The organism is Vibrio sp. RE88, assembly GCF_013113835.1.
In the GTDB taxonomy this organism is placed as follows: Bacteria; Pseudomonadota; Gammaproteobacteria; order Enterobacterales; family Vibrionaceae; genus Vibrio.
Genome location: NZ_VTYQ01000001.1, coordinates 692,058 through 749,728 on the forward strand (window position 1 = coordinate 692,058; position 57,671 = coordinate 749,728).

Sequence of the window (57,671 nt, forward strand, 5' to 3'; positions counted from 1 at the left end):
GACAAGTATCCTTGGCTCAACACGGTAGCCAACAAAGCCATTGGTCAAACTGATGTCGTTTATGATGGTCATCAGGATGATATAGAGAAACTGTTCTTCTCCCATGAAATCAATATTGCGGGTAAGAAGTGGTACTTTGTCGTCGGTCTGGACAAAGACATTGCTTTTGCCGACCTCGCTTCCGCTAAGCAAGCTGCTATTCTGACTGCAGTGATTGCCACCATCATCAGTATTGTTGTCGCGCTGTTTGTCATGCAAATCCTCTACCGACCGATTCTGGTACTTAAAGAAACCATTGCTGGTTTGAGTGAAGGTAATGGCGATTTAACCCAGCGTATTACGGTCACCACCAATGACGATTTAGGTCAGATTTCTGAAGGCGTGAACAAGTTCATTGCCAGCTTGCAGTCGATGATGCTGGAAATCAGTGAAGCAACCAATCAACTTAATGGTAACGTTGACCGTATGCGGGATCAGAGTCAGCGCAACTCGTCGATTCTTCAAAGCCATGTTCAGGAAACGGAACAAGTGGTAACGGCGATTGAAGAAATGAACTCAACCGCAGAAGCGATGGCGACAGATGCGGCGAATACCGCTCAGCTTACTCACAAAGCGAATGAGGCGGGCTCAGCGTCAAAAGTGACAGTGACACAGGCACAAAGTAATGTTCAGGACTTGGTGGATGACGTCAGTGTTGCATCTGAAAACGTGAACAAGATGGCAGCAGAAACCGATGGCATTAATACCATTTTGGGTGTGATTGGTGATATCGCTGAGCAGACCAACTTATTGGCATTGAATGCGGCGATTGAGGCGGCTCGTGCAGGTGAGCAAGGTCGTGGTTTTGCGGTGGTTGCAGATGAAGTACGTAAACTGGCGAGTCGCACTAAAGACAGCACGGAAGAGATTGAGTCGGCGCTGGCAAGTCTGCTACGAGGCAGTCAGTCGGTGGTAGATTCAATGGACTCGACCAAAGACAAATGTGGCCAAACAGCGGAAGGTGCAGGTGAAGTTGCTGAAAGTCTCGACGTGATGACAGACTTCGTCACGGAGATTAATGACCTAAGCACGCAAATCGCCACAGCAGCGGAAGAGCAGAGCAGTGTGACCCAAGAGTTGAGCCGCAATATGAGCGCAATTAACGATATTGTTGGTGAACTGGACAGCAATGGCCAGCAAGCGCTGGAAGATGCGCACAGCATTGCTGACATTAATGCGCACTTATCGAATATTGTGAATCGATTTAAGCTTTCTTAAACGATGCTGATAAATCAAGAGCCTTGCGAATCGCGAGGCTCTTTTGTTTGGTGGCCAACTTAAAATCTTTACCTGACACTGGCTTCAATGTACTTCATGGATGTTAGTGTTGTTGCGTGTACTCATCAGAAACGAAAACTAGGCGTAGAATGGATAAAGACCTCAATTTACTCAAACTTCTTGTTGTACTGCATGAGCAAAAACAAACGACGTTAGCCGCGCAGAAAATGCGACTAAGCCAGCCGACAGTAAGCTCGATGCTAAAAAAGCTTCGTGAGCAGTTTGATGATCAACTCTTTATCCGCAACAGAAACCAACTAGAACCTACCCCAAAATGTGAGCAAATTGTCGCTCAACTTCCGGATATCTTTTCTCAAATTGAGGATCTGTATTCTGAGCACACCGAGTGGGATATCGCCGATGAATCTGGTGAAATTAAAGTGTATTTTCCTGCCCACCTCATCAATTTAATCGCACCTCCGCTGATCTTACGCGTTCACCAATGCGCCCCTCAGCTAACTATTGAATGTGGATTGTGGACGTCTGACACTTTGACTAAGTTGGAACAAGATAAATTCAGTTGGGGGATCAGCCATCACACCAAAGAGACAAACAAAACGCTGTGGCAACAACGTTTAGTCGACGATCAGTTCATCTTTTTAATGCGAGAGTTTCACCCATTGAGAACCAGTAAGCTGGAAGAGGTGCTGCAGTATCCACTTTGTGTTTCAATACCAATTATTACCGAGCAAACCAATACGGAAGTTATCCTCAAAAAATACAAGTTGAACAAAAGAGTCAGCGCAAGAGTGACCGACGTTGGTGTGATGCTGAAACTGCTGGAGGATTCCGATTTTCTTGGTATCGCTTCTGGGCTGACCAAGTATGCGCTACCTGAAGGCATACGCTGGGAGCCTTTGCCATCCGAGCAGCGAGAATACAATTTGCCTAAGCCCTTATCCTTCTTCACCAGTTCAACGAATCAGCATCGGCCTATGACTCAGTGGCTGTATGAAGAAATAGCCGCGATCATCGCGTCATCTCAAAGCCCAAATAAAAATAAAAAATAGTCACTATTTACCTTTTTTATTTAGCTTGTTGATAGCATTCTCACCGTTCTGTTCCATACGAGGTTCAGAAGTGTAAGTCATCGCAGGAGTGATGATAATTCGAAGTGAGGTTGCATTATCTAGGAGAAAAATGGCGGTCTCAATCCATTATTGGAGCAGACTATGGCAGAGTTTTTCTGGGGATTTGGCGGTGGCTGTGTTGTCATGTATTTCTTATTCGTTAAAGGGATGATTCAGGAGTTAAACCGCCTGACCCGACTTGCGTACCGCCTACCACCTAAAAAATAAACAGAGCCTGTTTTCGGCAGGCTCGTTACATCTAGAACTAGTAGGTTAACGTTGGATCAACGCACTGGAAAATCTGTCCGGTGCTACTGGCATCGTTTAGCAACTGTTCGGCTAGTCGAGCCACTTCTTCTCGGTAGATAAGGCCATGAACCTCACATGCCTGAGATAGCTCCCCTTTGCCTGTCTGTTCACCGTCTTTTAAGCCACCCGGTCGTAAGATGGTGTAATCCAGCTGGCTGGAGGCTAGCCAAGCCTCTGCGAGTGACTTTTCTCGCACAGCAGCCCCGAAACCTTGTTTTGAACGCTCGGACAAGTATTGCCACGAATCACCACACCCAAGTGAAGTCACTAACAGGAATCGACGCAGCCCGTGTGCTTCCATAGCATTGATCAAGTGACGATGGCCAATGTAATCAACAGGCACATCTGCGCGAAAACTGCCCATAGAAGAGACAGACAGGGCACCCTGAGGCAATTGGCATACGACACTGTCGACTTGTTCCTGAACGGTGGCATCACAACGATATGTCTTGATACCCAGCTGAGCAAGGCGAGGGTTTTTCTCAGGATTGCGGGCGATGCCAATCACTTGGTAATCTTGAGAGTGAAAATGTTCTGCCATCGCTGCACCCAGCCCACTTGCGGCGCCCCAAATAACGATCGTTTGCATCTGTATCTTACCTGATAATGAAAATTAATCGCATTATACAGTTTTCCGTACCTTAGACGATAGATGAGTTCAAAAATAGAAGTAAAGTCACCATTGACCCGTCTATAGGTGAAGGCTTTAACCTTCCGTTTTGCCCACTGAATGGAGGTTACTATGTTGTCCAGTCTTACCTATTCCTCAGGTCGGTTGCAGTCACTGCGAAACCGATTCTCATTGTTACCTAATACTTGGAAAGGAGTCCTGCTCGCGCTGATCTCGACGGCGACTTTCACGGTTGTGGGGGTAATTGTCCGGGTTCTGAGCGACTCTATGGAGGTATTTCAGATCCTGTTGTTTCGCCAATTGGTGTTCGTCGCACTGCTCACCCCCGCAATCTGTAGCAATATTCAGGTATTGCTAAAGCCCAAAAGACTCAAATTACATACATTCCGCATTCTTGGCGCATTCACCGCTTTGTATCTTGGGTTTGTTACCGTAAGCAATATTCCGCTGGCAGACGCGACAGCATTAGGCTTTACCCAAGTGTTGTTTGTTGCTTGTATTTCAAGGTTATTCTTGGCTGAGAGTATTTCGGTATCACGCCTGTTTACTATTATCGTTGGGTTTATCGGCGTGATGCTGGTGGTGCAGCCGAGTTTTGAACAAGGATCATTACTCTATGTCGGGCTAGGTTTGGTCGGCGCGTTAGGGGCAGCTGTTGCGGTGGTGTGTGTTCGTAAGGTGGCTCAAGTCGAACCCAAGATCACTTTGCTGGCCTATCAGGCGATTTTTGTCGGTTTGATGACATTGATCCCCAGCTTACTTAACTGGCAATGGCCTTCGGCTTCTGAGTTTGGGTTACTTATTTGTGTCGGTGTGTTGTCATCCTTTGCACAATGGATCGGGATTACCGCCTACAAATATGGTGAGGCGAATGTGATTGCCAATGTGGAATACGCAAAAATCCTATACTCACTGCTGTTTGGCTACTGGTTGTTTTCTGAAATGCCGAACTGGATGGCGATGCTTGGTGCCATGATCATCATAGCCAGCGCTATCTTGCCTATGCTATATAAAAACAAAACGATTTCATAAGGTTGCTTATGTTGACTGTCACTCAATTAGCCAAAGCGTGTAATGTTTCCAGAACCACAGTGCTGTACTACGAACGTGTTGGCTTGCTGACACCTGCCACTCGCTCAGACAATGGCTACCGTTGGTATGGGGAGAAAGAGCGTCGGCGTTTAGAAAGCATCATGTCTTACCGATCATTTGGTTTGCCGGTTCAGGAAATTGAGCCTTTGTTGGACCGCAGTGATGAGCATAAACAAGAGCAGACGTTGCGCGATCAGTTTACTGCTTTGGAACGCGAGATCCAGACACTGCGCCAGCAACAAAAAGCGATTTTGGCTCTCTTAGAGCAGCCGATTTTGTTTGACCAGAATTTGCTCACCAAAGAGCGCTGGGTCAATGTGCTTAGAAGATCTGGCATGACGGAAGAAGATATGGCTAACTGGCATAAACAATTTGAACGAATGGAGCCTGATGCTCATCAAGAGTTCCTTGAATCGTTACAGATTGATGCAGATGAGATTGCAGAAATACGTGCCACGGCACGCGCCTAGGAGGAAGATTGGACAAGAAATTCGAACCATGTTCAGAAGAGGATTTGATTAATCGGGCCATCGAGGTTATTCGCGCTAAGTCATCAACTGTGAATACATTGTGTTCATTTCCCGTCACAATTAACTTTCAACCTGATCGAATGACCAAAGAGGGGAAGCCTATATTGTCCGCGATGGCGGAAGATGGCGTGCTCAAGTCTCAGTTTCAAACAGGCACCAGTAATGGTGGTTTGACCGCATTCCATGGTGGTGACCGCTGGAAATGGGAGCAGCGTGTTTTCGAAGGTGTGTATGATCAGAGCTGCGATCATCTGCGCCCTAAATATGGCGCACTTCATTTTATCGAAAGCGTCGCTGGTGGTGCTCCCCGTTTTGGTTCTTCGTACTTCAGGCTGAAACCCCATGTTTTGGAACGCACCACTTTTTGTTATCCGGACAGTTTCTATGAGCCTGAAGACTTTGCCACGGCGGAACAGGTTTCAGCGCTGATTGCATTGGCAGAGGGTGATATTCCTGACGAGTTAGATCGTTATGTTGAAGCGCATATCCATGGTGAAATCCGCATTGACAGAGACGTTGATGCCCTCGTGCTCGACCCAATTTACCAAGGGACAAGCATAGAAAAGCTGGCGAAAGAGTTATCTTGTAAAATCGAGTGGCATGAAGGCTATCGAGCCGAGGTGGATGTTTTCGCTGATTTTCCGGAGTACCGAGGCGAGGAATTTATTACGTTGGCTAGGCAGATTGCCGTAGACAACATGATCACGCCCGATGTGCTGTCTCAGGCTATCTATCAGCAAGGGTTTGACGAGCAAAATGTGAAAAAGGTGTGGCACTATCTTGCTCGTTTTGGCTATGGCGAAAACGGCTCAGTTTAAGCCGTTCTGCTTGAAGACATCGGTGTAAGCTTTATCTTCGCGCATAATGTGCTGGCTTAACCAGTTTTTGAGAAAGCTCATCAGCTCCTCACCTATGTCTTCTCCACGTTCAACCCGTTTTTGAAACGCTAACACTTCGTCGACCAGTTGAGCATGTTTATCAATGTGAACCTGTGTCTGCTCATAGCCAATCTGAGCAAACAGAGTTTCTTCATATTTAAAATGGTTAGCCGTGTAATCGATCAAACCTTGTACCACGCGTTTGATTGAAGAGAGACCATAGTTGTGTTTGAGTAAGTAGTACAATTCATTAATCAAATGCAGCAAAGTTTGATGTTGGCGGTTAATTTCATCCAGCCCGATATCAAGCTGCTCATTCCACTCCATCAGCTTATCGCGTTTTGATTCTTCCTGCTGAATCTGAGCCTGATTGGTTTCGAATCGGTGCAGCAGTGAATCAATTTCTCCTGACAAGTTTCGTACTGTGATACTGGCTCGTAATGTTTCACGCGTTGACTGGACGTTGTTGTCAGATTCCTGTGTGATTTGCTGCAAACAGTTGTCGAGGTCACGCGTTTGACTCAATTGCGTTTCTGAAGAACGGGCTATCTGCTGGCCATAAGAGCGGACTTCTTCAATTTGCAGGTTTAGCGCCTTAAATGACTGTTCAGCGGTAGACGCTAACGCTAACGATTTGTCCATGCTGGTTTTGTTTTCCTTCATGGTTTCCAGCACGTCATCGGTTTTGGCTTGCAGGTTGTTGATCTTATCTCGGATCTCTTCCGTTGCTTCCTGTGTTCGCATGGCCAGAGTACGGACTTCATCAGCAACGACAGCAAAACCGCGTCCTTGCTCACCAGCACGTGCACTTTCAATCGCTGCGTTTAATGCCAGTAAGTTGGTCTGGTCTGCGATACTGCTGATGGTTTCCATCACTTGGCTGATTTGGGTGGTTTCTTCCATCAGCGACTGGAAGTGTTCATTGGAGTTATCAATATGTTGGTTAGCACTGTTGAGTGCCTCTTCTAACGCCACCATATCGCGTGAACCTTGGTCTGCTTTACGCTTAGCTTCATTGGCCAAATTCGCGGTAGATTCGCAATGTTCAGAGACTTGCTGAGTGATATCAGATAGCTGATTGATGATGGTCTTAGCGCTGTCGACATCTTGTTTCTGACCAATGGCACCGGCTTGCGATATCTCGGAATCTTTCTGCACGGTATCTGCAACGTCAAGCAGCCTTGCCGTTGATTTACCAAGGGCATGAACGGTGCGCGAGATATCTTCCCCGATGCGATTGACTGTCCGAGATAAGGATCGTGCTTCGGGATCTTGTAGTGGAATGCGGACGGTCAAATCACCTTCTGAGAGTTGCCTAGCCGCATTTCGTACCCGATTGAGCATCTCGCTCAAAGCATAAAACATGGCCAACATCAGGCAATGATACAGCACGAGTATGAGTAACCCGAACCACGCCTGTGCGAGAATCAGGTAGAGGGCAGCTGGCAATGCCAGAAGGGAGAAAACGATTATCCACTGAATGGGATTAAACTGGCTGAATTTTTCGGCAAGACTGTCAAACATGCACCAACTCCTTGGTGGTATATTCACTGTTCTACCTAATAAATTTAGGCCAAAGATCCAGATATCCCTACCTAGTAGGTGCGTATTCCTTTATTTTCTGTCGATGCGGCCTGAATTTCTCAGGCTGCATCATGATGTTTTAGTTCTGAACGACGATCTCTGGTTCTAGGTCATCGCGTTTATTAAGCTGATGCATCACTAACACTGCGCCTATCATAGTGACTGCCGCCAGCATGAAGCCATATTGAGTGATGCCGTAATGGCTTAGGAAGGCAATCGCCGTATAGCTGATGCTCTGCACCATGGTCGCAAACATCTGTAATCCGCCGTCGGCTCGGCCTCTCTGATCCACCTTAATGGTGTGGTGCATCCAATTGGTACGCGCAATGCGATTGAGCGCATTAAATGAACCGAAAAACAGTGTGAATATCAATAAGTATGCGGGGTGAGCAGAAAAACTCATTCCAATCAGCATCACGGACGCTATGGCCATTGAGTACAGCATGGTCGACTGGTGAGACGCCAGATTAAGCAATTTGGCGACAAACAAACCTGTCATCAATGATCCTAAACCAAAGGCGATGTTGTAGCCTGCATACCAGTCTCCCGAGATCCCGACTTCTGAAAACCAGATTGGCACCAGTTTGCTGAGGAAGGTCAGAATCGGATAGCTCAGTGCTGAGAGCAGCAAGAAAGCGTAAAATCGAGGCTGAGCGGTGAATATCTCCTTGCTCTCCTTCATCTGACCGATGAATGATGCGGTTTTGCTCTGACGTAACTTCTGACGATATGGAGTCACTAGATAGCTTAATGTCGATAAACCAGACGCTGCGGCGGCAAACGCGGCAAATTCGAGCATGCTCCAGATTTGCAGTAAAACAACCCCTAATGCGCCAGCACCCAGTGTAGTACCCTGTAGAATGATTTCTTGTTTGCCTGAAATTGCTGCGTACTCATGCGGGTCGTAGTTTTCCTGTGTAAAAGCATTGTTCGCCGTCCAAGCGAGGTTGCTTGAAACCCAGAAGACCAATTGCGCCACAGCCAGTAACCAGTTTGATTCAATGCCTAGTCCGTAGGCCAACATGACGATGGCAGCAGTCGATGATTGTAAGATCTGAACCAGTACCAGTAGCGATTTTCTTGAATGCCTGTCGATAAGAGTGGAAAACAAAGGAGTCAGGAAAAAAGAAATGGCTGTACAAGCTAAGGCGACCATAGCTACAAAAGGGCCCATGCCCGGTGTTTCCAACATGACCCAAGGCAAAGCCATCATAAATAAACCGGAAGAGATTCCATCAAAGAAACGGCCACTCAAGTAGGGCATGGTTCTATTTTTCATAATTAATTGCATTGATATTCTCCACTGCAAGCCAACTTGGTGCTACTCTAAAACCTCAAGTTAACTTAAGGTAAAGCACTTTTTGCATTTATTTAGTAGAGATAGTCAGAGAGGAAGGGTAGGTATATGGAAATGACCGTCGGGGAAGTCGCAAAGCGTGCTGGGGTAAAAGTCTCTGCGCTGCACTTTTACGAGCAGAAGGGGCTTATCTTCAGCTGGCGGAACCAAGGCAATCAGCGTCGCTATCACCGTAGTGTGTTACGTCGAATCGCAGTGATTAAAGCTGCGCAAGAAGTCGGACTGACATTGGAAGAGATCGCTCAGTCTCTGTCTCATTTACCTAAACACCAAGCCCCCAATCGTCAGCAATGGGAACGCATGGCATCAGGATGGCATGACTTGCTGGATCATCGAATTCAACAGCTTAAAGCATTGCAGGATGACCTTGGAGGCTGCATTGGCTGTGGCTGTTTATCGATGGAATCTTGTGCCATTTATAATCCACAGGACGTTCGTGCTGAAACATTCAAAGGGAAAACAATGCTCTCTAACCCGGAAGAATGGTCAGCCGAGGGACAAAGCGAAAGTCAGTAATAGCGGTAAGGTTAGAATACTGAAGAAGTTGCCAAACAGTACCATAGATGCCACACGATTCGGCTCAATGTGAAAGCGCTCTGCGAACATATAATTCATGACAGCGGGTGGCAGCATAGTAAACAGCACCATCATTTGTAACTGCATAGCGGGCAGAGGGATAAAGGTATAAATCACCCAGAAAGCGGCCGCTCCCGTCGCCAGAGATTGCAGAGTGCAGAAAATCCCCACTCTAAACCCGCTCAATCTCATGTTACACATCTGCGCTCCCAATGAGAGTAGCATCACTGGCACCGCCGCCTGTCCAAGCAACGCCGTCGCTTCATAAAGTGGATCCCATACACCGATCCCGCTCAGGTTAAGAACCATGGCAGCGAGTGCGGCGAGAAAGACCGGCATACGGATGACTTGCTTAAACGGGTTTCCTTCACTGAGCAGCGCGAGCCCAAGACTCACGTGGATACAGGCTGAAACAACGAATAATAAGACCGCTGGCGCCAAGGCTGTATCGCCAAAGGTATAGGTAAAGAGTGGGATCGCCAGATTACCACTGTTGCGGAACATATGAGGGGGCGCCCATGCTTTATAGCGCAGGCCTGAGAGTTTACAGATGGGGATCATTAAAATCCCCGGCAAGAGCACCGCGATTAATGAAGCACTGAGCAAAGGGACTTGTTCAGTGTCTAACGGCATTGAGACTAAGGACGAAAACACTAATGCTGGCGTAAACGCATCCATATTGATGCGGTTGATTGGGCGAAAGTCAGGCTTGAGCCAACGTCCTACAGAAAAACCGACTAAAACCAACGCGAAAACCGGGAATAGAATCCCGATAACCTGCTCCAACATATTCGTCCTTGAATCTCATCTAGTGCTTAGAGAAAAGTACCTGATAAATGGATAATTTAACGCGATGAGATTAACAAAAGCTTTGTTACGTCAATCGGTTTTACTTTTGAGCGCGCTCGTCGATTGGGAGTCAAAGCCTGAGCGAAGAGTTGCTCAGGCATTCAGGGCGAATTACAGAGAAGGGTTTAGGATTGCTTGAGTGCGCTCAAATACATCAAGGCCTTGTTGCTTCAGCCAGTATGGAAGATCAATCAAGACCCAGTTTTCAGACAGTTTGTCACCGTCACGGTAATAAACGTCAACCACCTGCATGTCAGCACGGATTTCACCACCTGTCATTCCAAGGAAGCCTCCAATTGGCGTGTTGGAAAGGTTTGGCCAACCGAAGAAGCAAGAGAAGCTGCCTTCTGCGAATCGACAAACGTGACCGTTGAACTTCTTGTCTTTCAGATTATTGCGGAATGGTAGCTGATGCTGTTGTTGGTAACGCGGAATTGTATAAGAAGCGCCGATACCACACGGACCATACCAAATCATGTCTTTTGACCAACTCTTTTCGAGAATTTCTGGTGGGCAACCCATAGCACCGCTATCGTTGAGTGATGACAAGTCATCGACCATTTTGTTAACTAGGTCGAGAGTTGCTTGACCTTCTTCCGGTTGAGCATCTTCAAATAGCAGGCCGTCATGATTACGTGGCCCAGGATAAACAAAATGCTGACCAGTGGAAGGAGGAAGTGGGTAACAGCCAGCTTGATCCATCACGCCAAGCAGATCGAGGAATAAACCTGTTTTTGTGATCTTGCCGTTTTCTACGCAGTTAAACTCAGCGTAGCGAACGTTCATGATTTTCCCAGTTGGACGCATTCCTAGGTATTCAGCATCAAATAGTCCCATAAAGTGGCCCATACTCATCACCCAAATTTCATCCGGATTAATTTCATTGTTACCGCCAATGAAAACATCCTGACGGCGTTGCATGCGTGTCATTGATTTCATTAGTGGTGCCCAGAAAACCTCAGCCGCCGCTTGGGCGCCTTCTTGCTCGCGGAAAGGGTAGACTCCACGCCACAAGTAATCTTCAGAGGTATGTGCTTTCAGCACTTCAGCAACGTTCTCATGAGTTGCGTTTTCCATCGCGTTGAAATATTCACGCACAACGTGTTTTGCTTCTTGGTACTTAGCCATAATTTGCTCTCTTGATGGGGCTATTCAGATCCGGAAGGAGTGTTGAATGATAAGTTTTTGAGGTGGTTTGATCCGTGATCAAAATTCATTTTTAATGACTGCGTACCCAATTTGGATGGTTGAGTGATCAAGATTGCTCTAGGTGTTGACTCGTTACTATTGATTTTGGTTTATTTTATAAAGGTTTTCTTGGCGTTATGATAAGGGTTATAACGTTGAGTATCATTCAATTATCAGAGGTAACGGATGATTACGTATTCGTTTTCATCGTTTTCCTATGTTTTTATTCGAGTTTGTAACGGTCCATATAGCAGACGACAACAGCTAAAATACAGACTGTATAGGCATTAGAAGAATCTCGTTATAAATGATAGGGTTATAAATCATTTTGATCTTATAGGTGATTTGTTGCGCATTCTTGAGTGAGGGGCTTTTTATCAAATAAAAAATGGTGTCAAAAATATCACTACCTTATTGGGTAATTTCACTAGTAAACCTAACTATATTACTAACAATAACGGCAGGCGTGAATTTGGCACATTCACTGAAATATTTTATAAATCAGTGGCTAATATTATGCAATTTTACTAGAAAATCAGATTGAGTACGGTGAAGGGTAATTAGTGAGCTTATTCAAGCACTACTTAGTTTTCGAGTGAAATTATAACTACGAATTAGGGGGAGAAGTACGACAAAAAGAATATTTAACGTACGAAATGTACTCAATTCTATCTCTTAGTTGCATGTGTAGTTCTAGTTAAAATAACTATTTCATCTTGTCAATTTAATAGTAAATAAATATTAATCCGCTTCCATAAATAACTTTTCTGTAATTTATTTACATGTATAATCGCCCCGTTTTGTAACTATATTGTCAGTTGTTGGAGTAACAATGCTTAGAAGCTCTATAGTTAGTGCCTTAGTACTAGTCGCGCTAACGGGTTGTCAGAGCACAAACACGTCTGTTCAAAGAGATGCGAATAACCTAAATAAACAGTTCGAGATTGATGTCAATAATACTACTTATAATATGGCGTTCGATCAGTCTCAATCTATGGTGACATCTGTTGAGTATATTTCCCGTGATCAATCAAAAGGGCTATATACTAAAAAGGCGAAAAGTGGTCTGTGGTCGCAAGAGAAAGTTGAGCAGCAATCTCAGCTATTAAATTCTCTCTATTCGAATGGTGCATTTATTGTACGAATATATGGTGAAACGATTAACTCGGTCAGCCGTGATTTGTACAAAGTTAAATTAGTTCAAGATGGAAAAGTCGTACAACGCGGCGTATTCGATGCCGTAGGGGATGTTCCTAATATGGATTACCCATCACGACTGTGGCGTAACGATTCCAAACTTGCCACCAATGGTTTAGATACCAGTGAGCCTTTCGAAATCCAGGTAATTACTGGTGAAAACATCGAAAAGTATCATTATCAGCCGAATGTTAAAGGCTGATGTTTAGCTTAGATTCTTGAGCACGGTTGATGTGCTCAAGAATGTTTCACTTCTTTTTACATTCCATACTGAAACGGCTTTCCTGCCTCCACCATATCCCGATGTATTGGTTTTAGTGCATGTGCATAAGCGGACAATAGCTTCATTGTATACTCACTACGGCCATGAAAATTTACATCATTTACGCTCCCGTCCGCATTAAACAGACTTTCCACATTGCGAAAGATTAAGTGGTCCGGAATCAAGCACACGTGATTATTCTTACTGCCAGTTAAACGAAGCTCACTAATAGGATAAACACCATTAACACTGGCCGACACACTGACGGCTAAAGCAGGTTTATGCGCCATTTCTTGAGCTGTCGACAGCATTAAAAAGTTCTTTAGTGCTGGCGTTGCCATACCGTGCCACTCAGGGGTGATGAAAATAAATGCATCACTGTTTTGTAGCTGAGTGGCAATCTTTCGCCAAGGGGCCCATTCGTCACTACCCGTCCATACGCCTTCATTCCAGAGCGGTAAATTGAGCTGGTGGAGATCGAAAATGTCGATCTCTGTAAAATCACTTTCTGCCAGTGTCGATAGGTAGCGAGCCGCTTTTAGGCTTTGTGAGTCAGCGCGCTGGCTGCCTGAGATAATGGTAAGTTTCATGCGAGTTCCTTTTTACTATTAAATGATGTGTTTGTTTTAACTGTTGAATAAGTGGGAGCTGACGCCGCCAGCAAAATTGAAATCAATACGCCTAGGGCACCAATAAGCTGAACCCAGGTCAGAGTCTGTCCAAGGAATAGATAGCCGAGGATCACAGCGGACACACTGCTGAGAAAGCCAAGGAATGAGACAGACACTGTGCTGAGCTTTTCAATTCCACGGAACCAGAGTGAGTAGGCGAGCATAGCGCCAACAATCGCTAGATAGCTGTAACCAACGACATTCATTAATGTGATTTGTTGAGGTAACCCCTCTGCCCTGATGGCAACAGGGAGTAGCATCAGTCCGCCAAACAACAATTGCCAGCCAGTGAAGCTCAGCAGGGACATGTTTGAAGGTCGCCCCCACCTTTTTGTTAACACCACGCCTAGTGCCATGCTAACGGTACCGAGTAACCCCATGACAACTCCCGAAGTATTGAGTTGACCTGGGTTATTGACCACAAGCATGGCGATACCACCTATCCCCAAACCACTGGCGATCACCTGTGTGAACGTTAACGTGTTCCTTAACAGAACCACGCTCAGCCCCATAACCAGAATGGGCTGGATGGACATGATCAGAGCCGCCATGCCACCGGGTAAGTAAGTGGCAGCATAGAACAGGCAGTAGAAGAAAAATCCGATGTTGAGTAGGGCAAGCACAGCCAGTTTCGCCCACCAACTTCCATTTGGAATCGTGCGAGAAAACAACACCAACACTATCCCTGCAGGCAAAGCGCGCAGCATCGACGCTAATAAAGGGCTGTTGGCAGGCAGAAGTTCAGTGGTGACGATGTAAGTACTTCCCCAAACCATGGGCGCTAATGCCGTAATGGCTAACGTCGCTATTCGTTGTGTGCGTGTCATTGGTGCCTCCTTTCGTCATGATCTGTCTTTATAAAAAGTATCTTTCATAAAAGATACTTTTTATAAAGTAATGGTGATTTGTCTTTTTATCAAGTATCTTTTTGAAAAGATAAATCAGTAAAGAGATGAAATATGCAAGATCCTGTCGACCACATCCTAAAGCAGTGGAGTGATGTGAAACCGGAATTGGATTGTTCTGACATGGGGATTGTCGGTAGGCTGCTGCGTGTTCAGGCGCTCTGGCATAGTCAATTGGAACATGTGTTTAAGCAGCACCAGCTGAGTATGTTGGAGTTTGATATTCTCGCGACATTAATGCGAAATCAGCAACCGCTGACCCCGACTGAAATGTACAAAACCCTGATGATTTCCTCAGGTGCGATGAGCACTCGGATTGAAAAGTTGGTCCAACGAGGTCTGGTTGAACGATTGGCAAGTGGCGATGACAGACGCAGTTGCAAAGTAACGCTTACCCCGCAGGGTGCTCAATTAGTTGATGATGCCTTGGCGTCACACTTATCAAATATGAACGGAATGTTGAGCATGTTTGACGAACAAGAAAAAGCCCAACTTGCTGATATGTTGCGAAAAGTACTGCTCGCTACTCAATAATCGATGAGACAGGGGGCTGAGTCGTCGTTACTTAAGCCCCAGTAAGCGCCTGTCACATGAATCAAAATTCCCTCTTGCCCACCTGACATCAGTTTGGGTTAAAGATCCAATTTCTTAACATTGAAACGGCTTGTTGTAATCCTACAGCCGTTGGTTCATTCGTCACTACAAAGTGTCAGATTTCTCACTGATTGCACATCACCTCAGTAATTTTCCGATCGTTTTAAAGGCTGTAATTGTGAGCCTGATTCTAAAATATTTTCTCCTCCCCTTCGTCTACGCCTACTCAATCAGTTTGATAGGAGGAGGAAATTAACTGTTTTAAAAATATAACGTTAGCTTGAAGCGATTTAACCAAACCGAAAAGTTTGTCGCTCGTGGAACGTGAATCTAAATGGATATAAAAATGAACATCAAGCTAACAAAACTGAGCCTAGCTATGGCGTCGCTTGGACTGCTGGCAGGTTGTAATGACCCGCTAGAAGTCAACGTGATGGATGGCTACATCGAAAAGGCATCTGTCTGGCTGGACGTCAACGGAAATGGTCGACAAGATCGTTATGAGCCGTCAGCCGTCACTGATAAAGATGGATACGCTGCCATTGACCTTGAAGGTCTGAATATCGAAGATGAAGACGTTTATCTTGTCGCTAAAACCCAGCGAGGCGTATCGATTGACGCCGATATACCGGGTATCACGGTGACAAGAGACTACACCTTGATGGCTCCGAGTCATTACTCTCTGGTGACACCATTCTCGACTTACATTGCTGCGCAAATGCAGCAAGGTGTCAGCGAGCGTAAAGCACTGCGCAAACTGCGTCGACAACTCAAACAGCCACACCTTGACCTTGAAAGCGATTATGTTGATCAGCAAGAGGTGGTCGTCGCAAGAAGCGCGAAGGCGTTAACGCAATTACTGCCTGAAACCATGGAAGAGCAGGATATGGAAGCGCTGGCGGAGACGTTGGAGCTGGGCAGTAAAGCATTAGGAAAAGAGCTTAAACGTGGTCGTAATGAACTGCTTAACAAGACGTTGATGCTGGATGAGCAAGGAGTGCCGGTTATCGCGCAAGATAGCGATGGTGACGGCGTAGCCGATGCGATTGATCTGTTCCCAACCGATATTAAAGAGTCGGCGGATGCTGATAATGACGGAATTGGTGATCATGCGGATACCGACGATGATAACGATGGTTTCAGTGATGTTGTTGAGCTAGAGCTTGCGAGTGACCCTTACTCATCGGCGAGTTTCCCTACCGATCTGGATGGCGACAAAATCCCAGATGCGCATGATTCAGACATCGATGGTGACGGTTGGAGTAATAAAGAAGAAACTCGTTTAGGAACGGACCCTTACTCGGCATCCAGTCAACCTGCTGATCGTGATGGTGATGGCATCACTGACAGCGAAGACAGTGATATTGATGGTGATGGTGCCGATAATGGCATGGACGCGTTCCCTGAAGATCGATTTGAAAGTAAAGACACCAATGGCGACGGTCTAGGAGACTTTGCCTCTAGCGACGATGATGGAGATGGTATTCCAGACAGCATCGATCCAAACCCAACCAGCCCAGATAACAGTTCATCCGAGCCTGCGCCTGTTTATTCTGAATCGGTCATTTACTACAAACGAGATGATGGTAATTACGCGGACTGGGGGCTTCATCTGTGGAATAACGCATCTTGTGACGCAGTGTCGGCTGACGCCTTAAACGGCGTAGATTGGGGTAACCCATACGCCTGGGGAGAAATCGACCCGCTATATGGTGCTAAGTATGTTGTACCACTGAAATCCGATCACGGTGCGTGTATGAATTTCATCGTGCACAAAGGTGACGAAAAAGCGCTGGGCGGTGACGATCTGAAGGCTGAATTTGCTAAAGGTAATACACTTTATACGACACACGGTAGCTCAGTCGTTAAATACTCACCAGATGAGCAAATTGTGGTGAAACTTGACGGTGCAGCTGCTCACTGGCTCGATGTTAATTCCATTGCTTGGTTTGATCATAATGAAGCAGCCAGTTACCAAATCTGGAGTCGTGCTGCGGGTAATGGTGATATCAACCAGCCAGAACAGTTTATCAAGTACGACATTTCATTTGCTGGCAACGTTGATAATCCTGACTTCCCACACCTGAAAGATCGTGTCGGTTTCTATCTGGATGTTGATACTGAAACAGCTAAAGCGCTGTTGAAAACACAGCTAATTGCAGTGGCACTCGATGATGAAGGCAAGCCGCTGGTCGCAACTCGCGTCCAGATTCCGGGCGTTGTTGACACGCTTTACACCGCAGGACCAAATGATGCGGATGAAGCTAAATTGGGTAGCTGGATTGAAGGCGATAATGCGAACTTTGCGCTTTGGGCGCCAACGGCTCAAGATGTTGAACTGTATTTGTACGATCAGGATAAAGCGCTAATTGCCCAGTCGCCATTCAGTTTGACTTTGGATTCTGCAACTGGCATCTGGCGTTATCAAGGTGATGCTTCACTGAAGAATGTGTTCTATCGTTACCGTGTGAAGGCTTACCATCCAAAAACCGACCACGTTGAGTGGATGATGACCACTGACCCATATTCTCTCTCTCTGAGTACGTCCAGTTTGCACTCTCAACTGGTTGATCTCACCGATGATGAAACCAAACCGGCAGGTTGGGACAGTCAATGGATTCCAGAGCTGGAGAATCCAGAAGATCACATCATTTATGAGCTCCATGTACGTGACTTTAGTGTCAGCGATACGCAGGGTACGCCAGCAAACAACGGTAAGTATCTGGCCTTCTTAGATGATGAGCGTGACAGTGTTAAGCAGTTGAAATCGTTAAAAGAAGCTGGTCTGACAACGATCCATCTTCTACCGACTTACGATTTGGCTTCCGTTCCTGAAGATCCGGCGAAGACGGTGAATCTGACCGATACCGTAGAAAAACTTTGCGGTATTAATCCTGATGCCAAGCTGTGTAGCGATGGTACTTCACGTGGTGCAACCATTTTGTCTTTGTTAGAACAAACCGATCCTAACAGTGGCGAAGCACAGGCATTGCTCGCAGACGTTCGTCCACTGGATGGATTCAACTGGGGTTATGACCCATTCCATTACAACGCACCAGAAGGCAGCTACGCTGTTGCAACTGATGGTATTTCGCGTATTCGTGAGTATCGTCAGATGGTGCAGAAACTGCACGATATGGGCTTCAGAGTGGTACAGGATGTTGTCTACAACCACACTTACTCGTCAGGTTTGTATGATAAATCTGTGCTCGATAAAGCTGTACCGGGCTACTACCATCGCCTGAACCCGATCACAGGTGCTGTCGAGAACTCAACTTGTTGTGATAACACGGCTTCTGAGAACCGCATGTTCGAGAAGCTAGTGGCAGACAGTGTAGTTATGTGGGCTCAGGACTATAAGATCGATGGCTTCCGCTTCGATTTGATGGGACACCTGATGAAGTCGAGCATGCTGCATGTGTATGAGAAAACCAAGCTAGTAGATGAAGATACTTGGTTCTATGGCGAAGGTTGGAACTTCGGTGAAGTTGCTGATGGTCAACGTGGTGAAAACGCAACACAATGGCCGATGGCGGGTACAGGCATAGGGACTTACAACGATCGTCTACGTGATGGCGTCCGTGGTGGCGGGCCATTCGATAGTGGCGATGCCTTGCTTGAGAATCCGGGTTTTGCCAATGCTGGCAGCCGATTCAATGATGACCTGAAATCGAAGATGGATCTTATCCGCTACGGTATGACAGGTAATCTGCAAAACTACCCGTTAGAAACGTATAGCGGTGCGACTGTGTACGGTCGCGACTTCCAGTACGGAGGGCAGGGGGCGGCTTATACGCTCGATCCTCAGGAATCCATCAATTACGTTTCAAAGCATGACAACCAAACGTTATGGGATTTCAACCAGTACAAAGCCGATGCCAACATCACGCCAGCAGACCGTGCGCGTATGCAGATCGTAGGTCTATCAACCGTGATGCTCGGGCAAGGTGTACCATTCTTGCACATGGGGTCTGAATTACTACGCTCTAAATCCATGGAACGCGATAGCTACGACAGTGGTGATTGGTACAACAAAGTCGATTTCAGTAAGCAGACGAATAACTGGAACATTGGCCTGCCACGTGCTGATAAAGATCAGGCTAACTGGAGTGCTATCCAATCAATCATTAGTAATCCGAATACCGTGGCAACTCCGGAGCATATTGCTTGGACAGATGAGGTCTTTAAAGAGCTGTTGAAGATTCGTTCCGGCACGCCATTGCTTCGTCTAGTGAGTGAAGAGCAAGTCTTGAAGCGTGTACGTTTCCACAATATTGGGCCGTCGACATTACCGGGCATGATTGTGATGTCGGTGAATGATGGGGTGAGTGCTGGCGCAGACCTTGATAGCAACTTCGACTCAATTGTTGTTGCGATTAATGCCAATACTTCAGCACAAACCATTCAGATTGCTGGAGCACAAAGCTTTGAGTTGCATCCAGTGTTGAAAGCCTCGTCTGATTCAGTCGTTAAGCAGGCGAAGTTCGAAGACGGTGCTTTCACTATTCCCCCACTCACTGCGGCTGTCTTTGTCCAGACACAAAATGGTGCGCAAGGAGAAGGGCTGAGCGTTGACAGTAAGCCGGTTGATGTTGCGCCTTACGGCTCTACCAAAGTATACGTTCGTGGCTCAATGAATGGCTGGAGTACCAGTGATGAAATGGCCTATCAGGGTGACGGTGTGTACGCCTTTGAAGGTTATCTCACTCCGGGAGAGTATGAGTTCAAACTGGCTTCTTCTGACTGGAGTACGATCAACCTTGGTTTTGGTGGTTTCTCGACTGGCAACGGTTCTGTCACGCTTGAAGATGCAGGTAATGGCAACATCAAAGTGACAGTGACCGAGCAAGGTGTGTACAAGTTTACGTTAGACGCTTCAGACCAATCTGCGTTGGTAGTGTCTGTCGTAGATACGAATCTTGACTACGCCTGCTATCAGGATGACAACAAAGCATGTGACCTGAGAATCTACCAGGTGATGGTGGAGTCATTTGTAGATGGAGACCCAGACCATAACTACGGTGTGGGCTACGGCAATTCGCACCACAATGGAGACCTTCAGGGTGTCATTGACAGTCTTGACTACATTGCGAGCTTAAACGTGAACGCGTTGTGGCTCACACCTGTGTTTGATTCTTGCGCGGGTCAGGCTGGTGATGATCGTCTTGACGCCACGGGCTATTTTGCTTGTGACTACTTCAATGTCGATCCTAAATTTGGCACAAAAGAAAAGCTGAAAGAACTGGTCGATGCTGCTCACGCTAAAGGTCTATACGTGCTTTTAGATGGGGTGTTCGGCCATACTAATCTTACTGGTGTGAAACCTTCCCCAACGGGTAAGCTACCAAGCTTGAGAGGGGAAGAGGGTTATCCGGGTATGTATGTGAATTACCCAGATGCAGCGAGCGAAGCCTTCTTCACAGAGGTCGCAACTTATTGGGTGAAAGAGTTTGGTATTGACGGCTGGCGTCTCGACCAATCTTACCAGCTACCACTTGAGGTATGGCGCAACATTCGAGCTGCAGTAGAGCAAGCCTCACTGGATAATAAGAACGCTGGTAAGCAATGGGGAACACTCGGCTACATGGTCGGTGAAGTCTGGAAAGGTGCCGATGAGATTACGGCAACAACCTATGGCAGTGACGCACAACCGGGTCTTTCGTCGGCGTTCAACTTCCCGTTACGTTATGGCTTAGTTCAAGCTCTGGCGGTAGAAGAATCTGGAGCTAGCAACAATGCCCGTGTGCTGGATGCAGAGTGGAACAGTCGCGCCAAATCGCCTTACCATGCGATGCCAAACTTAATGCTAGGTAACCATGATCTGGTACGCTTCGGTGACCTGATTCAGCGTGGCAATCTTGGTGAAGCAGTCAAGCGACACAAAGCCGCGTTTAGCTTTCTAGCGGCTTACTCTGGGCCAATCACACTTTACTACGGTGAAGAGATTGGTGACGAAGTCGCTAACTTCTCGGACAAGGTAACATCTGATTGTGCCGCACAGGGGCTGTGTGATGATCACGTCGCTCGCTCAAGCGCGAAAGTGCAGGGTGTGACTGGGGTGACGCTTACTGCTGAGCAGCAAGATGTGAAGAACTATCTGACTCAAATCATGCAGGTTCGTAGTGAACATCCGGCGCTTTACGCAGGTGAGCGACGCAATCTATGGTTGGATGACAACCTGTATGCTGACCTTAAAGTAAACGGCGACGAGCAGATCATTTACGTACTCAACACATCAACAACGGAACAAACACTCAATGTCGACTTAACAAGAGTCAAATCGACAGACGAATTTGAAGACTTGATGAGTGGTGAGCTGATTAATGTTCAGGCGACATCCGGTGCGGTTGCTGTGCCTGCTCTGACAGGGCGACTTCTTTTAATAAAATAACGGGCTGTTAAAACCGTTTTACTGAAACGAAAAAGGCTCTCCTAATATGGAGAGCCTTTTGTTTCAGAGCCTAATTATCAGCTGCCGTTGTTGGTAAATATTTAATTATTTGATGTTTTAGTCATGACCAAGTCCAAAGTGTTATTTCTGGTGAATCACTTGGCTGGCAGGTTTCTTACTTTGAAGTTCGTCCAGTAGTAGCTGTGTATGAACATAGAGGTAACTTATCGCCTCTTTTTTCTCTGGTTCTGCGTGAATCAACCGGCACCAATAGGTTATCTCTTGAAGGCGAGACTCTAGGTCTTCTGTATTCATGATCATCTACCAACATTAAAAGATACACATTAGTGTACACATTATGCATGCGTGTGTATATTTAATTGTTTTTTAATATGATACTGATATCATTGCTTTTTTGGGAGAGGTCGGGCCTCGCTATTATGACCAATAGGCACAAAGATGAAGAATAACAGTGAGCAACTGGACATACTTAGGGACAACATTCAGTTTGGCCTAAATAAGAGTAAAGAGACCAAGGCGTCATTAAGTCGTAAAACCGGTGTTACGCGCTCCACTATCTACAAAATACTCGATGGCAAAGTTGAACGAGTGCAGACCTCGACTGTTGAACGTATTGCCAATTTCTTTGGTACGACCTGCCATATTATTCAAAATGAATCGCTAGAAGATCTGCTATCTGAAACACCTGTCGTGTCGGTGTGTGGAAATAAAAACCCTATTGCCGTGCCGATTCTGAGTGAAATTGAATTTGTACAGAAAAGTGAATATTACATTGGTGATCTGATCACCGACTATCCCCTTACCTACCATTTTTCTGAAGGGAGTAACATCGTAGCGATTCGAGTAGGCCAGATTCTATCCAGCTATTTTACTCGGGGGAATCTACTGATTATTGATCGCTCCAATCACAATGAAAAAGAGCTGAGTAAGCTCATCGTTCGTGATGGTGCATTGCACTCTCTTCCCCCTAATACTTCTCTCTTAGAAGGCGATTTTCTTTTTGGAGTAATACTCGAGGAACGTTTTTGTGTTTAATAAAAAATATAAGTTAATTGGCTTTAATGGTGCGCCTGAAATGATGGCGAGTGTGATGATTCGGGGAACTGGAAAGGTCGTGAACATGCCCGCTAAAGATCTTATTTCCAGTGAAGTCGCTGATGATTTAAATCGAAATGAATTGGTTGAGGTATGTAAGAAAGTCTATTCAAAATCGGGCTTTGAAGGGGCATACGAGCTAGAGGATAGGCATGAAAGTTATTGGATGAGCTACTCTTTTCTCGTACTTTGCCTGTGTTCGCTTTTTACATTGTCAAACATTACCGGAATTAAACCTGTAGAAATATTCAACACAGGTTTAATTGTCCCTGCCGCAATATTCCTCTACCCAATTTCATTTATATTTGTTGATATATTAAACGAATACTTTGGTTTAAAGCTCGCCAGAAAAGCCATCATACAATCGACAGTGGTCAATGCCGGGATACTTGTCCTTCTCTATTTATCCACCACTATCCCTAGCATAGGCCCATGGCAAGCCATGGATGAGCAGTATACTTCGCTTGTCACAAGCATGACCTCAGTGTTTTTAGCCTCTTTAAGTTCTTACTTTATTTCTGAGAACATCAATGCTTACGTCCTGAACAAGATAAAAATCGCCACACAATCTCGATGGCTTGCCATTCGAGTCATAGCAAGTACCAGTATCGCATCTGTAGTGGATAGCGCACTGTTTATCAGTATTGCATTCTTTAATGTACTACCAAATGACGTACTCTTCGTTATGTTTCTCAGCCAGGTTGCTATCAAGATCTTATATGCGCTGTTCAGTGTCGCGCCAATTTATTTCGCACGGAAATTATTTTCCCGCTTAATCAACGTCAAGGAATTAAATACTAATGACAACCTATGATAAGAACCTAGGCAAAAGAAGTGAGTATATCTCTCAGTATCAACCTGAGTTGCTCGATCCTATCCCAAGAAAAAAAGGCAGAGATGAGATTAAAGATCTTAAGGTCGCCACTCATGCTGGGTATGATTTATGGACTGCTTTTGAAGTGTCATGGTTGAGCAATAAAGGAAAGCCAATCGTCGCAATCGCGGAGTTTATTATTCCTCACACGTCCAACAACTTGATTGAATCGAAGTCATTCAAATTGTATTTAAATAGCTTCAATCAAACACGTTTTGAGTCGAAAGAAATTGTTATTGAGAAAATGCAGTCTGACTTAACCAATGCCGCTGGTGCCGAAGTGACGGTGTCATTCATGGATGTAGATGAACCACAACAAACCTCAATAAATAACCAATTTGATTGTATTGATGGTTTGGATATCACCGTAGACTCGTTTGAGTATGATGCGGATTCGCTCTCAGGAAGTACTGTGGATGAGTATGTCTCTGAATCTTTATGCTCTCACCTCTTGAAATCGAACTGTTTGGTCACGAATCAGCCAGATTGGGGAAGCGTATATATTCGTTATACGGGAGCTAAAATCAATCATGAGAGTCTTCTCAAGTATCTAATCTCATTCCGTGAACATAATGAATTTCACGAGCAATGCGTCGAGCGTATCTATTCTGATATCAAACGATGCTGCGCCCCTGAAAAGCTGACAGTGTTTGCTCGATATACGCGACGAGGCGGTCTTGATATAAACCCGTATCGTAGTGACTTTGAAAGTGAAATCTGCTCTGGTAGAAACCCGAGACAGTAACCAACGGCTTAACCTAAAAAGTTTGTTTGAAAGGGGACGTAACCCGAATTTCGTTTAACTTTCAGGTCCGTCGTTCAGAGCAGATGTCTTGCTTACATCTGCTCTACTAACATCGTTAAATGTCTTTACTGAGTGGCACAAAATCTTCAAAGCTCGCGTCCAGTTCAATGCCAAACATTTCTTTTAAAATAACAAGATAGTTTTCATTTTCCGCGATCTCTTTTTCCTCGGTATGCCCGTTAGTTTTTATCTTTAACGTGTTGTTAAGCAGCGTGATGATGCCATTGTCTGTGGTTAATGTTGCCACCCGCTTTTGCAAGAAGGTTGAGTCAGGGCTGGTCGACGTATAGAAATTGCCGTAGGCAATATCGCTGTCGCAAACATGAGTGAAATCAAGGCTATAAAGATCAATCCAGTCATCGTCAATATTTACCTGAAGCATGGTGCCAAACAGAGAGTGTTTAACAAACCGTAACGTCTGTAAGTCGGTGGTGATTTCCCTATCGAAAACAACGGGTATAGGTGCTCGCGGAGTCTGAGCACCGAAGCCAACATCGACAATCCATTCCTGTCCCTCAAGTGTAACCAGTGATACCTGATGGCTGCGGCCAGACGGTTGTGGTCCAAGATGCACTCGACCAAGCAGTGGTTTCGCATCAAAACCGAGGCTTTTTAGGGCGCTGAGTAGCAAGGCATTCACTTCGAAACAATAGCCACCACGTTCACTTAGAACTAATTTCTCGAACAAAGCATCGTCAGATAAATTGATGGTGCGACGTAGCGCTACATCAAAGTTTTCAAAAGGAATTCTGCGATGCTGAGCGCGGTGGAGGGCAGTGAGATCGTCGATTGTGGTTTGGGGGATGTATGACAGACCGATCTTAGAAAGATATTGGTTTAGCCTGCTTGAGTCCATTGAACAGCTCCGTTGTTAATGAGAATGACACGTTAACAGAAGTGGTTTAACTAATTCAATCTAAGCCTGAATGATTGCGAGCTGAGTGAGTGCCTAATAAAAACTGATAGGTAGGTAAAAATCGAGCTCAAAGTGCTCATCGTCATGCAGAAAGTGGTTCCTGTGATAGTGGACATACGCTGGCGTCGACCCCAATTTAAAGCCCGATTCGGGCAACCACTGCTCATGAACCTTGCTGATTTGAGGGAGCAATTCTCCATACACTCCGGTGAGGCGGAACACCGCATGTAACCCTCCGGGTATCACTAACTGATTTACCACACCGCGAACCTTGATCGGTTTGTCTATCTCGATACACGCCACGTAGCGACAGTTATCCAGCTCGACCAGCGCTGGATTTGAATGATGCAAACCGTATTGACGTGATGTGTCACGCCCCTCGCTGCTCGCCCAAGCATTTAAGACGCGCCAGGCATTTTTTACCGTTCGGCTGTAACCTATATGACGAACGTAGGCAGCGAGGCGATCGGAAGTTTCGATGATTTTGGGCTCGGGAAGAGTTTTCTTGGCGACACGATAATAGCCTGCGGCGATTTCAGGATCTTTGAGGTAGGGTTTATCGATGTTTTGTTGCTCGTGCTTTCGCCATTCTCCGGGAGAGACGCTGAAAGTAGATTTAAATGCACGGCTGAACGAAGAAACAGAATGAAAGCCGCATTTGTTGGCGATGTCCAATACCGAGGAATGCGGATCAAACATCAATTGGTTTGCGGCGTACTCCATTCGTGTTCGGCGGATATATTGATGGATAGACTCTCCGACAACCTGTTTAAAAACGCGATGAAAGTGTTGCTCAGAATACGCTGCGATGTCCGCTAATTCCTTGGCTGGTAAGGATTTACTGATGTCTTTATGAATGTGATAAAGCACGTCATTGATTCGGAATATGTGTTGTCGGCTCATAAAGAAAAATAGCATAAATGGACATGTTTAACAGCATAAACGGACATCCTATTTTCATCAATGGGTTATACACTTCATTAACGTCTTTTGGACGATAAAAATTCTAAAATTACACTCAGGAACTGTTATGGAAATCGCTCGCTCCTTGCAACAAATCTCGTCGTCTTATATTCGTGAAATTCTCGCTGCCGCATCGGATAAAAATGTCATCTCGCTAGCGGGTGGCTTACCGGATGAAAGTACCTTTCCAATTGAATTAATGAAGCCGACACTAGAAAGCCTTTCATCGATGCCGGAAGTTTTCCAATACGGAGCGACCGCAGGTTACGCGCCACTGCTAGAGTTCCTGACAGAGTACTTCGAGTTGCCAGAAACGCACTCAGTAATGGCGTGTACCGGATCGCAGCAAGGGCTGGACCTGATCGCTCGTGCTTATGTGAACCCGGGTGATAAAGTGGTCATGGAAGCGCCTAGCTACCTTGGCGCGATGCAGGTGTTTGGTTTGGTGCAGGCGGATATTGTCACCGTACCTCAGACGGAAGCGGGCCCTGATTTACAAGCGCTTGAGAAGAGCTTCGCCGAGCAGTCACCTAAGATGTTTTACGCCGTACCAGATTTCCATAACCCAACTGGTGTGTGCTGGACGTTGGAAACCCGCCAAAAGGTTGGGGCATTGTGTGAGCAATACAATGTTGTTCTGATTGAGGATGCACCGTACCGTGAACTGAGGTTCTCAGGTCAAGCGATTCCACTGGTCTCTGACTTCTGCCCGCAACACTCTATTGTGCTGCGTTCTTTCTCAAAGATTGCGTCTCCGGGTCTGCGCGTTGGTGTCGTAAGCGGTAAGAGTGAATATCTTGAGCCACTCATCAAGATCAAACAAGGTGCTGACTTACACTCAAGTGTCCCTATGCAAGCGCTACTACTGGGCTTACTGAAACACCAAGGCTTTGAACAGCACATTGGTACGGTTAGGGACTTGTACCAATCCCGCTATGAGAAGCTATTTGCTGAGCTGCAAAAGCAGCTACCAGCTGGCTGCGAAGTGAAGCCTGTTGAAGGCGGTATGTTCATTTGGGTGACGCTGCCATCTTGCGACACATTTACACTGGCTAAAGCGTTACTAGGGAATGGTGTGGCCGTTGTGCCAAGCCCGGTGTTCTATCCAAATGCAGATGAAGCCAAACCAGCACTAAGACTTAACTACACTAATGCTTCGCCAGAGGAGCTAACGGTAGCAGTCGAGCGTCTTGCTAAAGGGTTGAAAGCGTCTATCAGTGAGCCTGAACTCGAAAACGCGTAATGAATGCAAAAAAGCCCCCACTCATTGAGAGTGGGGGCTTTTTCATTACTGAGCCTAGATTCTAGTCTGCAACCAATTCAAAAGATTCAGCTATTTGGCGGGCGGTTTCTCGGGCATGTTTTTGTACGCCGACAATGGTCGCCGAAGCGTAGCCAGACCACTCCCCATAACCAATCAGCCATAGGCCTGAATGCTGAGTTGAGCGAGTGCCTTGAGTCAAACTTTGTAGGTCCGTATTCAGTTGCAAGCCTTTCAGGTGGTTGAGCTGAGTCTTGAAGCCTGTGCACCAGATAATAGCGTCAATCGCAATACGTTTGTTAGCCGTGATAATTTCATGCTCGCTAAAAGATTCTATGTCTTCTTCACGAATCAACACCCCGCGTTCACGTGCTTCTTTGACGGAATCCACCATGACGATTTTGGAGAAGTCATCGGTATTTTCTAACTTTTCGCCCTTCATCGCGGCGTAGTAACGTTTTGTAGAAAGCTCGAATAAGTAACGGCCATCAAGTTCATCATCGAGGTAATCGAGAGGGCGATTGGTAAACCAGTGCGTATTGGCGACTTGAGATACTTCAGCCAATATCTGAGATCCTGAGTTACCGCTGCCTATCACCGCGACGTTCTTACCAGCGAATATCGCATTGTTTTTGTAGTCTGCAGAATGTACCTGCTTACCTGCAAAGCGCTCTAGGCCGGGGAAAGTTGGAATGAATTGGCCTGAAAAGTTACCAGTCGCAGATACAACGGCTTTCGCGAGGAATTCCCCGTTATCTGTTGTGATATGAAAAGTGTCTTCGACTTTAGTGACATCCAGCACTTTCACAGGACGTTCAATACGAAACTGATAACGCTGCTCATATTTGCCGAAATAGTCGATCACTTCATCACGGCTAGGGTAAGCCTCGCGAGTTTTAGGCATCATAAAACCAGAAAGCGAGCTGTACTCCTTTGGTGAAAATAGTCTCAGGCTATCCCATGCATGTAACCAGGCGCCGCCATGTGTTGGGTTCGCATCTAAGATCAGTGGGTCAATACCATTTCTTTTCAAATAGTAAGCGGTCGATAGCCCAGCTTGCCCTGCACCAATAATGATTACTTGCTCGGTCATGTTTACCTTCCCACATCAAAGTGTTGATGAAATCCAAATTTCCAGAATATTCGAAATTTAAAGTTTTGTGGCTGGTTCGTCAATATATTTCGACAAAAACGGAAATTTAGATGTAAGTGATGAAACACAAGCCAGAAGAAGGAGGGGAGTGTGATTCACTTAAAAAGTGTTTATCAACATAAAGATAGCAAGAGCGATGAATAGCAAACCTGTGGCAACCTCGATCCAATGAGTTTTCGCTTTAATAAATTGGGCGGCATAACTGCCAGCAAACGCATAAATAAGGTGTACGGAAAAGGTACATAGTAAAAGAATCGCGGTGAGCTCAACACCAGTTTGCAGGCTATTGGCTTCAGTGTTGATGAAAGCGGGCAGCAGTGCGACAAAGAAGACAATAGTTTTGGGGTTAAACACAGATAATATTACCCCTGAACTGAATACGGCAGTACGGTGAGTGTTTTGCTGAGTATCATCACCTTCACTAGGTTGGGAGCGAAGTAAGCTCACAACACCAAGATAGAATATGTAGCCAGTTCCTATGAATTGAACGGCTTTGAACAGCGACTGTGAACTTAAAATGATGGCTGATAACCCAAGAATCGTAGCTGCGGCAACCAGAGCCATCCCAGTAATAATGCCGCACATAAGAGGAATGGTGCGTTTGGTGCCTTTAATAATCGAAGAGTTGATGACGGCAAGAGTGCCGGGGCCTGGTGTGCCTGCCGCGATTAGGCAAGTCATGATGTAAGCGAGCATGTCAGTGTGTTGAAGCATCTTGGTGTTCCTGTCTCTTTTTCCACTATTTTTCTGTGTTTGATGCTTTCGAGATAGGAAGATATTGGCGTTTTAAGCTCATCTTATTGCTTGATTTTCACTCAAAAATAGAGGGCTTATTATTATTTCTTTAATTATTAAATGGTTAGGTTCAATGTGAATAGAGGATAAATAGGATGAAATTGACTTGAAGCATTTATCAAACTCGATTAGCGTTAGGTGAGTGGCGCGATCAAGGAGGGAGTCTGGGTGAATTCAACGTATTCGCAAATCAAATGCTTTGAAGGCATCGAGAGTGTCTATGCCCACTATAAAGATGAGCATTTTTCTCCCCACGTTCATGAAGGCTATGCCATTGGCATCATTGAACGAGGTGCACAGAAATTCTTCTACAAAGGTGGCAATCACTTGTCTGGTGCTGGCTCTTTAGTGGCAGTAAATGCGGATGCCATCCACACAGGGCAATCAGCCAGTGACAATGGGTGGAGCTATCGTGCCATTTATCCAACCCCAGAAGTGGTGAACAAAGTGTTGGCTGATTACACCGATGGTCGCCACTACAGCCCTTCGTTTCAGACGCCAACAATTGAAAATCCGGCGTTGACGAATCACTTACGCACCTTATTTGAATACTCGGATATTGATGCGCCTGCTCTGGTGCTGGAATCCTTGTTGATCACTTTTCTCTCCAGTCTTGCCCGCGCTTCCGGCTCTAAGTTGCCTGATGGTGAGACGGCCAGTGCAAAGGCTAACATCGAACGAGTGCGTGATTATATTAGAGAATATTCACACCAAAACTTAACCATCGATGAGCTGGCAAATCTGGCTGGCATTAACAAATACACATTATTGAGACAGTTTAAGCAGGCTTATGGCTTGGCGCCTCATCAATACCAGATACAGCTGAGGATTCGCCATGCTCAGACACTTTTGCGTCAAGGTGTAGCACCGTCTATTGTCGCGACAGATTGCGGCTTCTACGATCAAAGCCACTTGTCGGCTCACTTTAAGAAAGCCCTCGGCGTGACGCCTAAGCATTATCTCAATGGCATGCAGATGTGCCGTCGTTAGTCAGAAAGCGTAATCAATAGATCAATAAGCGTATCCAACTCTTCTTTTGCACGTCCTTCAAGTGGGTAGCCTATGTTGATTCTCACACAGTCAGAGTAGAGATCGAGAGTGGTAAAGAGATGCCCGAGGCGGATATCAATTTTGCGAGTTTCGATTTCGTTCTGTAACTGTTTACTGTCCAAACCCGGAGCTTGGATCCAAAGCACCATACCGCCTTGTGGGTTGCTGATTTTTATATGATCGGGCAACTGCGTGGTCAGGTAGTCGAGATAGTCTTTTCTTAGTGAAAGTAGCTTTTGCTTTCTGCGTCTGAGTTGCTTAGCGTACTGGCCGGAATCAATGAAGTCAGCCACGGCCAACTGAACCGGAGTCGATACTCCATAGCAGCTGGCTCCAAACTGACCTTGATAGGCTGACTGGTAACGCCCGGGTAAGCACCAGCCCAATCGATAACCCGGCGACAGACTCTTTGAAACTGAGCCGCACCAGAGAATATAGCCGGCTTGATCGTAATATTTAGCGGGCAGAGGCGTATGGTCAGAGTAGGAGAGCTCTAGGTAAACGTCGTCTTCAATCACAGGAATCTGGTATTGATTTGCCAGTTGCGCCAGCGTTTGTTTTTGCTGAGCAGACATGCTGATCCCCTGTGGGTTCATATGAGAAGTACAGAAAATGCCCGCTTTGACATTGCCTTGCTGAAAGTGTGTTTCCAGCTGTGCTAAATCGATGCCGTCGTCTAAAGAGGGAATCTCGACAATTTTTCGCGCCATCTGACCAAGTAATTCGATGATGCCGTTAAAGCATGGTGAGCTGATCGCGATGGCGTCACCTTGCTCGGTGCAGGACTCTATCGCCGCTTTTATTGCTGACATACAACCTGCTGTGACGACAAGATCACTAGCAGAAAAGTGCACGCCTACTTTAGAAAAGTGAGTCGATAATGCCTGACGCAGCAGAGGCTCTCCCTGAACATCAGGATAGTGGTTGAGTCGGTCGCCCATTCGACGCAAAGCTCGGCGAAAACTGCGTTCGAGCTCTGTTACGGCTTGTTCATCATTAGCGGTACTGGAAACACCTAATGGGCCTCGCAGTGCAGAATGTACGGAATTGAAGTTGCGGACTGTTGATACGGTGCTGACAAACTGTTTGAGCTCGGGTGTCTGATGGGAGTGCTGGCGAGGTGCGACGAAGTAACCCGCTTGAGGGCGTGACTGGATCCAGCCTTGTGATTCCAGCTCTTGATAGCAACTAACGGCGGTCGACATACTGACAGAGTGCTGCTGTGAGAGTTGACGCAAAGAGGGCATTTTGTCCCCTTCACACAGCTTAGCGTGTTGAATATCTTCAATGAATTGATTGGCTAACTGCTTATAAATACTCATCATCATGACAACTGTACTGGTTTTTATTTAAAAAATTGTATCTGTATCCCTTTTTGCTCGCAAGCGATACTCGCATTCACAGAATGAATGGAGGGATAACAATGAAAAAAAATGACCTATTACTGGCCGTATTTGTCATGGCTATTTGGGGATTTAACTTCTCAATGATCAAGATGGGGATCACTAACGTGCACCCACTGGTTGCGACGGCTGCCCGTTTCGCACTGGCGGTGATCCCGGCGATCTTTTTCATCGCCAGACCGAATGTGGCTTGGCGCTATTTAGTCAGCTACGGGTTAGTGTTTGGCGTCGGGATTTGGGGGATGGCGTCCTGGTCGATTACTGCGGGTTTGTCTTCCGGAATGTCTTCGGTTTTGCTGTCGAGCAATGTCGTGATAGGCATGGCGGTCGGGCTTTTTATCTTTAAAGAAAAGTCGTCACCACGAAAATTAATAGGGGCTTTATTAGCGATGGTCGCATTATTGGTATTGGTGTCCTCAACCAATGGCAATATTACAGCTTCAGGCCTGATGTTGATTATGATTGCCGCAATCAGTTGGACCTTAATGGGGGTCATCGTTAAAGCTTCCAAAACCAAACAAGCTTTTGCATTTAATGTATGGGGAATGTTGTTTGCGCCTGTACCGTTAATGTTGTTCGCGACGGCGCTGCATGGTGAACAAATCCTTTGGCAAGCATATGAAAACTGGGATATGAACACGACAATTGCGGTGGTTTTTCAGGCTTATCCAACCACCTTGTTTGGTTATTGGGTGTGGAATCGAACGCTGATTAAGTACCCGTTAAGCACCGCAGCACCTTTGACTTTGCTTGTTCCAGTATTCGCTTTAGTTAGCGGCTATTTTATGTATGACGAAGTGCTTTCTGTGCCACAAATCATCGCGAGTGCCTTGTTTTTAGTCGGAATCGGTTTGATTGTCAGACCTCAATCACAGCCTCGTTTGGCTGTGGGTAAATGTGCTAAGTCTCTGTGATAGAAGCGCTTTGATGATAGAGTAGACTGTTTTTCTGTTTGGGCTGTTCCCATCAGTACGGATTAACAGTCTACTTCTATTGATGCCTGTGTTAGCATTTGCGTGATATACCTCACAAATAAATGATACAAGCGTGAGGGCGATACATGCTGTTTGTTTGCATTCAGCCTCAATATAAGTGAATTTTACATGTCTAATATGACTCAGGCAGTCAACCGAGCGGAAACCTGCTCTACTGATTGCACTGAACGTCCTGCCTCTTCTCACTCACTCGACTTTATTCAAAAACTTCAACTTAACAACCCGGTTTTCTGGCTGAGTGGAAGCTTTCTGATTGGCTTCGTGATACTGGCAATGCTTGATACGTCTTTGCTGACAGCGCTGGTGAGTGGTGGCTTTTCTTACGCTATTGAGTACTTTGGTGCTTATTGGCAAGTATTGTTATTGCTGAATTTTGTGATTGGCCTTTATCTGGCTATATCGCGGACGGGGTGTGTACGTTTAGGTGGCTTAGCGACTCCGGATCTTGAAAACTTTAAATGGTTGTCCATCATTCTTTGTACTCTGCTTGCGGGTGGTGGTGTATTTTGGGCGGCTGCCGAACCGATTGCACATTTTGTCACTGCTCCTCCTTTTTTCGGTCAAGCATCACCTAAATCCGCTGCACTCAATGCATTGTCACAATCGTTTATGCATTGGGGGTTCCTAGCGTGGGCAATACTGGGCTGCTTATCATCCGTGGTACTGATGCATCTCCACTATGACAAAGGTTTGCCTTTAAAACCTCGTACTCTGGTTTATCCGATATTTGGTGATAAAGCCATTCACGGTTGGATCGGCGATTTGGTTGATGCGTGTTGTATCATCGCTGTCGCAGCGGGCACAATTGGGCCGATTGGATTCTTAGGCCTGCAAATTAGCTACGCGTTAAATGCGCTGTTTGCCATTCCGGATACTTTTGTTACCCAAACAACGGTCGTCCTGTTGGCGATGGTCACCTATACCTTATCCGCATTGAGCGGGGTCAGTAAGGGCATTCAAATCATCAGTCGTTATAACATCATCCTATCAGCGTTTTTGATCGGTTTTATTCTGGTGTTTGGTCCTACGAGCTTTATTGTCGATGGTTACCTTCAGGGGATAGGTCGCTTGGTTGATAACTTTGTCCCAATGGCATTGTATCGCGGTGATACGGGGTGGCTTAGCTGGTGGACGGTATTCTTCTGGGGATGGTTTATCGGTTATGGCCCGATGATGGCGATTTTTATCGCGAGAATTTCGCGAGGTAGAACAATCCGACAATTGATTCTGTCGATCAGCGTCGCGGCGCCTTTGATTACTTGCTTCTGGTTTAGCATCGTCGGAGGCAGTGGACTCGCGTTTGAGCTTAGCCATCCGGGCTCTATATCAACCGCTTTTGAAGGCTTCAACCTGCCGGCTGTCCTTCTTGCGATTACCAGCCAGTTGCCTTATCCAACGGTTATCGCTGTTCTATTTCTGATCCTGACGACTACTTTTATTGTCACCACGGGCGATTCGATGACTTATACCATTAGCTCAGTGATTAGTGGGGAAGAAAACCCCAATACAGTAATGCGCAGTTTCTGGGGCGTAATGATGAGTGTGGTCGCGATTGCGCTTATCGCACTAGGTGATGGTGGTATTTCCTCTTTGCAGTCGTTTATTGTTATTACCGCAGTGCCAGTATCCTTTGTCCTGTTACCTGCGTTATGGCAGGGGCCAAAAGTGGCGCATAAAATGGCGGTAGAGCAAGGTTTGGCATAATTTCTAATGCCAGATAAGAGACCGAGCCAGTTTTACAGGCTCGGTTTTTTATTGCTCGTTTTGTCGGCGTGAATACTGATAAGGCACATTACGTCGTTTTACGGGGGTTGATTTCACAATGGAGGTATTGGTTTCAGCCAGAGAGGACACTTTGTCTAGGATTTCATCCAATTGCTCCATAGTGCCGAAGCGCATCCGAGCATAGAAACAGTCTTCGCCAGTGACCTTATCGCACTCAATAAACTCTGGCGTTTCAATGATCATGGCTTCCAACTGTTTTATCTTTCCCGGAAGTTGACGCATACGCACGATGGCTTCAAGTGGAAAGCCCAGATTTTCTGGCGCGAGTTGAACCCGATAGCCTGAAATGACGCCAAACTCTTCCATTCGTTTGAGTCGCTCGTTAACACTTGGAGAGGACATTTTCACTTCTCGGGCTAATTCAGCGACTGGCATACGCGCGTTATCATTCAGTAGGTCGAGCAGCTGGCTATCGATAGCATCCAGCGTCCAATCTTCGTTTTTAAGGTGCTTACGCATATTTGTCTTCCTTTTTTAAGTCTCACTGAAAAATGAGCTTCATTTGGTCATGCCTTTGCCAGCGAATACTTCTTAATCTATGCGTATTACTTAATAGATTCAAGAGGATGAATTATGTATAGCAATGACACGGAAAAAGGCACAATCAAGATGGTTGCAGCCATGGTTTTGTCAGGAACCATAGGCTTGTTTGTGATTGAATCTGGTCAGTCGTTCTGGAATGTTGTGTTCTTTCGTTGTTTGATTGGAGGCCTGTTTTTGGCTGGTTACATTCGGTGGCATTATGGTCAGTTTCCCCAAGATCTGAACCGAAAAGTATTTGGGCTTATCGTGGTAGGAGGGCTCACCCTAGTAGGCAACTGGGTACTACTGTTTGCTTCCTTTGACTACATTCCTTTCTCTATTGCAACCATTGCTTATCATATGCAGCCGATTATGCTGGTTATGGCTGGGGCACTGTTAGCAAGGCAATGGCCAGGCGTGGATTTGTTACTTTGGCTAGTGGTGGCGGTCATCGGTTTGGGCTTAGTGACTGACGTGAATATCACGCAACTGACTCACTTGTTAGACGGTCAAGAAGAAGGAAGCCAGCAAGCACTGTTGGGTTTGTTGTTGGCGTTAGGGGCGGCACTGCTTTATACCGTGACAGCGTTACTCACGAAGCAAGTTAGCCAAATCCCCCCTAGTGTGATTGCATTTATTCAGGTTAGTGTCGGCGTGGTCTTCCTGCTGCCTATGGTGGACTGGGCGGCGTTGCCCCAGATATCTTCGCAATGGAGCTCTCTGATCATTTTGGGGGTAGTTAACACCGGCTTTATGTATGTCATCATGTATGACGCATTTCAGAAGCTCAGCACTCATCTCATTGCGATTTTGTCTTTTGTTTATCCTGTGACTGCTTTGGTGGTGGACTACTTGGCTTTTGGCAATACGGTTAATTTGTGGCAAGGCGTTGGCGTCATTGCGATCTTACTGGCTGTGTGCGCGGTCAAATTTAATTGGCGGGTCAGTGTGCTCCTGCCAACGGTTAAACGTCATCAAAAAGTCTAACCAATTAATTTCCATATAAAATGTAGGTCTTTGGGGCGTGAGAGCTACATTGCAATTGCATATTGCGACTTTGATCGCAATATGCAAATTATCATATGCACTTAATGGCTATTATCACGCAATTTCACTCAAATATCCTGTTTGTTCACGGTTTCTTATCTGGCACGTAAATTGTAAAGGTTTTGTTAATGCTTGGTTACCTATTAAGTGGTAAGGTGTTGGTTGACAACTGATTTGTCGGATGATTTTGGCAGCCCAGTTGGTCTATATGACGCAAACGATATCGTTACCAGACGTCTTGATGGAGATGAATCAGTTCTGATCAATATGTGGCTTGAATCATAAGAAAGTGAAAAAGTGATTTAAGACTCAAGAGTGAAGGGAGCCATAAATGGATATGATTGAACTCGTGTATGTCAGTAAAGCGGTTCAACGGCTTAAGCAAGAGCAACTTGAAGAAATTTTGTCGAAAGCACGGAAGAATAATACTGAAAGTGATATTACCGGGCTATTGCTCTACGACGGTTATGGTACCTTTATACAGGTACTTGAAGGGCCTGAAGATGCCGTTGAAACGTTATTCGAAAAAATCAAGGTCGACACCCGCCACACTCACATTAACCGAATAGGTCTACATTTCATTCATGCTCGCAGCTTTCCTGATTGGCAAATGGGCTTCAAAATACTCGACGAAGATTCTGCATCGACCTTGACCGGGTACAGTGATTTTTTACAGAGCAAACGCAATCTTGACTACTTGTTGGAACACAAGAGTTTTGCAATGCGAATGATCAAGCATTTCGTTAAAAAGGATTGAAGGGAGAACAGGTATGTTATCTAGATTAACCATTGCTCAAAAGGTTTACTTACTCGGGTTTTCCCAATTGCTTGCCATGTTAATTATGGGCGGCTTTGCGCTTTATCAAATGAACAAGATTGGTAACGAGTTGATCGATATTGCGGAAGAGGACATTCCCTTAACTAAGATGTTGACCATTGTAACGGAGCATCAACTCGAACAGGCAATATTGTTTGAGCGTGCTTTGATTAAAGCGATTCGGGTCGAACAGGGTTTAGCACAAAGAGCGGTCTTCGAAGAAGCGAAGAAAAAGGTTCATGACCTGACGGTTAAAACCGAAAAAGAACTCTATGACGTTGAAGAATTTATAGAGAACGCGATTCCGTTGCTCCACTCTGTCGAGGCAAAAGAAAAATTTAAGAAGCTGCTTGATAAGCTGAAAGTTGTCGAGAAATCTTACAGCACGCTGGTTGGTGAAGTGGACAAAACCATGGACTACGGTAGCAATGGTGAAATCGAAGAGATGCTTGAGTTTTCCAAGAAAGTGGAAGCCCATGAAGATGAAATCGACAAAGCATTGATTGCTATCCTGAATGAAGTGCAAAACTTTACGCTCGCTAGCGCGTTGCAAGCAGAAGAAGATGAAAAGTACGCCATAAAATGGATGACAGTCATTGCTGTTGTGTCTATCTTACTCGGTATCGTAATGCCATTTCTGGTGACTCGCGCTATTCGTTCACCAATTCTTACTCTGATAGAGCGATTGAAACAGGTTTCTTATGGTGATGGCGACCTGACTGTTCGTCTCGATGACTCTTCACGCGATGAAACGGGTACTGTTGCTAGTGCATTCAACAAATTTTTGAGCGTGCTGGTCGGAACGATTTCTCAGATAAATGGGCAGGCTCGAGAATTAGGTGAGTCTTCGGAGGTCGCTGTAACAGCGATGCAACGTACATTGCAGAATGTTGAAAAACAGCGCTGTGATATTGAACAAGTCGCGACTGCGATTAATCAAATGAATGCGACGACACAAGAAGTGGCGAACAGCACGGCGAATGCTTCTTCGGTGACGGACGAAGTGAAAAAGCATGTAATGGAAGGCCAGAAAGAAGCAGTTGCAACGCAAGAAGTGATTCAAGAGCTGGCCAATGAAGTGACAACGTCTTCTGGTGTGATTGAGAATCTGGTCTCTGAAACCAACAATATTGGTCAGGTTTTGGAATCTATCCAAGGCATCGCCGAGCAAACGAATCTGTTAGCACTTAACGCAGCGATTGAAGCCGCTCGCGCAGGTGACACTGGGCGTGGCTTTGCGGTTGTTGCTGATGAGGTTCGCTCACTCGCTCAGCGTACCCAAGAAGCTACGGTAGATATTCAGCAGTTAGTTGACAGGTTGCAGTCTGAAGCTAGAAATGCGGTAACCAGTATGAAGAAAGGGACTGACACAGCTAAGCTATGTTTGGAGAAAAGTTCGGAATCTGCCAATACTTTCTCTATGGCTGCTGAATCCGTGAATGAAATTGCTGGACTGAATCTGCAAATTGCGGCTGCCGCGGAGGAGCAATCGACGGTAGCGCAGGACTTGGACAACAACCTGACGAGTATCAAGACGCTTGCAGAGGAGACGGCGGAAGAAACCAAGAATACTGCGGTTGCAAGTGAAACCATAGCTAAGAACGTGATTGATTTGCACAAAAACCTTAACAAGTTCCAAGTGTAAGCGTTATTTGGATAGACTAATGACAAGGCCAGAGCAATGCTCTGGCCTTTTTACTTATTGATTCTTGTACTTATGCAGCAAATCGACAGGAATGTGGCAGTAATCGTCTGGATGGAGTGTTAGGCGATCCTGATGTTCTTGATCACTTTTGACATAATTGGTCAGCGGCAGTATCTCCACGACAATACGGTCACGATCTGAACGAGACTGAATAAAACCTTTCGCCTGAGTTAAATGCTCCAGGTTTTGGCTGTATACGCCAGTGCGATATTTTTTGCCGATATCTTCGCCTTGTTTGTTGAGGCTGTAGGGATCGATAATTTCAAAGAAGAAATCCATCAGCTCCAGAACTGACACTTTTTCAGGATCAAATTGAGTGCGGACACATTCCGCGTAGCCATCATATTCTCCTTTGGTATCCTGATTCGTACCATTGGCTCTCCCGGCTTCAGTTACCATTACCCCGGGCAGATGTTTCATAAACTCCTGTACACCCCACAAGCAGCCTCCGGCAAAATAGATTTCTTCCATTACATGATCTCTTAAGATTAACTGCCACGTATTAGAGCAAAACTGCTCCAATAGCTCTACGCCTTTTTGCTTTTTATAACGGTCATCTGAACAGTGATTTAAAGCTTTAAACTTTTTTCTTGATACGCGCCTTCGAATTTCAAAGTAGAATGCTCTTAAACTGCCATTTTGATGCCTTAAATTGGCGATTTTGGGGTGTTTTAAGTGCTTGATGTTTAAGCTTTTATTTTTGTGGAAAAACAAAGGGTTAGAGTGCTAGTCTTGCGCCAACTAAGGAGAACACATGTCTATAAAAGATCAGACGTATCATCAGCAAGACTTCTCTCATCAGGACTTACAGCAGCAGGTGTATGAGGGTTGTCAGTTCATTAAATGCAGCTTTGACCGAGCGGATTTACGTGATGCAAAGTTTATCAACTGCAAATTCATTGAAGCACAAGCGCTGGAAGGGTGCAGCTTCCAATATGCCAACCTCAAGGACACCAGCTTCGAAAACTGCATGTTAGCTATGAGTCAGTTTGTCGGTGCCGAGTGTTTTGGCATTGAATTTAGAAAGTGCGATTTAAAAGGGGCGAACTTTCAGCGAACCAACTTTGTTAACCGCATCAGTCATACGGCTTACTTTTGTTCGGCATACATAACCGGCTGTAACCTGAGTTACGCCAACTTTGAGCGCGCATTGCTAGAAAAGTGCGAGTTGTTTGAAAATCGTTGGAGTGGTGCCAACCTGTTTGGAGCCAGTCTGCTGGGTGCGGATTTGTCGCGTGGTGAATTTAGTAAAGAGCAATGGGGTACATTCAACCTAGAAGGAGCGGACTTAACTCACGTTGATCTGGAAGGATTAGATATGCGCCGAGTCTCACTCAATGGCGTGAAGATCTGTGATTGGCAGCAAGAGCAGCTACTGTCGAAGTTTGGTTTGATTGTGATTGGTTAGTAGTAAGCTCAAATAGGGAGCACGAGTCTGTGCTCCCAGCGTTCAGTCTAAAAGTCCCAGTCTTCATCTTCGGTTGCGACGGCTTTACCAATCACATATGAAGACCCAGAACCCGAGAAGAAATCATGGTTTTCGTCGGCATTCGGTGATAACGCAGCCATAATAGCAGGGTTAACCTGACACAACTCATCTGGAAACAGAGGCTCAAAACCAAGGTTCATCAGCGCTTTGTTGGCATTGTAATGCAGGAAGTGTTTTACATCTTCTGTCAGCCCCACATCATCATACAGTGACTCTGTGTACTGGCTTTCTATTTCATACAAAGAGAACATGAGTGAAAAGGCTTCATCCTTCACTCGTGCTTGCTCTTGTGTATTCAGTTCGTTGAACGCCTGCTGAAATTTGTAGCCGATGTAATACCCATGAATGGCTTCGTCACGGATGATGAGGCGAATCAAGTCAGCAGTATTGGTTAGCTTGGCTCGGCTAGACCAGTGCATGGGCAAGTAAAACCCTGAATAAAACAAAAAGCTTTCAAGGAATACGCTGGCGACTTTCTTTTTCAGTGGATCTTCATCAGCTTTGTAATCATCAAGGACGAGGCGCGCCTTACGCTGCAGCAATTCATTCTCTTCTGCCCAGCGAAATGCCTCATCAATTTGTGGGGTAGTACATAAAGTGGAGAACACGGAAGAATAGCTGCGTGCATGTACCGCTTCCATAAAGGCGATGTTGGTTAACACGGCCTCTTCATGTTGAGTTCTGGCATCCGCCATTAAAGTGGGAGCACCGACCGTATTTTGGATCGTATCGAGCAATGTCAGGCCAGTAAACACACGTATAGTCAGTGTCTGCTCTGCTTCCGTCAATTGCTTCCAAGTTTGAATATCATTGGATAGTGGTACTTTCTCAGGTAACCAGAAGTTGACAGTGAGGCGGTTCCAGATTTCCAAATCCTTGTCATCTTCCATCCGGTTCCAGTTTATCGCTCTGACAGGTGCAGTTTGGGTGGTGGTGGTCATAATTTGTTTTCCTTATCAAAGCGTGCATGAAACACAGCCATCGACTTGTGTGCCTTCGAGTGCTTTTTGTCTCATGCGGATGTAATACAAGGTTTTAATTTTCTTCTTCCAAGCGTAAATCTGCGCTCTATTGATATCTCGTGTCGTGACGTTGTCGTTGAAGAACAGCGTCAGTGACAGTCCTTGGTCCACATGTTGAGTCGCCGCGGCATAGACATCGATAATCGCCTCCGGGCCTATTTCATAAGCATCGCGGTAGTATTCGAGATTGTTGTTGTCCAGATAGGGGGCTGGGAAGTAAACACGGCCAATCTTGCCTTCTTTGCGGATCTCAACTTTTGCGGTTACCGGATGGATAGAAGCAGTGGCGTCGTTGATGTAGCTGATCGAACCGGTTGGAGGGATAGCCTGCAGGTTTCGGTTGTAGAGACCATGCTCCATGACCTGCTGTTTTAGTGTGGCCCAATCGTCTTTGGTTGGGGGTCTGACATCCAATCGTTCTAGCAACTGAGTGACTTTTTCTGTGGTAGGCAGAAAGTCCTGTTCCAGATATTTATTGAAGAATGCGCCGGAGGCGTAGGTAGACTGCTCGAATCCGTTAAACACGCTTTGCTTCTCTTTTGCCAGCTTGTTGGAAGCCGCGACACAATGGAAAAGAATGCTGGCAAAATAAACATTCGTAAAATCGATCGCTTCTTCACTGTCGTAATGGATTCGTTCTCGAGCAAGGAAGCCATGTAGATTCATTTGCCCGAGACCGATAGCGTGGCTTTCATCGTTTCCCTTGCGAATGGAAGGAACGCTGTCAATTGCACTCATTTCAGAAACGGCATTTAAAGCGCGTATCGCGATGTCTACGGTGTGGTTAAGGTGCCCGCCATCCAATGCTTTAGCGATATTTATTGAGCCAAGGTTACAAGAAATATCGCGGCCCAGTTTGGAGTAGCTTAGGTCATCATTAAACTCCGAGGCATCGCTAACCTGAAGGATCTCAGAACATAAGTTGGACATGTTAATACGACCTTCAATCGGGTTAGATTGATTGACCGTATCTTCAAACATGATGTACGGATAACCGGATTCAAACTGAATCTCAGCCAGCGTCTGGAACAAGTGGCGAGCGCTGATTTTACTCTTACGAATGCGCGAATCATCGACCATCTCATGGTACTTTTCTGTCACGCTGATCTCAGAGAAAGGTTTGTTATAAACCCGTTCTGCATCATGGGGTGAGAAGAGATACATATCTTTGTTTTGCTTAGCCAATTCCAGAGTGATGTCCGGAATCACGACGCCAAGACTGAGTGTCTTAATACGTATCTTCTCGTCGGCATTCTCTCGCTTAGTATCGAGAAACTGCATGATGTCTGGATGATGAACGTTCAGATAGACCGCGCCAGCGCCTTGACGAGCACCAAGTTGGTTAGCGTAAGAGAAGCTGTCCTCAAGGAGCTTCATGACAGGGACAACACCAGAACTTTGGTTAAGGATGCCTTTAATTGGCGCGCCTTGTTCTCGTAAGTTGCTTAATAGCAAAGCAACGCCACCACCACGACGGGAAAGCTGTAGCGAGGAGTTAATCGCTCGGCCAATACTTTCCATATTGTCTTCAATTCGCAGCAAAAAGCAGGAAATAAGCTCACCACGACTTTGTTTACCGGAGTTGATAAAGGTTGGAGTCGCGGGCTGGAATCTTTGGTGAATGATTTCGTGCATCAAATCAGTGGCAAAATGTTCATCACCGCGTGCCAGTGTTAGTGCCGTCATCACAACCCGATCTTCAAATCGTTCGAGATAACGCTGCCCGTCGCGCGTTTTTAAAGCGTAAGAGGTGAAAAACTTATACGCACCCAAGAAGGTTCTGAAACGGAATTTCACCTGATAGGCAAGATCCCAGATTTTATGGACGAATTCCTTGCTGTATTGAGTCAGAACATCGGCCTCGTAATAGCCTTCGTTGACTAAATAATCGAGTTTTTCAGACAGGTTATGGAAAAACACGGTGTTTTGATTGACGTGTTGTAAGAAGAACTGCCGGGCAGCCTGTCTGTCTGATTCAAACTGGATGTTACCTTGCTCATCAAGCAGGTTGAGCATGGCGTTGAGTGCATGATAATCGAGTGATTCGTTAGTGAATTGATTGTCCATGATGTTTCCAAAATTGTTCTAATCCCTGACGCACGGCATCGACGTCGCTTTGTGTTCCCGACAGTTCAAACCGATACAGAACGGGAACCTGACATTTGTTAGCGATGACGGAGCCTGCATGTGCGAACAGTTCTCCAAAGTTACGATTACCTGAGGCGATCACTCCTTTGAGGAGTGCGCGAGTTTGCGGCTGGTTGAGCGCTTTTATCACCGATTTTGGCACCGCACCTTTGCCGTGACCGTCTGCGTATGTCGGGCAGATCAGTACGAAAGGTTGGGAGATCTCCGGTAACGCTTGCTCTGCGTCTATTGGCAGGCGTATAGCAGGTAACGATAACTGTTCAATAAAACGTTGTGTGTTACCCGAAGCGCTGGAGTAGTAAACGATCATTGTGAAATCTGGCTGATCATATCCGGGCGGAATCCAGACCAGTGACGCGACCCAGCGACGACAACCGGAGCCTGTCGATAACCGAGAGACTGCACCTTATTCATGGCTGACGAGTCGAGGGTCAAATCGACCACTTTGTGGGCAATACCTTTGGTCTCAAGCGCTTTAACCGTTGCGGTGCACTGCACACATTGAGGCTTAGAGTACACAATTATGTCCATAACTTGTTCCTTAAACTTGAGTTTAAATGATAATTATTATCGTTAATATTCTATATATAGTATTTGAGGTTTTTTGGATGTCAATATGTTGGATGTTGCACTTTTTAATTCCATATTAAATTTATGGTTGATAAGTAAATGATAATTCATATCATTCTCAGTTGTTGTTTAAAACAAGGAATTCAAACATGGGTGTCGAGAGTTCAGAGTCCACCGAGATTTCCATTCACGACATGGAATGGAAAGGGGTAAAACTGACGGAATCCGCCGCTAGCAGAATTTCGCAATTATCACAAAATGGACAATTTTTTTATTTATCAGTAAAGCCGTCGGGATGCACAGGTTTTGCCTATGATGTGACCTTGATCGACCAACCTGAAGAGAGTGATCTCAGGTTCGAATCACACGATGCAGTGGTTTATGTGTCACTAAAAGCGATGCCGATGGTCGATGGAACAGAAATCGATCTTGTTCGTCAGGGACTGAATCACAGTTTTATTTACAACAACCCAAATGTGAAAAACATGTGCGGTTGTGGTGAGAGTTTCGGAGTGTAGTTATGTGTGCTGTAGAAACACAACCCGAAGTCGAAGAGATGCTGCAAAGCAGTGGTTACAAAGAAGGCTTTTACACGGAATTGTCTTCTGACACGTTATCCCGAGGGATAAACGAACAAGTTGTCCGGGCTATTTCTGCTAAACGTAACGAGCCTAGTTGGATGCTTGAGTTTCGCCTTGATGCTTTCAGAAAATGGCGGAATATGGCGGAGCCGCATTGGCTAAAAGCCAACTACCCACAGCTTGATTATCAAAATTACAGTTATTATTCCGCCCCGAGTTGTGGCCAATGTGATTCTGACCAAGCCGAAGATGGGTCAAATGAATTTTTAACTGAAGAAGTTGAAGCTGCTTTTGAACAACTGGGCGTGCCAGTTAGAGAAGGGGCCGAGGTGGCGGTAGACGCTATTTTTGACTCAGTATCCGTGACCACAACGTATCAAAAAGAGCTTAAAGAACAGGGGATTATTTTCTGTTCGTTCAGTGAGGCGATTCAGGAATATCCTGAGTTAGTTCGCCAGTATCTCGGAACCGTTGTACCCGCAGACGACAACTTCTTTGCCGCACTGAATGCTGCCGTGGCATCCGATGGTACATTCGTCTACATCCCACCGGGTGTTCGTTGCCCGAGAGAACTCTCGACCTACTTCCGTATTAATCAGGCTAAAACAGGGCAGTTCGAACGCACCATTTTAGTCGCGGATGAGGGAGCCTATGTTAGCTATATCGAAGGTTGCTCAGCACCTATGCGAGATAGCTATCAACTACATGCTGCGGTGGTAGAAGTGATCATTCACAAGCACGCAGAGGTGAAGTATTCGACGGTACAGAACTGGTTCTCCGGTGAAGAAGAGTCTCAAGGCGGGATTCTTAATTTCGTTACTAAGCGAGCGGTGTGCGAAGGAGACTTCAGCAAAATGTCTTGGACTCAATCTGAGACAGGATCAGCCATCACCTGGAAGTACCCAAGTGTCATTCTTAAAGGCGACCACTCCGTTGGAGAGTTTTTCTCGGTCGCGTTAACCAATGGTATCCAGCAAGCTGATACAGGTACAAAGATGATTCACATCGGCAAAAACACTCGCTCAACCATCATTTCCAAAGGCATCTCAGCGGGAAAAAGTGAAAACAGTTACCGTGGTCTAGTCAAAATTCTACCGGGTGCCGAAGGCGCAAGGAACTTTACCCAGTGTGATTCGATGCTGATTGGCGCTGAATGTGGTGCGCATACTTTCCCATACGTTGAAGTGAAAAATCCCACAGCACAAGTCGAACATGAAGCCACAACGTCACGCATTGGCGAAGACCAGCTGTTCTACTGCGTTCAAAGAGGCATTAGCGAAGACGATGCTATCTCAATGATTGTGAATGGGTTCTGTAAAGACGTATTTTCTGAATTACCACTAGAGTTCGCGGTTGAAGCGCAAAAGCTATTGTCTATTAGCCTCGAACATAGTGTGGGGTAAATCTAATGTTAGAAATCAAAGATCTTCATGTCAGTGTTGAAGACAAATCGATCCTCAAAGGTATCAACCTATCAATTAAAGCCGGCGAAGTGCATGCCATTATGGGGCCCAACGGTTCTGGGAAAAGTACCCTTTCTTCGACGTTAGCGGGCAAAGAAGATTATGAAGTCGAACAGGGTGAAATCTTGTTCAAAGGCAAAGACCTGATTGAGCTGGACCCGGAAGAGCGTGCTGGTGAAGGAGTGTTTCTTGCGTTTCAGTATCCGGTCGAAATCCCTGGCGTTAGCAACAAACTATTCCTTAAGACGGCGCTTAATGGCATTCGTAGCTATCGAGGTGAGGAGGAGATTGATCGTTTTGACTTTGAAGACTTGCTTGAAGACAAAGCTCAGCTACTGAAAATGCCTTCTGACCTGCTGCAACGCTCAGTCAATGAAGGTTTTTCTGGCGGTGAAAAAAAACGTAACGACATTCTGCAAATGGCAGTGCTATCGCCAGACTTATGCATCCTAGATGAGACGGACTCAGGGCTGGATATTGATGCGCTTAAAGCGGTATCCGCGGGCGTCAATGCACTGCGTGATGACAAGCGCTCATTCATCATGGTGACTCACTACCAGCGAATTCTTGACTACATCAAACCAGATTACGTCCACGTTTTATACAAGGGGAAGATTGTTAAATCGGGTGATCATACGTTGGCAAAACAGTTAGAGGAAAAAGGCTATGGATGGATCACTGGCGATGAGTGATGACCTCGTCTTGTTTAGCTTCGAACCGCTTGTACAGGAGAATCGTTGGCAACAGGAACAGTGGGCAAAGTTAGCAGAATCCGGGCTTCCGACCTCTAAAGATGAAGCTTGGAAGTACACCTCTCTTGATAGATTCAGACAGTTGCCTCTCCATTGTGCTGCTCAACAATCTGTTGAAAATATTTCCTATGAAAGCCTCAGCCTGGGACTGGATGGTTATCGGTTGGTGTTCTTTGATGGACGATTTTCTGCGCGTTGTTCTGATTGGATTCCTAAGGTAACCGTTACCCCCTTACGCTCGCTGACGGGTGTCGAAACTTACGAAATAGCGAAATCTGTTCGTCCAGATGCGTTTACTTACCTAACAGACGCCACCGCTTCAGGGGGGACTTTAATAGAGGTCGAACCGGGAACGGTCATCGATAAGCCTATCTATTTACTTCATATTAGTTCCGGAACACAGGGCGCGGTATGCAGCTATCGACATCATATTGAGATGGGCCCGCTCTCGCAGTGTGAAGTGGTTGAGCACCATATCTCCTTGGCCCAAGGAGGCGGTGTGACCCTGTCTCGCCTGAGCAGTTACGTTGGCGAAGGAGCCCACCTTTACCACACCAAGCTGGTAGAGGAGTCGCTCCAGCAACATCACTTTGGGCACAATGATATGGTGGTACAACGCGATGCTTCTGCACACTCCACTTGTATGCTGCTATCTGGAAACTTACTCAGGCACCAAACCAGCAGCAGGCTCAGCAGCGAAAATGGCTTTGTAGAAATGAACAGTCTCTCACTGCCAGAAAGCAATCAAACGTTTGATTCACGTACGTATTTACGTCACCAATCACCACATTGCCAAAGTGTGCAGACCCATAAAACCATCGCAAGGGATTCATCAAACGGAGTCTTCGATGGCATGATTTATGTGGATCCTTGCGCGCTCAAAACTGACGGTCAGATGGATAGCCATAACCTGATTCTTAGCGAAAGAGCACAAATCAACTGTAAACCTCAGCTGGAAATCTATGCCGATGACGTGAAATGTAGTCATGGCGCGACAACGGGTCAGCTGGATAAACAGCAGATAGACTATATGCGGGCGCGAGGAATCGATAAACGCAAAGCTCAGCAAATGATCACCTTTGCGTTTGCATCCGAAGTCGCATTCAAGATTCGCAATCCGTTAGTCAGAGATTATGTGTGCGGCAAGATTGAAGCCAGTCTGGCCTCAGGAGAAAACAATGGCTGAATTCCATCTCATTAGTCCTTGGCGCAAAGATTTTCCGGCGCTTTCTACTCAAGTGTACGACAAGCCAATAGTGTATCTGGATACCGCCGCCACGGCGCAAACACCACAATCTGTTATTGATAGGATGACGCGTTTTTATCAGGAGGAATACGCCAGTGTTCATCGAGGTGCCCATTATCTGAGCTCAAAAGCAACAGAAGATATGGAACAGGTTCGCGCGCAGGTTGCAGAGTTTATCGGTACGCTTTCCCCAACCAGTATCCTTTTTACCAAAGGCACAACTGAAGCAATAAACCTAGTCACCAATAGTTATCTGAGACCCAAGGTTTCAGCGGGAGATGAAGTCATTGTCACTGAGATGGAGCATCACGCGAACCTTGTCCCTTGGCAGCTGCTTGCGGATCTTTGCGGCATTAAGATTAAAGTTTGGCCGGTGAATTCAAATGGTGAGTTAGATCTTGATGATATAGCGGCATTACTCAGCTCTAGAACCAAACTAGTCGCTGTCACACATGTTTCCAATGTTCTGGGCTCGGTGAATCAAATCGCTGAAATTACTCATCTTGCACATCAAGCAGGTGTTGCGGTATTGGTCGATGGCGCCCAAGCGGTCATGCATCAGAAGGTAGACGTGAGCGCACTGGGCTGTGATTTTTATGTGTTCTCAGCGCACAAGCTCTACGGGCCGACGGGAACAGGTATTCTTTATGCTAAACCAGAACACCTCGAGAACATGGTCCCTTGGGAAGGAGGGGGGGCGATGATCGATCAGGTGACGTTACCGATGGGCACATCATACGGCCAAGCACCTTGGCGTTTTGAGGCCGGTACGCCAAACATTGCTGGGATTCTGGGCTTAGGGGCTGCGATAGATTATGTTGAATCCGTAGGTCTTGAAGTCATTGCCTGTCATGAATCAAGGTTAATGACGTATCTGGTTGAATCGCTCAATGAAGCAAAAGGGGTTGAGATATACGGCAATCCTGCGCGCCGAGCGGGGGCGATATCATTCAATCTTAAAGGGCATCACGCTTTTGATGTCGGCGCTTTTCTCGATCAGTACGGGATTGCAATCCGAACAGGACATCACTGCGCAATGCCACTGGTGAAAACCCTAGGCCAAAGCTCAGTTTGTCGAGCATCATTAGGTCTCTACAGCAATTCCGATGATATTGACCAACTTGTTCAGGGATTAAATCGTATCTCTAAATTGCTGAGGTAATCCATGACACCAGAAAAACTTGTTAAAAATTTTAATCGCTGCGCGGATTGGGAAGAGCGGTATCTTTATTTGATTGAATTAGGGGAGCGACTGCCTCAATATCCCACCTCCAAGCAAACCGATGAGTATTTGGTTGCAGGTTGTCAGAGCAAGGTTTGGCTCTATTTAACATACTTGCCAGAGAGCGATAAATTGAATTTCGCAGCAACCAGTGACGCTGCGATAGTGAAAGGATTGCTCGCATTGCTGAGCGTCGCCTACCACCAAAAGAGCCCCGTAGAGGTCAAACATTTCGATGTAAATGCTTGGTTCGAGCAACTTGAGCTTAAGACGCACCTGACTCCTGGGCGAACTCAAGGGTTAGATGCGATTGTAAAAACCGTATCGGATACCATTTTTAGTCTTTCCCAATAGTCAAAGTAAGAGGACGGCCTGAGCACTTCCCTAGGTTGTCCTTTAATTCCTGATGCTTACACCTATCTTCCCTATGTAGATGTTACAAATGATTGTTGTGGTGAATAATTGGTGTGTGAGGACTTATTTTTAGAAAAGTATGTAGCAATTTATGACGGAAACTCACGCCCTTTTTGAGAAAGTAGAGAGTTTTAACCACTGATTAATGTGAAGTAATTCACATTGGAGCCAATATATTGCGCAATTTTTTATAAAAATTGTGTTTTCTATTCATAAGTTTTCAAATCATAAGCTAATTTAATATGAGCTAGGTTTCTTATTTTTAAGGTGTGTTTTTCATGCCACTTGTTAAGCGAAATATAATGGCTTTAGGTCTTGGCTCCTTACTCATTGGAGTAGCAGCTTTGTTCGCCAGTCAGTATGAGTGGCGCAACAAGACCAATGATACAAAAATAAGAGTCGGTGTCTCTTTGACTCCGCTGGCTTCTCCCTTTTTGATCGCTGAACACCTTGGCCTGTTTGAAGATTATGGCCTCGACGTCACTCTGTACCCTTGTGCGAGCGGTATTGCGTGTACCCAGTTGATGCTAAATAGAGACGTAGAGTACGCAACTGCCTCCGAATCGGTAGTGATGTTCCAGAGTTTTGAACGCAAAGATTTAGCATTACTGGTGAGCTTTGTTGAGTCAGATAATGACCTTAAGTTACTCACGCTGAGCCCTTCTGAAATTGATGATGTGGGCGCGTTGCAAGGTAAGCGAGTTGGCGTAGTCAAGGGCAGCGCAAGCGAATTCTATTTCGATTCTGTACTCATCGCCAATAATCTAAAAAGCCTCAATGTAGAAAAAGTTTACCTCCAGCCTCATGAACTAGTTCCAGCGTTACTTTCTTATCGTGTAGAAGCCATTTCGGCTTGGGAGCCTATGGGGTACAAAGCCGATATCTTATCTGCTTCTGAAGTTAATAACCTAGGGACACCGGGAATATATCAGCAGTCCTTTAATTTGCTATCGACCACTCCCTACCTCGAATTTGCTGGGAAAGAGCCCATGCGCCTGCTAAGAGCTTTGGATAACGCGGTGGAGTGGATCAACGCCAATCCTGACAAAGCGCTGAGCATCATTACCCGACGCCTTAATATCCCGGCCAACCAAGTGAAGTGGTCTTGGGAAGATTATGTATTCCGTTTGTCTTTAGGCAATTCATTGCTTTCGAACCTGCAATTACAAGCAAGGTGGGCGGTAGAAAGCGGACTGGTTGGGAGCGAGCAACCTGATTTCAGAGACTTGTTCTTTACCCAACCGTATCAACAAATCATTGCTTTGCGAGAGTAAGCCATGTTGGATTCACTGTTTAAGAAGCTGTTCGTATTATCAACCACAACCTTGATGTTGACTCTGTTCATCATTATCTCTTTTGCGAAAGTTGCGGGAGAGCAACGTGAAACCAAAGCAGAATTGGATCAGATCATTGACTTGCAGTTGTGTGTCGATTTACTGAGAAGCCAGTTGTGGGTCTTCCTTCAGTTTGGTGATGAATCCAGCCTCAACGAAGTGGAATTGGCTCAGGCGGAGTTAGCGACTAAATTAACCGCTTACAAGCAAAACAACAGTCAGCTAGGCAACATCCAGCGTATGAACCACAGCTTAAATGCGCTTCTGAATAAAGAAAAACAAGTGTACTTTCTATCCATCAATGGGCTCGATGAACAAGGGTCAGCAAACATCAATGCTCGAGGTTTACTCCACTCTCGATACAACATGATTGTTCAGAATATGACCGAAGAATTGGCTTACGTTCACCAGTCTGTACTTAACCGCAATGCAAATAGCTTGCATCAAGTGATGCTTTACGCCGCTGCGTGGCTGATTATCTGTTCGATTTTAGTCAGTGCGACCGCTTGGTTGATTTCTTTCCGTTTCAAATCGGGCGCAGAGGCGATGAAGAATGCGATCATTGATTTGGCTGAGGGGAAATTGGACTCCAAAGTTGAAGCGGTGAAAATGGACACCGAATTCAGAGTGATGGCCCAGTTCTTTAACCAGATGACGATGTCATTATGTGAAACTACAGTAACGAAGCAGGAGCTGGAAGAAGAGGTGATGCGCCAGACACAGCAACTGAAGCACAAACAAGAGCAGCTTATCTTCTTATCTGAGCACGATCCTCTCACCAATTTAGTCAATCGACGCGCTTTTGATAAAGCGCTAGAAAGCGCAATCGTCAAAGCGAATCGTACTCAATGCAAGCTGGCGATTTTCTTTATTGATTTGGATGACTTTAAATCCGTCAACGACACATTTGGCCATGAGGCGGGGGATGCCATTCTTGTTGAGGTGGCCAGTCGTATCACGACAGCAATCCGTGAGTCTGACTTTGTTGGCCGCTTTGGAGGGGATGAGTTTGTTATCTGTCTCGACCTTTTGCATGACTTTGATATCGTTGCAAAAAAGGCCGAGCAGCTATTGGATGTGATCAACGCTCCGATTGAATTTAATGGTCGAACCCTCAAAGTAGGTGCAAGTATTGGCGTCAGCTATTTCCCTGATCAAACTAAGAACAAAGAAGTCCTGTTAAGTATTGCCGACGAAGCCATGTACAGGGCAAAACAGATGGCGGGATCCGCGTGCTTTGATGGAAAGACCACAGTTTGTAAAAAAGGCTCTAAGTCAGTTCGGCTAACGTCGATCAATGATTGAAGTGCAGACAGCGTAGATTCAAATCGCCTTCCACTTTACCAGCCTTCAACATCGTAGAGAAAAATGAAACAAGGTAATGTTTAAGCGGCTTAACTTGGAGTTAAGCCGCTTTTATTTTTCACTGAGTAACTCTTCTAGGCTTTGAATGCTACGAACGCCTTCTGGGACAGGGAGGTTTGTCGGGTTGTACCAAATGGTCTGCAATCCCGCTTGGTCTGCGGGGTAGATGTCTTTCTCTAAAACGTCACCGACCATCACCAGTTCAGAGGGGTGATGGCAAAGTGATTTGGCGATTTCGAGATAAAATTCCGCACTATTCTTTTCTAGGCCCAAGTTAGCCTTGCAGAAATAGCCGTTAATATAAGGATCCAAACCGACTCTTTGAAAGGCTTGCTGGATTTCACGCTCGGTTGAGTCTTGAGCGCTGGTCGCTACGTAGACAGGGAAATGGCGGTTGAGCGACTTAAGTGTCAGTTCCGCTTTATCCACGGCTTCTACATTCGGCCATAAATACATTTTCCCTTGTTGGTCTGGGAAGTCGACCATGAGCGTATTTCCCCAATCAAAAAGATAAACCTTGTTCATTGCTCTCTCCATTTAGCATCACTGGTTTCATTATTTTCAATTGGTTGTCATAAATCCAGAGGTAAATTTCGCCAATGTATAAACATATTCACCATATTTATCAATTTCGATATTGAGGTGTTTTTATTTAACTTGTTGTATTTTATAAAGTTTAATGTTGGCACTCTCTTTGCTCACGCTTATAGAGCAAGTAAATCGTCGTTGGTGAAATGAGATAACCAATTAAAACACTAATTGTATGGATATTTCATATATTTATGATGTCGAAACTATAGCTTACTCGTATAAAACAAGGCCTGTCTCGTAAGAGCAGAAGAATAATAGGCTGTCATTCTAATAAGGACTTTTTATGAAAACTAAGCCGTTACGTTGGTTGCTTCCCGTTGTCATTCTCGGAGGTGCCTACGGTGGCTATGCTGTAATTGCCTCAAGCGCAGCAGAAAGCACAGAAACTAAACCAGAGAAAAAACCGTTAACTGTGACTGTAGCATCAGTGAAATCGAGCGATCACAAAGTACTGATCACCAGTCACGGTGAACTGTTGCCCGTAGAGGTGACGCAAGTTTCTGCTCAGGTATCTGGTGAGGTGACAAGCTGGCATCCCAATTTTGTTGCAGGTGGCGTCGTTAAACGTGGAGAGACGCTGTTTTCAATCGAAAGTGATAACTATCAGGCAGCGGTATTGCAGGCAGAAGCGAATTTAGCCAGCGCTCAGGCATCACTAATTGAAGAAAAAGCAAAAGCGGAGGTGGCGAAGCGTCAGGCGAAAAACCTGCCAGCGAAGCAGGTGACGGATCTTTATTTACGCAAGCCTCAGGTGCTGAGTGCCATGGCGCAGGTGAAATCAGCGCAGGCGGGTTTGAAAAGGGCAAAGCGCGACCTTGAAAACTGCAAAATCGTTGCACCCTACGATGCGCTGGTGGTATCGCGCGATATTGGTGTCGGGCAATACATTTCAGCTGGCGCGCACGTAGCGACGCTTAACAATATTGAAGCGGGCGAAGTTCATATCCCGATTGCTGGTTTTGACAGCGCTTTCCTACCGGAAAACTACGCTGGAATCTCAGCCAAAGTGGTGCAACGAGGTATTGTTGACGCGAAGCGAGAAGGGGTAATCGAACGTGATCTTGGTGTGGTTGATAGTGCTACCCGAATGATTAATATGGTGGTGCGTATTGATGACCCATACGCCATTGATTCAGACGTTTCGCCACTCAAGTTTGGCTCCTATGTGGAAGTGCAGTTTATCGGTAAAGAGCTCAAACACATTTACCGCTTACCTCAGGAGTTGGTCAATAACCGACAGGTTTGGGTAGTCAACGAAGACAACAAATTGGAACCTCGTATCGTCAACGTGTTACGCGCAGAGCAAGAGTTTATGCTGATCAGTGAAGGCTTGTCTGATGATGACCAGATTGTTCTGACGGTACCTGAATATCCGCAAAAAGGTATGCGGGTAGAAGTGGCTGTCACTGAAAGTGAATCAGAGCAGTAAGGGTGCAACATGGACGATTCTAAACAAAAGGGCTTGATTGCCTACTTTGCTCACAATCCAGTCGCCGCTAACCTGCTGATGGTGTTTGTCCTGATTGTTGGTACGGTGAGTTTCTTCTTCATTCAACGGCAAATGTTCCCCAATATTGAGGTTAACTACATCAATGTTAGCGCGCAGTATCCTGGCGCTTCGCCTCAAGAAATCGAAGAGAGTATTCTCATTAAGTTGGAAGAATCTCTAAAAGATGTAACGGGGATAAAAAAGGCGGTCACCACTGCTTCTCGTGGTAGTGGCGCCATTGAGATTGAAGTCGATGTCGATCAAGACGTCGAAGACGTGCTGGATAAAGTCAAACAAAAGGTCGACTCAGTCTCCAATTTCCCAGCGGGAATGGAGCCGATACAAGTTTATCAGTTTGAGTTTAGGCAGGATGTCATTGAAATGGCGCTGGTCGGTAACCGTTCACTACTGGAACTCAAACCGATAGCTAAGCAGATCGAAGATGAGCTGCTGCAGTTGCAAAATGTTGCTCTGGTAGAGCTGAGTGCGCCAGAGTATGAGATTGCGATTGAAGTTGAGCCACAGGTGCTGCGTAAATATAGCCTCACTCTCAATGACGTGAGTCAGGCGATTCAACGCTATTCCGCTAACTACTCGGCTGGCGAGGTCAGAACCAACGCAGGGATGATTTCAGTCCGCATTGAGAATCAGTATTACAGCGGTGAAGAATTTCGTGATATTCCGGTCAAGATCGGCGCCAATGGCGGTCGGGTCTTGCTGCAAGATATTGCGACCATCAAAGATGGTTTTACCGAAGATGATCGCTACTTTAAGTATTCTGGCGAGAATGCTATTTACCTGTCTGTAAAAGCGACTAAAGACCAAAATATGGTCACGGTAGCGGAGTCGGTGAAGGCTTATATAGAGCAAAAGAATACAAGTTTACCCGCGGACCTGAAGATCAAAACGCTGGTCGACATGACCTATTACCTCAATGCACGCCTCGATATGATGCTTAAAAACTTGCTGCAAGGTGCTGTTCTGGTTGCATTGATGCTCAGCCTTTTCTTGCGCGTCAAATTGGCGATGTGGGTAATGATAGGTTTACCTGTCTGCTTCCTTGGGGCGGTGATGTTAATGCCCGCGATTGGCGTCAGCATCAACATTGTCTCTTTGTTCGCTTTCATTATGGTGTTGGGGATAGTCGTTGATGATGCCATTGTCATCGGTGAGAGTGCTTATTCTGAGATAGAGAAAAGCGGCGGTGGGGTTGATAACGTGGTACGCGGCGTTAAGCGCGTGGCAACTCCTGCAACCTTTGGTGTGCTCACCACGATTGCCGTATTTGCGCCGTTTCTGATGTCGAAGGGAATTGAACGCGCCTTCTTCTTTGGTATCGCAGCGATAGTGATCCTGTGTCTCATCTTTAGCTTGATTGAGTCCAAGCTGATCTTACCGTCACATTTGGCACATTCGAACTTTAAACCGATTAAAAAGGGAAGCTGGCGTGATAGGTTCAACCAACGTTTCTTTAGCTTTATTCATGGTCCGTACAAGCGCTTTGTTACTGTGTGTACGTACTGGCGCTGGAGTGTATTTGCTGGATTTACAGCGCTGCTGGTGATCAGTATTGCTCTGGTTATGGCGAACTACGTGAGAATTATACCGTCACCGAAAGTACCGCATGATTTTCCGAGTATTAAGCTGGTGATGAACGACAATGTGTCGAGCGAACAGACCATTGAAGCGCTCAAACAGATCGAAAGTACTGTGCTGCGTATTGATAGGGAAACGGAACAGCAAACCGGTCAGAAGATGATTCGGGACATTCTGACATTCAGCCAGGGTCGCAAAGAAGGTCGATTGGTGATCCCGTTGGTTGACGAAGAACTGCGTCCTTTCAATACCTTTGAGTTGGCACGTCGTTGGCGCGAAGAGATGCCGACTATACCGGGGCTGAAGATGCTCAATGTCTCTGACAACGTCAATGATGACGAGAAAGGGGATGAGTTTGGTTTCCTTCTCTACGGTTCAGACATTGATACTTTGAATGAAGCTGGACGTGCGCTGATTGTGAAACTGAAGCAAGAAGAAGGCTTGTTTGATATTTCGTCTTCTATTGATGCGGGTAGTCAGGAAGTCTTACTGTCGCTGGCACCTGTCGCTTACGACCTCGGGCTTAATTTGTCTGATATTGCCGTGCAGGTCGGCGGTAGTTTTTACGGTGGTGAAGCACAACGTGTGCTGAGGGATGGCGAAGAGATCAAAGTCATGGTTCGTTACCCTAAATTGACGCGAGAAGCCTTCGCCTCTCTACGCTATGCGGTGATCACGACTCCTGAAGGCAAAAAGGTGATGCTGGGAGACGTGGTGGAAATCAACCAGAAGCCGGGAGTGAGTAGCATTCGCCGAGAAGGTGGCTTCCGCAGTGTGTATGTCTACGGCTCTATTGATGAAGAGCTGGTGGAGCCCAGTGAAATTGTAGGTCGGGTTCATGAGCAGATCATACCGGATATTTTGTCTGGTTACCCTGGGGTGAAAAGCCAGTTGGGCGGAACCATTGAAGAGCAACAAGCTCAGCAAGATGAGCAAAAAATCTTCTTTGTCGCTGGAATGATCATCGTCTACATCTTATTAGCCGTACCGCTAAAGAGTTACACTCAGCCGCTGATCATCATGTCAGTCATCCCGTTTAGTCTCACTGGCGCAATCTGGGGACACTACTGGTTTGGTTTAGATCTCAGCATGATGTCGACCTTTGGTTTGATAGCAGCCGCTGGGGTAGTGGTGAATGACTCCTTGGTCATGACCGATTACGTCAATCATGTGCGTGCTCGTGGGGTGGCGATTAAAGAGGCTGTGATTGAAGCAGGTTGTGCAAGATTCCGTGCCATCACGCTGACTTCAATCACCACTTTCGTTGGCGTCTTGCCAATTATGTTCGAAACGAGTTTACAGGCAAGGTTTGTGATTCCAATGGCGGTTGCTTTAGGTTTCGCTGTGCTATTTGCAACCTTGTTAACTTTAGTGCTTGTACCATGCTTGTACCTGATGTTGGATGACATTAAGGGCATTTTCCGATGGATGAAACAAAAACTGACCCGCCGTTCGACGACGGAGGTTGTTGAACAGTAATTCAAACACAAGGGGGCAATTAAGCCCCTTTTTTTATATCCACTTAAAGTCACTTTTCTCTATTGACCTGTCTAAAGCTTCATAGTTTATAGTATTGATATCAACATGAGGATGAAGCATGTATCGAATTTCTCAACTCGCAGAACAAGTCGGTCTAAGCCGTTCCACGCTTTTGTATTACGAAAAACTGGGTTTGATTCAAGGGACCAGACAAGCCAATGGATACCGGATGTACACAGACAAAGATGTGCAAAGGGTGCGTCTGTTGCAGCAGCTACAGGCGGGTGGTTTGACATTGGAAG

52 protein-coding genes (2 of these 52 cut by a window edge) are annotated in these 57,671 nt (G+C 45.9%); 32 read left to right on the forward strand and 20 right to left on the reverse strand.

Translation table 11 applies throughout. The features are described 5' to 3' along the window. The 3 genes from F0265_RS03230 to F0265_RS24655 form a co-directional block, all read left to right on the forward strand. A protein-coding gene (locus F0265_RS03230; RefSeq protein WP_065742681.1) for a methyl-accepting chemotaxis protein crosses the window boundary here: on the forward strand, positions 1-1,257 show its 3' portion. The gene continues 654 nt to the left of window position 1, outside the view; the window shows 1,257 of its 1,911 coding nt (coding positions 655-1,911); the start codon falls outside the window, past its left edge; the stop codon is at positions 1,255-1,257. Positions 1,258-1,406: 149 nt separating this feature from the next. Continuing rightward, positions 1,407-2,327, forward strand: coding sequence for a LysR family transcriptional regulator (locus tag F0265_RS03235; protein WP_171747730.1), 921 nt, complete (start codon positions 1,407-1,409; stop codon positions 2,325-2,327). 162 nt (positions 2,328-2,489) lie between these two features. Beyond that, positions 2,490-2,615: a hypothetical protein gene (locus tag F0265_RS24655; RefSeq protein WP_301338216.1), complete on the forward strand. Its 126-nt coding sequence runs from the start codon at positions 2,490-2,492 to the stop codon at positions 2,613-2,615. 37 nt (positions 2,616-2,652) lie between these two features. On the opposite strand, the gene F0265_RS03240 is transcribed toward F0265_RS24655, so the two are convergent. Next, a complete protein-coding gene (locus F0265_RS03240; protein WP_171747731.1) occupies positions 2,653-3,285 on the reverse strand; it encodes an SDR family NAD(P)-dependent oxidoreductase in 633 nt (210 codons plus the stop codon). A gap of 153 nt (positions 3,286-3,438) precedes the next feature. Here F0265_RS03240 and F0265_RS03245 point away from each other — a divergent pair, with 153 nt between their 5' ends. From F0265_RS03245 to F0265_RS03255, 3 genes are read left to right on the forward strand one after another with little or no spacing between them, the layout of a single operon-like run. After that, complete coding sequence (locus tag F0265_RS03245; RefSeq protein WP_253809286.1) at positions 3,439-4,359, forward strand: DMT family transporter; 921 nt, start codon at positions 3,439-3,441, stop codon at positions 4,357-4,359. Positions 4,360-4,367: 8 nt separating this feature from the next. Then, a complete protein-coding gene (locus tag F0265_RS03250) occupies positions 4,368-4,889 on the forward strand; it encodes a MerR family DNA-binding transcriptional regulator (RefSeq protein ID WP_171747732.1) in 522 nt (173 codons plus the stop codon). 8 nt (positions 4,890-4,897) lie between these two features. Next, positions 4,898-5,767, forward strand: coding sequence for a DUF3626 domain-containing protein (locus F0265_RS03255; protein WP_171747733.1), 870 nt, complete (start codon positions 4,898-4,900; stop codon positions 5,765-5,767). Here F0265_RS03255 and F0265_RS03260 read toward each other — a convergent pair. Together F0265_RS03260 and F0265_RS03265 are read right to left on the reverse strand one after the other, a co-directional pair. Beyond that, on the reverse strand, positions 5,759-7,351 hold the full coding sequence (locus tag F0265_RS03260; protein ID WP_171747734.1) for a bacteriohemerythrin: 1,593 nt from the start codon (positions 7,349-7,351) through the stop codon (positions 5,759-5,761). The two genes, F0265_RS03255 and F0265_RS03260, sit on opposite strands and share 9 nt — an antisense overlap. Before the next feature lie 139 nt (positions 7,352-7,490). Next, complete coding sequence (locus F0265_RS03265; protein ID WP_171747735.1) at positions 7,491-8,702, reverse strand: MFS transporter; 1,212 nt, start codon at positions 8,700-8,702, stop codon at positions 7,491-7,493. Between the two features lie 114 nt (positions 8,703-8,816). Between F0265_RS03265 and soxR the strand changes: the two genes are divergently transcribed. Further along, positions 8,817-9,284: a redox-sensitive transcriptional activator SoxR gene (soxR, locus tag F0265_RS03270; protein ID WP_171747736.1), complete on the forward strand. Its 468-nt coding sequence runs from the start codon at positions 8,817-8,819 to the stop codon at positions 9,282-9,284. Here soxR and F0265_RS03275 read toward each other — a convergent pair. Both F0265_RS03275 and F0265_RS03280 read right to left on the reverse strand, forming a co-directional pair. Beyond that, positions 9,255-10,133 carry an AEC family transporter gene (locus tag F0265_RS03275; RefSeq protein ID WP_171747737.1) on the reverse strand — a complete coding sequence of 293 codons (879 nt, stop codon included), beginning with the start codon at positions 10,131-10,133 and terminating at the stop codon, positions 9,255-9,257. The genes soxR and F0265_RS03275 overlap by 30 nt on opposite strands. 171 nt (positions 10,134-10,304) lie before the next feature. Next, the gene (locus F0265_RS03280) at positions 10,305-11,321 is read right to left on the reverse strand and encodes a nuclear transport factor 2 family protein (protein ID WP_171747738.1); all 1,017 of its coding nucleotides are present in this window, start codon (positions 11,319-11,321) and stop codon (positions 10,305-10,307) included. Positions 11,322-12,213: 892 nt separating this feature from the next. Between F0265_RS03280 and F0265_RS03285 the strand changes: the two genes are divergently transcribed. Then, complete coding sequence (locus F0265_RS03285; protein ID WP_253809287.1) at positions 12,214-12,780, forward strand: hypothetical protein; 567 nt, start codon at positions 12,214-12,216, stop codon at positions 12,778-12,780. A 56-nt stretch (positions 12,781-12,836) separates the two neighbouring features. On the opposite strand, the gene F0265_RS03290 is transcribed toward F0265_RS03285, so the two are convergent. Further along, positions 12,837-13,430 (reverse strand): NAD(P)H-dependent oxidoreductase, encoded by a 594-nt coding sequence (locus F0265_RS03290; protein WP_171747739.1) that lies wholly within the window; start codon positions 13,428-13,430, stop codon positions 12,837-12,839. Further along, a complete protein-coding gene (locus tag F0265_RS03295) occupies positions 13,427-14,338 on the reverse strand; it encodes an EamA family transporter (RefSeq protein WP_171747740.1) in 912 nt (303 codons plus the stop codon). Before F0265_RS03295 ends, F0265_RS03290 begins: the two co-directional genes overlap by 4 nt. A gap of 132 nt (positions 14,339-14,470) precedes the next feature. On the opposite strand from F0265_RS03295, the gene F0265_RS03300 reads away from it, so the two are divergent. Beyond that, on the forward strand, positions 14,471-14,950 hold the full coding sequence (locus F0265_RS03300) for a MarR family transcriptional regulator (protein WP_171747741.1): 480 nt from the start codon (positions 14,471-14,473) through the stop codon (positions 14,948-14,950). Between the two features lie 406 nt (positions 14,951-15,356). After that, positions 15,357-21,401 (forward strand): pullulanase-type alpha-1,6-glucosidase, encoded by a 6,045-nt coding sequence (gene pulA, locus F0265_RS03305; RefSeq protein WP_171747742.1) that lies wholly within the window; start codon positions 15,357-15,359, stop codon positions 21,399-21,401. Between the two features lie 141 nt (positions 21,402-21,542). Here pulA and F0265_RS03310 read toward each other — a convergent pair whose 3' ends face one another. Next, positions 21,543-21,716, reverse strand: a complete 174-nt coding sequence (locus F0265_RS03310) for a hypothetical protein (RefSeq protein WP_171747743.1) — start codon at positions 21,714-21,716, stop codon at positions 21,543-21,545. A 144-nt stretch (positions 21,717-21,860) separates the two neighbouring features. Here F0265_RS03310 and F0265_RS03315 point away from each other — a divergent pair, with 144 nt between their 5' ends. Genes F0265_RS03315 through queF form a run of 3 tightly spaced genes read left to right on the forward strand, consistent with a single transcriptional unit; the run spans position 21,861 to position 24,136 of the window. Continuing rightward, the gene (locus F0265_RS03315) at positions 21,861-22,457 is read left to right on the forward strand and encodes a helix-turn-helix domain-containing protein (protein ID WP_171747744.1); all 597 of its coding nucleotides are present in this window, start codon (positions 21,861-21,863) and stop codon (positions 22,455-22,457) included. Further along, positions 22,450-23,331 carry a queuosine precursor transporter gene (locus F0265_RS03320; RefSeq protein WP_065742695.1) on the forward strand — a complete coding sequence of 294 codons (882 nt, stop codon included), beginning with the start codon at positions 22,450-22,452 and terminating at the stop codon, positions 23,329-23,331. Before F0265_RS03315 ends, F0265_RS03320 begins: the two co-directional genes overlap by 8 nt. Further along, positions 23,318-24,136: an NADPH-dependent 7-cyano-7-deazaguanine reductase QueF gene (gene queF, locus F0265_RS03325; RefSeq protein ID WP_171747745.1), complete on the forward strand. Its 819-nt coding sequence runs from the start codon at positions 23,318-23,320 to the stop codon at positions 24,134-24,136. Before F0265_RS03320 ends, queF begins: the two co-directional genes overlap by 14 nt. Before the next feature lie 115 nt (positions 24,137-24,251). Here queF and F0265_RS03330 read toward each other — a convergent pair whose 3' ends face one another. Beyond that, positions 24,252-25,052 (reverse strand): arylamine N-acetyltransferase, encoded by an 801-nt coding sequence (locus F0265_RS03330; RefSeq protein ID WP_171747746.1) that lies wholly within the window; start codon positions 25,050-25,052, stop codon positions 24,252-24,254. Positions 25,053-25,145: 93 nt separating this feature from the next. Beyond that, positions 25,146-26,015, reverse strand: a complete 870-nt coding sequence (locus F0265_RS03335; RefSeq protein ID WP_171747747.1) for a GyrI-like domain-containing protein — start codon at positions 26,013-26,015, stop codon at positions 25,146-25,148. Positions 26,016-26,142: 127 nt separating this feature from the next. On the opposite strand from F0265_RS03335, the gene F0265_RS03340 reads away from it, so the two are divergent. Further along, a complete protein-coding gene (locus F0265_RS03340) occupies positions 26,143-27,318 on the forward strand; it encodes a PLP-dependent aminotransferase family protein (protein ID WP_171747748.1) in 1,176 nt (391 codons plus the stop codon). 61 nt (positions 27,319-27,379) lie between these two features. Here the strand turns inward: F0265_RS03340 and F0265_RS03345 are convergent, their stop codons facing one another. Next, positions 27,380-28,429: an ArsO family NAD(P)H-dependent flavin-containing monooxygenase gene (locus tag F0265_RS03345; protein ID WP_171747749.1), complete on the reverse strand. Its 1,050-nt coding sequence runs from the start codon at positions 28,427-28,429 to the stop codon at positions 27,380-27,382. 159 nt (positions 28,430-28,588) lie between these two features. Next, complete coding sequence (locus F0265_RS03350) at positions 28,589-29,203, reverse strand: LysE family translocator (RefSeq protein ID WP_171747750.1); 615 nt, start codon at positions 29,201-29,203, stop codon at positions 28,589-28,591. Between the two features lie 249 nt (positions 29,204-29,452). Here F0265_RS03350 and F0265_RS24705 point away from each other — a divergent pair, with 249 nt between their 5' ends. After that, positions 29,453-30,274 carry an AraC family transcriptional regulator gene (locus F0265_RS24705; RefSeq protein WP_006961406.1) on the forward strand — a complete coding sequence of 274 codons (822 nt, stop codon included), beginning with the start codon at positions 29,453-29,455 and terminating at the stop codon, positions 30,272-30,274. Here the strand turns inward: F0265_RS24705 and F0265_RS03360 are convergent. Continuing rightward, a complete protein-coding gene (locus F0265_RS03360; protein WP_171747806.1) occupies positions 30,271-31,656 on the reverse strand; it encodes a PLP-dependent aminotransferase family protein in 1,386 nt (461 codons plus the stop codon). The two genes, F0265_RS24705 and F0265_RS03360, sit on opposite strands and share 4 nt — an antisense overlap. Positions 31,657-31,757: 101 nt before the next feature. On the opposite strand from F0265_RS03360, the gene F0265_RS03365 reads away from it, so the two are divergent. Continuing rightward, positions 31,758-32,651, forward strand: a complete 894-nt coding sequence (locus F0265_RS03365; RefSeq protein ID WP_171747751.1) for an EamA family transporter — start codon at positions 31,758-31,760, stop codon at positions 32,649-32,651. Positions 32,652-32,840: 189 nt separating this feature from the next. Continuing rightward, positions 32,841-34,436: a BCCT family transporter gene (locus F0265_RS03370; RefSeq protein ID WP_171747752.1), complete on the forward strand. Its 1,596-nt coding sequence runs from the start codon at positions 32,841-32,843 to the stop codon at positions 34,434-34,436. A 48-nt stretch (positions 34,437-34,484) separates the two neighbouring features. On the opposite strand, the gene F0265_RS03375 is transcribed toward F0265_RS03370, so the two are convergent. Then, entirely contained in the window at positions 34,485-34,976 is a 492-nt protein-coding gene (locus F0265_RS03375; protein WP_171747753.1) for an Lrp/AsnC family transcriptional regulator, read from the reverse strand. 114 nt (positions 34,977-35,090) lie between these two features. Here F0265_RS03375 and F0265_RS03380 point away from each other — a divergent pair, with 114 nt between their 5' ends. The 3 genes from F0265_RS03380 to F0265_RS03390 all read left to right on the forward strand — a co-directional run bounded on the left by F0265_RS03380 (position 35,091) and on the right by F0265_RS03390 (position 38,548). Further along, positions 35,091-36,026, forward strand: coding sequence for an EamA family transporter (locus tag F0265_RS03380; RefSeq protein ID WP_171747754.1), 936 nt, complete (start codon positions 35,091-35,093; stop codon positions 36,024-36,026). A 391-nt stretch (positions 36,027-36,417) separates the two neighbouring features. After that, positions 36,418-36,843 (forward strand): BLUF domain-containing protein, encoded by a 426-nt coding sequence (locus F0265_RS03385; RefSeq protein WP_171747755.1) that lies wholly within the window; start codon positions 36,418-36,420, stop codon positions 36,841-36,843. A 13-nt stretch (positions 36,844-36,856) separates the two neighbouring features. Beyond that, positions 36,857-38,548, forward strand: coding sequence for a methyl-accepting chemotaxis protein (locus tag F0265_RS03390; protein WP_171747756.1), 1,692 nt, complete (start codon positions 36,857-36,859; stop codon positions 38,546-38,548). 54 nt (positions 38,549-38,602) lie between these two features. Here F0265_RS03390 and F0265_RS03395 read toward each other — a convergent pair whose 3' ends face one another. Then, complete coding sequence (locus F0265_RS03395) at positions 38,603-39,079, reverse strand: peptide-methionine (S)-S-oxide reductase (protein WP_171747757.1); 477 nt, start codon at positions 39,077-39,079, stop codon at positions 38,603-38,605. A gap of 283 nt (positions 39,080-39,362) precedes the next feature. Between F0265_RS03395 and F0265_RS03400 the strand changes: the two genes are divergently transcribed. Further along, complete coding sequence (locus tag F0265_RS03400; RefSeq protein ID WP_171747758.1) at positions 39,363-40,016, forward strand: Qnr family pentapeptide repeat protein; 654 nt, start codon at positions 39,363-39,365, stop codon at positions 40,014-40,016. Between the two features lie 47 nt (positions 40,017-40,063). On the opposite strand, the gene nrdF is transcribed toward F0265_RS03400, so the two are convergent. From nrdF to nrdH, 4 genes are read right to left on the reverse strand one after another with little or no spacing between them, the layout of a single operon-like run. Further along, the gene (gene nrdF / locus F0265_RS03405) at positions 40,064-41,038 is read right to left on the reverse strand and encodes a class 1b ribonucleoside-diphosphate reductase subunit beta (protein ID WP_171747759.1); all 975 of its coding nucleotides are present in this window, start codon (positions 41,036-41,038) and stop codon (positions 40,064-40,066) included. 15 nt (positions 41,039-41,053) lie between these two features. Continuing rightward, on the reverse strand, positions 41,054-43,186 hold the full coding sequence (gene nrdE, locus F0265_RS03410; RefSeq protein ID WP_171747760.1) for a class 1b ribonucleoside-diphosphate reductase subunit alpha: 2,133 nt from the start codon (positions 43,184-43,186) through the stop codon (positions 41,054-41,056). Next, entirely contained in the window at positions 43,167-43,577 is a 411-nt protein-coding gene (gene nrdI, locus F0265_RS03415) for a class Ib ribonucleoside-diphosphate reductase assembly flavoprotein NrdI (RefSeq protein ID WP_040121856.1), read from the reverse strand. Before nrdI ends, nrdE begins: the two co-directional genes overlap by 20 nt. After that, positions 43,574-43,798 carry a glutaredoxin-like protein NrdH gene (nrdH, locus tag F0265_RS03420; protein WP_171747761.1) on the reverse strand — a complete coding sequence of 75 codons (225 nt, stop codon included), beginning with the start codon at positions 43,796-43,798 and terminating at the stop codon, positions 43,574-43,576. Before nrdH ends, nrdI begins: the two co-directional genes overlap by 4 nt. Before the next feature lie 188 nt (positions 43,799-43,986). Between nrdH and F0265_RS03425 the strand changes: the two genes are divergently transcribed. From F0265_RS03425 to F0265_RS03460, 8 genes are all read left to right on the forward strand, one after another. Then, a complete protein-coding gene (locus tag F0265_RS03425) occupies positions 43,987-44,355 on the forward strand; it encodes an iron-sulfur cluster assembly accessory protein (RefSeq protein ID WP_171747762.1) in 369 nt (122 codons plus the stop codon). Between the two features lie 2 nt (positions 44,356-44,357). Next, positions 44,358-45,821 carry a Fe-S cluster assembly protein SufB gene (gene sufB, locus F0265_RS03430; protein WP_171747763.1) on the forward strand — a complete coding sequence of 488 codons (1,464 nt, stop codon included), beginning with the start codon at positions 44,358-44,360 and terminating at the stop codon, positions 45,819-45,821. A 5-nt stretch (positions 45,822-45,826) separates the two neighbouring features. Further along, entirely contained in the window at positions 45,827-46,573 is a 747-nt protein-coding gene (sufC, locus tag F0265_RS03435; protein WP_040121852.1) for a Fe-S cluster assembly ATPase SufC, read from the forward strand. After that, a complete protein-coding gene (gene sufD, locus F0265_RS03440) occupies positions 46,548-47,819 on the forward strand; it encodes a Fe-S cluster assembly protein SufD (RefSeq protein WP_171747764.1) in 1,272 nt (423 codons plus the stop codon). Before sufC ends, sufD begins: the two co-directional genes overlap by 26 nt. Further along, positions 47,812-49,041, forward strand: a complete 1,230-nt coding sequence (locus tag F0265_RS03445) for a cysteine desulfurase (protein ID WP_171747765.1) — start codon at positions 47,812-47,814, stop codon at positions 49,039-49,041. The genes sufD and F0265_RS03445 overlap by 8 nt, the downstream gene beginning before the upstream one ends. A 3-nt stretch (positions 49,042-49,044) precedes the next feature. Further along, on the forward strand, positions 49,045-49,455 hold the full coding sequence (locus F0265_RS03450; RefSeq protein WP_171747766.1) for a SufE family protein: 411 nt from the start codon (positions 49,045-49,047) through the stop codon (positions 49,453-49,455). A 362-nt stretch (positions 49,456-49,817) separates the two neighbouring features. Then, positions 49,818-50,789, forward strand: a complete 972-nt coding sequence (locus F0265_RS03455; protein WP_171747807.1) for an ABC transporter substrate-binding protein — start codon at positions 49,818-49,820, stop codon at positions 50,787-50,789. A 3-nt stretch (positions 50,790-50,792) separates the two neighbouring features. Then, on the forward strand, positions 50,793-52,154 hold the full coding sequence (locus F0265_RS03460; protein WP_171747767.1) for a diguanylate cyclase: 1,362 nt from the start codon (positions 50,793-50,795) through the stop codon (positions 52,152-52,154). A 111-nt stretch (positions 52,155-52,265) separates the two neighbouring features. Here the strand turns inward: F0265_RS03460 and F0265_RS03465 are convergent, their stop codons facing one another. After that, positions 52,266-52,739: an HAD family hydrolase gene (locus F0265_RS03465; RefSeq protein ID WP_171747768.1), complete on the reverse strand. Its 474-nt coding sequence runs from the start codon at positions 52,737-52,739 to the stop codon at positions 52,266-52,268. Between the two features lie 349 nt (positions 52,740-53,088). On the opposite strand from F0265_RS03465, the gene F0265_RS03470 reads away from it, so the two are divergent. From F0265_RS03470 to F0265_RS03480, 3 genes are all read left to right on the forward strand, one after another. Continuing rightward, positions 53,089-54,234 carry an efflux RND transporter periplasmic adaptor subunit gene (locus F0265_RS03470; RefSeq protein WP_171747769.1) on the forward strand — a complete coding sequence of 382 codons (1,146 nt, stop codon included), beginning with the start codon at positions 53,089-53,091 and terminating at the stop codon, positions 54,232-54,234. Between the two features lie 9 nt (positions 54,235-54,243). Further along, on the forward strand, positions 54,244-57,369 hold the full coding sequence (locus F0265_RS03475) for an efflux RND transporter permease subunit (protein ID WP_171747770.1): 3,126 nt from the start codon (positions 54,244-54,246) through the stop codon (positions 57,367-57,369). A 118-nt stretch (positions 57,370-57,487) separates the two neighbouring features. Then, positions 57,488-57,671, forward strand: partial view of a MerR family transcriptional regulator gene (locus F0265_RS03480; protein ID WP_171747771.1) — the start only. 977 nt of this gene lie beyond the right edge of the window; the window shows 184 of its 1,161 coding nt (coding positions 1-184); it begins with the start codon at positions 57,488-57,490; the stop codon falls past the right edge of the window.

What these genes read in the sequence shown, in the direction of transcription:
- F0265_RS03235 (WP_171747730.1), top strand. Translation starts at nt 1,407, where the DNA reads ATGGATAAAGACCTCAATTTACTCAAACTTCTTGTTGTACTGCATGAG.
- F0265_RS24655 (WP_301338216.1), top strand. Translation starts at nt 2,490, where the DNA reads ATGGCAGAGTTTTTCTGGGGATTTGGCGGTGGCTGTGTTGTCATGTAT.
- F0265_RS03240 (WP_171747731.1), bottom strand. Translation starts at nt 3,285, where the DNA reads ATGCAAACGATCGTTATTTGGGGCGCCGCAAGTGGGCTGGGTGCAGCG.
- F0265_RS03245 (WP_253809286.1), top strand. Translation starts at nt 3,439, where the DNA reads ATGTTGTCCAGTCTTACCTATTCCTCAGGTCGGTTGCAGTCACTGCGA.
- F0265_RS03250 (WP_171747732.1), top strand. Translation starts at nt 4,368, where the DNA reads ATGTTGACTGTCACTCAATTAGCCAAAGCGTGTAATGTTTCCAGAACC.
- F0265_RS03260 (WP_171747734.1), bottom strand. Translation starts at nt 7,351, where the DNA reads ATGTTTGACAGTCTTGCCGAAAAATTCAGCCAGTTTAATCCCATTCAG.
- F0265_RS03265 (WP_171747735.1), bottom strand. Translation starts at nt 8,702, where the DNA reads ATGCAATTAATTATGAAAAATAGAACCATGCCCTACTTGAGTGGCCGT.
- soxR (WP_171747736.1), top strand. Translation starts at nt 8,817, where the DNA reads ATGGAAATGACCGTCGGGGAAGTCGCAAAGCGTGCTGGGGTAAAAGTC.
- F0265_RS03275 (WP_171747737.1), bottom strand. Translation starts at nt 10,133, where the DNA reads ATGTTGGAGCAGGTTATCGGGATTCTATTCCCGGTTTTCGCGTTGGTT.
- F0265_RS03280 (WP_171747738.1), bottom strand. Translation starts at nt 11,321, where the DNA reads ATGGCTAAGTACCAAGAAGCAAAACACGTTGTGCGTGAATATTTCAAC.
- F0265_RS03285 (WP_253809287.1), top strand. Translation starts at nt 12,214, where the DNA reads ATGCTTAGAAGCTCTATAGTTAGTGCCTTAGTACTAGTCGCGCTAACG.
- F0265_RS03290 (WP_171747739.1), bottom strand. Translation starts at nt 13,430, where the DNA reads ATGAAACTTACCATTATCTCAGGCAGCCAGCGCGCTGACTCACAAAGC.
- F0265_RS03295 (WP_171747740.1), bottom strand. Translation starts at nt 14,338, where the DNA reads ATGACACGCACACAACGAATAGCGACGTTAGCCATTACGGCATTAGCG.
- F0265_RS03300 (WP_171747741.1), top strand. Translation starts at nt 14,471, where the DNA reads ATGCAAGATCCTGTCGACCACATCCTAAAGCAGTGGAGTGATGTGAAA.
- pulA (WP_171747742.1), top strand. Translation starts at nt 15,357, where the DNA reads ATGAACATCAAGCTAACAAAACTGAGCCTAGCTATGGCGTCGCTTGGA.
- F0265_RS03310 (WP_171747743.1), bottom strand. Translation starts at nt 21,716, where the DNA reads ATGAATACAGAAGACCTAGAGTCTCGCCTTCAAGAGATAACCTATTGG.
- F0265_RS03315 (WP_171747744.1), top strand. Translation starts at nt 21,861, where the DNA reads ATGAAGAATAACAGTGAGCAACTGGACATACTTAGGGACAACATTCAG.
- queF (WP_171747745.1), top strand. Translation starts at nt 23,318, where the DNA reads ATGACAACCTATGATAAGAACCTAGGCAAAAGAAGTGAGTATATCTCT.
- F0265_RS03330 (WP_171747746.1), bottom strand. Translation starts at nt 25,052, where the DNA reads ATGGACTCAAGCAGGCTAAACCAATATCTTTCTAAGATCGGTCTGTCA.
- F0265_RS03335 (WP_171747747.1), bottom strand. Translation starts at nt 26,015, where the DNA reads ATGAGCCGACAACACATATTCCGAATCAATGACGTGCTTTATCACATT.
- F0265_RS03340 (WP_171747748.1), top strand. Translation starts at nt 26,143, where the DNA reads ATGGAAATCGCTCGCTCCTTGCAACAAATCTCGTCGTCTTATATTCGT.
- F0265_RS03345 (WP_171747749.1), bottom strand. Translation starts at nt 28,429, where the DNA reads ATGACCGAGCAAGTAATCATTATTGGTGCAGGGCAAGCTGGGCTATCG.
- F0265_RS03350 (WP_171747750.1), bottom strand. Translation starts at nt 29,203, where the DNA reads ATGCTTCAACACACTGACATGCTCGCTTACATCATGACTTGCCTAATC.
- F0265_RS03360 (WP_171747806.1), bottom strand. Translation starts at nt 31,656, where the DNA reads ATGAGTATTTATAAGCAGTTAGCCAATCAATTCATTGAAGATATTCAA.
- F0265_RS03365 (WP_171747751.1), top strand. Translation starts at nt 31,758, where the DNA reads ATGAAAAAAAATGACCTATTACTGGCCGTATTTGTCATGGCTATTTGG.
- F0265_RS03370 (WP_171747752.1), top strand. Translation starts at nt 32,841, where the DNA reads ATGTCTAATATGACTCAGGCAGTCAACCGAGCGGAAACCTGCTCTACT.
- F0265_RS03375 (WP_171747753.1), bottom strand. Translation starts at nt 34,976, where the DNA reads ATGCGTAAGCACCTTAAAAACGAAGATTGGACGCTGGATGCTATCGAT.
- F0265_RS03380 (WP_171747754.1), top strand. Translation starts at nt 35,091, where the DNA reads ATGTATAGCAATGACACGGAAAAAGGCACAATCAAGATGGTTGCAGCC.
- F0265_RS03385 (WP_171747755.1), top strand. Translation starts at nt 36,418, where the DNA reads ATGGATATGATTGAACTCGTGTATGTCAGTAAAGCGGTTCAACGGCTT.
- F0265_RS03390 (WP_171747756.1), top strand. Translation starts at nt 36,857, where the DNA reads ATGTTATCTAGATTAACCATTGCTCAAAAGGTTTACTTACTCGGGTTT.
- F0265_RS03395 (WP_171747757.1), bottom strand. Translation starts at nt 39,079, where the DNA reads ATGGAAGAAATCTATTTTGCCGGAGGCTGCTTGTGGGGTGTACAGGAG.
- F0265_RS03400 (WP_171747758.1), top strand. Translation starts at nt 39,363, where the DNA reads ATGTCTATAAAAGATCAGACGTATCATCAGCAAGACTTCTCTCATCAG.
- nrdF (WP_171747759.1), bottom strand. Translation starts at nt 41,038, where the DNA reads ATGACCACCACCACCCAAACTGCACCTGTCAGAGCGATAAACTGGAAC.
- nrdE (WP_171747760.1), bottom strand. Translation starts at nt 43,186, where the DNA reads ATGGACAATCAATTCACTAACGAATCACTCGATTATCATGCACTCAAC.
- nrdI (WP_040121856.1), bottom strand. Translation starts at nt 43,577, where the DNA reads ATGATCGTTTACTACTCCAGCGCTTCGGGTAACACACAACGTTTTATT.
- nrdH (WP_171747761.1), bottom strand. Translation starts at nt 43,798, where the DNA reads ATGGACATAATTGTGTACTCTAAGCCTCAATGTGTGCAGTGCACCGCA.
- F0265_RS03425 (WP_171747762.1), top strand. Translation starts at nt 43,987, where the DNA reads ATGGGTGTCGAGAGTTCAGAGTCCACCGAGATTTCCATTCACGACATG.
- sufB (WP_171747763.1), top strand. Translation starts at nt 44,358, where the DNA reads ATGTGTGCTGTAGAAACACAACCCGAAGTCGAAGAGATGCTGCAAAGC.
- sufC (WP_040121852.1), top strand. Translation starts at nt 45,827, where the DNA reads ATGTTAGAAATCAAAGATCTTCATGTCAGTGTTGAAGACAAATCGATC.
- sufD (WP_171747764.1), top strand. Translation starts at nt 46,548, where the DNA reads ATGGATGGATCACTGGCGATGAGTGATGACCTCGTCTTGTTTAGCTTC.
- F0265_RS03445 (WP_171747765.1), top strand. Translation starts at nt 47,812, where the DNA reads ATGGCTGAATTCCATCTCATTAGTCCTTGGCGCAAAGATTTTCCGGCG.
- F0265_RS03450 (WP_171747766.1), top strand. Translation starts at nt 49,045, where the DNA reads ATGACACCAGAAAAACTTGTTAAAAATTTTAATCGCTGCGCGGATTGG.
- F0265_RS03455 (WP_171747807.1), top strand. Translation starts at nt 49,818, where the DNA reads ATGGCTTTAGGTCTTGGCTCCTTACTCATTGGAGTAGCAGCTTTGTTC.
- F0265_RS03460 (WP_171747767.1), top strand. Translation starts at nt 50,793, where the DNA reads ATGTTGGATTCACTGTTTAAGAAGCTGTTCGTATTATCAACCACAACC.
- F0265_RS03465 (WP_171747768.1), bottom strand. Translation starts at nt 52,739, where the DNA reads ATGAACAAGGTTTATCTTTTTGATTGGGGAAATACGCTCATGGTCGAC.
- F0265_RS03470 (WP_171747769.1), top strand. Translation starts at nt 53,089, where the DNA reads ATGAAAACTAAGCCGTTACGTTGGTTGCTTCCCGTTGTCATTCTCGGA.
- F0265_RS03475 (WP_171747770.1), top strand. Translation starts at nt 54,244, where the DNA reads ATGGACGATTCTAAACAAAAGGGCTTGATTGCCTACTTTGCTCACAAT.